The sequence below is a fragment of the Streptomyces sp. 11-1-2 genome, from assembly GCF_003595545.1.
Taxonomy (GTDB): domain Bacteria; phylum Actinomycetota; class Actinomycetes; order Streptomycetales; family Streptomycetaceae; genus Streptomyces; species Streptomyces hygroscopicus_B.
Genome location: NZ_CP022545.1, coordinates 5555767 through 5612674, shown reverse-complemented (window position 1 = coordinate 5612674; position 56908 = coordinate 5555767). Strand labels below are relative to the sequence as shown.

49 protein-coding genes, 2 tRNA genes, 1 other RNA gene and 3 pseudogenes (1 of these 55 cut by a window edge) are annotated in these 56908 nt (G+C 71.0%); 34 read left to right on the top strand and 21 right to left on the bottom strand.

What is annotated here, in order from left to right:
- Positions 1-550, top strand: partial view of an SDR family oxidoreductase gene (locus CGL27_RS23575; RefSeq protein WP_240450611.1) — the 3' portion only. The gene continues 1055 nt to the left of window position 1, outside the view; 550 of the gene's 1605 nt are visible here — the last part of the coding sequence; the start codon falls outside the window, past its left edge; its stop codon occupies positions 548-550.
- 78 nt (positions 551-628) lie between these two features.
- Here the strand turns inward: CGL27_RS23575 and CGL27_RS23570 are convergent, their stop codons facing one another.
- A complete protein-coding gene (locus CGL27_RS23570; RefSeq protein WP_119989815.1) occupies positions 629-1903 on the bottom strand; it encodes a cytochrome P450 in 1275 nt (424 codons plus the stop codon).
- A gap of 191 nt (positions 1904-2094) precedes the next feature.
- Here CGL27_RS23570 and CGL27_RS23565 point away from each other — a divergent pair, with 191 nt between their 5' ends.
- Both CGL27_RS23565 and CGL27_RS23560 read left to right on the top strand, forming a co-directional pair.
- Positions 2095-2508 (top strand): BlaI/MecI/CopY family transcriptional regulator, encoded by a 414-nt coding sequence (locus CGL27_RS23565; RefSeq protein ID WP_119989813.1) that lies wholly within the window; start codon positions 2095-2097, stop codon positions 2506-2508.
- Between the two features lie 3 nt (positions 2509-2511).
- The gene (locus CGL27_RS23560) at positions 2512-3462 is read left to right on the top strand and encodes a M56 family metallopeptidase (protein ID WP_078642306.1); all 951 of its coding nucleotides are present in this window, start codon (positions 2512-2514) and stop codon (positions 3460-3462) included.
- Positions 3463-3539: 77 nt separating this feature from the next.
- On the opposite strand, the gene CGL27_RS23555 is transcribed toward CGL27_RS23560, so the two are convergent.
- Positions 3540-3995 carry a TerB family tellurite resistance protein gene (locus CGL27_RS23555; RefSeq protein ID WP_078642305.1) on the bottom strand — a complete coding sequence of 152 codons (456 nt, stop codon included), beginning with the start codon at positions 3993-3995 and terminating at the stop codon, positions 3540-3542.
- 314 nt (positions 3996-4309) lie between these two features.
- Between CGL27_RS23555 and CGL27_RS23550 the strand changes: the two genes are divergently transcribed.
- The 7 genes and pseudogenes from CGL27_RS23550 (at position 4310) to CGL27_RS23520 (ending at position 13758) form a co-directional block, all read left to right on the top strand.
- The gene (locus tag CGL27_RS23550) at positions 4310-5470 is read left to right on the top strand and encodes an acyltransferase family protein (protein WP_119989811.1); all 1161 of its coding nucleotides are present in this window, start codon (positions 4310-4312) and stop codon (positions 5468-5470) included.
- Between the two features lie 271 nt (positions 5471-5741).
- A complete protein-coding gene (locus CGL27_RS23545) occupies positions 5742-8078 on the top strand; it encodes a terpene synthase family protein (protein WP_346345737.1) in 2337 nt (778 codons plus the stop codon).
- A 242-nt stretch (positions 8079-8320) separates the two neighbouring features.
- Positions 8321-9744 (top strand): annotated as a pseudogene (locus CGL27_RS23540) (amidase).
- Between the two features lie 89 nt (positions 9745-9833).
- Entirely contained in the window at positions 9834-11117 is a 1284-nt protein-coding gene (locus tag CGL27_RS23535) for an FAD-dependent oxidoreductase (protein ID WP_205587741.1), read from the top strand.
- Positions 11118-11267: 150 nt separating this feature from the next.
- Entirely contained in the window at positions 11268-11645 is a 378-nt protein-coding gene (locus CGL27_RS23530; protein WP_240450610.1) for an SRPBCC family protein, read from the top strand.
- A gap of 106 nt (positions 11646-11751) precedes the next feature.
- Positions 11752-12531, top strand: a complete 780-nt coding sequence (locus CGL27_RS23525; RefSeq protein WP_119989808.1) for an IclR family transcriptional regulator C-terminal domain-containing protein — start codon at positions 11752-11754, stop codon at positions 12529-12531.
- 102 nt (positions 12532-12633) lie between these two features.
- Positions 12634-13758: a PP2C family protein-serine/threonine phosphatase gene (locus tag CGL27_RS23520; protein ID WP_119989807.1), complete on the top strand. Its 1125-nt coding sequence runs from the start codon at positions 12634-12636 to the stop codon at positions 13756-13758.
- A gap of 49 nt (positions 13759-13807) precedes the next feature.
- Here CGL27_RS23520 and gdhA read toward each other — a convergent pair whose 3' ends face one another.
- Positions 13808-15154 (bottom strand): NADP-specific glutamate dehydrogenase, encoded by a 1347-nt coding sequence (gdhA, locus tag CGL27_RS23515; RefSeq protein ID WP_119989805.1) that lies wholly within the window; start codon positions 15152-15154, stop codon positions 13808-13810.
- A 283-nt stretch (positions 15155-15437) separates the two neighbouring features.
- On the opposite strand from gdhA, the gene CGL27_RS23510 reads away from it, so the two are divergent.
- Both CGL27_RS23510 and CGL27_RS23505 read left to right on the top strand, forming a co-directional pair.
- A complete protein-coding gene (locus tag CGL27_RS23510; protein WP_119989804.1) occupies positions 15438-16214 on the top strand; it encodes an ABC transporter ATP-binding protein in 777 nt (258 codons plus the stop codon).
- Positions 16211-18733 carry an FtsX-like permease family protein gene (locus tag CGL27_RS23505; protein WP_119989802.1) on the top strand — a complete coding sequence of 841 codons (2523 nt, stop codon included), beginning with the start codon at positions 16211-16213 and terminating at the stop codon, positions 18731-18733. The genes CGL27_RS23510 and CGL27_RS23505 overlap by 4 nt, the downstream gene beginning before the upstream one ends.
- A 342-nt stretch (positions 18734-19075) precedes the next feature.
- Here CGL27_RS23505 and CGL27_RS23500 read toward each other — a convergent pair whose 3' ends face one another.
- Entirely contained in the window at positions 19076-19750 is a 675-nt protein-coding gene (locus tag CGL27_RS23500) for a response regulator transcription factor (RefSeq protein ID WP_078642295.1), read from the bottom strand.
- Positions 19738-20904, bottom strand: coding sequence for a sensor histidine kinase (locus tag CGL27_RS23495; protein WP_119989800.1), 1167 nt, complete (start codon positions 20902-20904; stop codon positions 19738-19740). The genes CGL27_RS23500 and CGL27_RS23495 overlap by 13 nt, the downstream gene beginning before the upstream one ends.
- Positions 20905-21092: 188 nt before the next feature.
- Between CGL27_RS23495 and CGL27_RS50145 the strand changes: the two genes are divergently transcribed.
- Positions 21093-21260: a hypothetical protein gene (locus tag CGL27_RS50145; RefSeq protein ID WP_162953052.1), complete on the top strand. Its 168-nt coding sequence runs from the start codon at positions 21093-21095 to the stop codon at positions 21258-21260.
- Between the two features lie 39 nt (positions 21261-21299).
- Here CGL27_RS50145 and CGL27_RS23490 read toward each other — a convergent pair whose 3' ends face one another.
- On the bottom strand, positions 21300-21734 hold the full coding sequence (locus CGL27_RS23490; RefSeq protein WP_078642293.1) for a hypothetical protein: 435 nt from the start codon (positions 21732-21734) through the stop codon (positions 21300-21302).
- A gap of 278 nt (positions 21735-22012) precedes the next feature.
- Between CGL27_RS23490 and CGL27_RS23485 the strand changes: the two genes are divergently transcribed.
- Positions 22013-23005, top strand: a complete 993-nt coding sequence (locus CGL27_RS23485) for a superoxide dismutase (protein ID WP_119989798.1) — start codon at positions 22013-22015, stop codon at positions 23003-23005.
- A gap of 94 nt (positions 23006-23099) precedes the next feature.
- Here the strand turns inward: CGL27_RS23485 and CGL27_RS52200 are convergent.
- The 3 genes and pseudogenes from CGL27_RS52200 to CGL27_RS23470 form a co-directional block, all read right to left on the bottom strand.
- Positions 23100-23426 (bottom strand): annotated as a pseudogene (locus CGL27_RS52200) (oxidoreductase); the annotation flags it as partial.
- Positions 23427-23579: 153 nt separating this feature from the next.
- Entirely contained in the window at positions 23580-24722 is a 1143-nt protein-coding gene (locus CGL27_RS23475; protein WP_162953051.1) for a hypothetical protein, read from the bottom strand.
- Positions 24723-25194: 472 nt separating this feature from the next.
- A tRNA-Ser gene (locus CGL27_RS23470) sits at positions 25195-25282 on the bottom strand.
- 469 nt (positions 25283-25751) lie between these two features.
- Between CGL27_RS23470 and CGL27_RS23465 the strand changes: the two genes are divergently transcribed.
- From CGL27_RS23465 to CGL27_RS23405, 14 genes and pseudogenes are all read left to right on the top strand, one after another.
- Positions 25752-26261 carry a CDP-alcohol phosphatidyltransferase family protein gene (locus tag CGL27_RS23465; protein ID WP_119989794.1) on the top strand — a complete coding sequence of 170 codons (510 nt, stop codon included), beginning with the start codon at positions 25752-25754 and terminating at the stop codon, positions 26259-26261.
- Positions 26262-26580: 319 nt separating this feature from the next.
- Positions 26581-27105, top strand: a complete 525-nt coding sequence (locus CGL27_RS51045) for a phosphatidate cytidylyltransferase (protein ID WP_276147877.1) — start codon at positions 26581-26583, stop codon at positions 27103-27105.
- A 181-nt stretch (positions 27106-27286) separates the two neighbouring features.
- Positions 27287-27655 (top strand): annotated as a pseudogene (locus CGL27_RS53555) (hypothetical protein); the annotation flags it as partial.
- Between the two features lie 366 nt (positions 27656-28021).
- Positions 28022-28192, top strand: coding sequence for a hypothetical protein (locus CGL27_RS52190; protein WP_240451084.1), 171 nt, complete (start codon positions 28022-28024; stop codon positions 28190-28192).
- A 142-nt stretch (positions 28193-28334) separates the two neighbouring features.
- Positions 28335-28433, top strand: an RNA gene (gene ffs, locus CGL27_RS23450) — signal recognition particle sRNA small type.
- A 64-nt stretch (positions 28434-28497) separates the two neighbouring features.
- Positions 28498-31068: a DNA polymerase III subunit gamma and tau gene (locus CGL27_RS23445; RefSeq protein ID WP_119994518.1), complete on the top strand. Its 2571-nt coding sequence runs from the start codon at positions 28498-28500 to the stop codon at positions 31066-31068.
- A 129-nt stretch (positions 31069-31197) separates the two neighbouring features.
- Complete coding sequence (locus tag CGL27_RS23440) at positions 31198-31533, top strand: YbaB/EbfC family nucleoid-associated protein (protein WP_014061795.1); 336 nt, start codon at positions 31198-31200, stop codon at positions 31531-31533.
- Between the two features lie 310 nt (positions 31534-31843).
- Positions 31844-32443, top strand: a complete 600-nt coding sequence (gene recR, locus CGL27_RS23435; protein ID WP_119989792.1) for a recombination mediator RecR — start codon at positions 31844-31846, stop codon at positions 32441-32443.
- A complete protein-coding gene (locus tag CGL27_RS23430) occupies positions 32436-33101 on the top strand; it encodes a DUF5063 domain-containing protein (protein WP_078642288.1) in 666 nt (221 codons plus the stop codon). The genes recR and CGL27_RS23430 overlap by 8 nt, the downstream gene beginning before the upstream one ends.
- Positions 33102-33462: 361 nt before the next feature.
- A complete protein-coding gene (locus CGL27_RS23425; RefSeq protein WP_078642287.1) occupies positions 33463-34743 on the top strand; it encodes an aspartate kinase in 1281 nt (426 codons plus the stop codon).
- Positions 34740-35831 (top strand): aspartate-semialdehyde dehydrogenase, encoded by a 1092-nt coding sequence (locus CGL27_RS23420; RefSeq protein ID WP_119989790.1) that lies wholly within the window; start codon positions 34740-34742, stop codon positions 35829-35831. Before CGL27_RS23425 ends, CGL27_RS23420 begins: the two co-directional genes overlap by 4 nt.
- A gap of 500 nt (positions 35832-36331) precedes the next feature.
- Positions 36332-36907, top strand: coding sequence for a SigE family RNA polymerase sigma factor (locus CGL27_RS23415; protein WP_030829843.1), 576 nt, complete (start codon positions 36332-36334; stop codon positions 36905-36907).
- Positions 36908-37272: 365 nt separating this feature from the next.
- The gene (locus CGL27_RS23410; RefSeq protein ID WP_240450609.1) at positions 37273-38307 is read left to right on the top strand and encodes a hypothetical protein; all 1035 of its coding nucleotides are present in this window, start codon (positions 37273-37275) and stop codon (positions 38305-38307) included.
- Between the two features lie 172 nt (positions 38308-38479).
- Positions 38480-39412, top strand: coding sequence for an SURF1 family protein (locus CGL27_RS23405; protein ID WP_119989786.1), 933 nt, complete (start codon positions 38480-38482; stop codon positions 39410-39412).
- Here the strand turns inward: CGL27_RS23405 and CGL27_RS23400 are convergent.
- Positions 39318-41144: a prolyl oligopeptidase family serine peptidase gene (locus CGL27_RS23400; RefSeq protein WP_119989784.1), complete on the bottom strand. Its 1827-nt coding sequence runs from the start codon at positions 41142-41144 to the stop codon at positions 39318-39320. The genes CGL27_RS23405 and CGL27_RS23400 overlap by 95 nt on opposite strands.
- Before the next feature lie 127 nt (positions 41145-41271).
- Here CGL27_RS23400 and CGL27_RS23395 point away from each other — a divergent pair, with 127 nt between their 5' ends.
- On the top strand, positions 41272-41646 hold the full coding sequence (locus tag CGL27_RS23395) for a nuclear transport factor 2 family protein (RefSeq protein WP_119989782.1): 375 nt from the start codon (positions 41272-41274) through the stop codon (positions 41644-41646).
- A 205-nt stretch (positions 41647-41851) separates the two neighbouring features.
- On the opposite strand, the gene CGL27_RS23390 is transcribed toward CGL27_RS23395, so the two are convergent.
- Positions 41852-43129, bottom strand: a complete 1278-nt coding sequence (locus CGL27_RS23390; protein WP_078642282.1) for a cytochrome P450 — start codon at positions 43127-43129, stop codon at positions 41852-41854.
- A gap of 287 nt (positions 43130-43416) precedes the next feature.
- Between CGL27_RS23390 and CGL27_RS23385 the strand changes: the two genes are divergently transcribed.
- Positions 43417-44175, top strand: a complete 759-nt coding sequence (locus CGL27_RS23385) for a VOC family protein (RefSeq protein WP_119989780.1) — start codon at positions 43417-43419, stop codon at positions 44173-44175.
- Between the two features lie 149 nt (positions 44176-44324).
- Entirely contained in the window at positions 44325-44711 is a 387-nt protein-coding gene (locus CGL27_RS23380) for a VOC family protein (protein WP_078642280.1), read from the top strand.
- A gap of 94 nt (positions 44712-44805) precedes the next feature.
- On the opposite strand, the gene CGL27_RS23375 is transcribed toward CGL27_RS23380, so the two are convergent.
- The 5 genes from CGL27_RS23375 to CGL27_RS23355 form a co-directional block, all read right to left on the bottom strand.
- A complete protein-coding gene (locus CGL27_RS23375) occupies positions 44806-45234 on the bottom strand; it encodes a DUF1992 domain-containing protein (protein WP_119989778.1) in 429 nt (142 codons plus the stop codon).
- Between the two features lie 111 nt (positions 45235-45345).
- Positions 45346-45936 (bottom strand): TerD family protein, encoded by a 591-nt coding sequence (locus tag CGL27_RS23370; RefSeq protein WP_119989776.1) that lies wholly within the window; start codon positions 45934-45936, stop codon positions 45346-45348.
- On the bottom strand, positions 45933-46682 hold the full coding sequence (locus tag CGL27_RS23365) for a hypothetical protein (RefSeq protein WP_119989774.1): 750 nt from the start codon (positions 46680-46682) through the stop codon (positions 45933-45935). The genes CGL27_RS23370 and CGL27_RS23365 overlap by 4 nt, the downstream gene beginning before the upstream one ends.
- A 135-nt stretch (positions 46683-46817) precedes the next feature.
- On the bottom strand, positions 46818-47393 hold the full coding sequence (locus CGL27_RS23360; RefSeq protein WP_078642276.1) for a TerD family protein: 576 nt from the start codon (positions 47391-47393) through the stop codon (positions 46818-46820).
- A gap of 168 nt (positions 47394-47561) precedes the next feature.
- Positions 47562-47984: a TOBE domain-containing protein gene (locus tag CGL27_RS23355; protein ID WP_014061778.1), complete on the bottom strand. Its 423-nt coding sequence runs from the start codon at positions 47982-47984 to the stop codon at positions 47562-47564.
- Between the two features lie 218 nt (positions 47985-48202).
- Between CGL27_RS23355 and CGL27_RS23350 the strand changes: the two genes are divergently transcribed.
- Positions 48203-48607, top strand: coding sequence for a MazG nucleotide pyrophosphohydrolase domain-containing protein (locus tag CGL27_RS23350; protein WP_078642275.1), 405 nt, complete (start codon positions 48203-48205; stop codon positions 48605-48607).
- A 388-nt stretch (positions 48608-48995) separates the two neighbouring features.
- Here the strand turns inward: CGL27_RS23350 and CGL27_RS23345 are convergent.
- Both CGL27_RS23345 and CGL27_RS23340 read right to left on the bottom strand, forming a co-directional pair.
- Positions 48996-49069: transfer RNA gene (locus CGL27_RS23345), tRNA-Pro, on the bottom strand.
- 106 nt (positions 49070-49175) lie between these two features.
- Positions 49176-50105, bottom strand: a complete 930-nt coding sequence (locus tag CGL27_RS23340) for a metallophosphoesterase (RefSeq protein ID WP_205587739.1) — start codon at positions 50103-50105, stop codon at positions 49176-49178.
- A gap of 77 nt (positions 50106-50182) precedes the next feature.
- On the opposite strand from CGL27_RS23340, the gene CGL27_RS23335 reads away from it, so the two are divergent.
- Positions 50183-50653 (top strand): GatB/YqeY domain-containing protein, encoded by a 471-nt coding sequence (locus CGL27_RS23335; protein ID WP_119989770.1) that lies wholly within the window; start codon positions 50183-50185, stop codon positions 50651-50653.
- 269 nt (positions 50654-50922) lie between these two features.
- Here CGL27_RS23335 and CGL27_RS23330 read toward each other — a convergent pair whose 3' ends face one another.
- Entirely contained in the window at positions 50923-53190 is a 2268-nt protein-coding gene (locus tag CGL27_RS23330; protein ID WP_119989768.1) for a transglycosylase domain-containing protein, read from the bottom strand.
- A gap of 385 nt (positions 53191-53575) precedes the next feature.
- On the opposite strand from CGL27_RS23330, the gene CGL27_RS23320 reads away from it, so the two are divergent.
- Positions 53576-53911, top strand: a complete 336-nt coding sequence (locus CGL27_RS23320; protein WP_014061756.1) for a WhiB family transcriptional regulator — start codon at positions 53576-53578, stop codon at positions 53909-53911.
- A gap of 596 nt (positions 53912-54507) precedes the next feature.
- Here CGL27_RS23320 and CGL27_RS23315 read toward each other — a convergent pair.
- Both CGL27_RS23315 and CGL27_RS23310 read right to left on the bottom strand, forming a co-directional pair.
- Complete coding sequence (locus CGL27_RS23315; protein ID WP_119989766.1) at positions 54508-55863, bottom strand: ArsA family ATPase; 1356 nt, start codon at positions 55861-55863, stop codon at positions 54508-54510.
- 53 nt (positions 55864-55916) lie between these two features.
- On the bottom strand, positions 55917-56894 hold the full coding sequence (locus tag CGL27_RS23310; RefSeq protein ID WP_119989765.1) for an ArsA-related P-loop ATPase: 978 nt from the start codon (positions 56892-56894) through the stop codon (positions 55917-55919).
- Between the last annotated feature and the right edge of the window lie 14 nt (positions 56895-56908).

Genomic DNA, 56908 nt, shown 5'->3' with positions numbered 1-56908 from the left:
CGACCCCGACTGGGCGGGCGGCAGTCTCTACCAGGACCGCCGCGCACGCGCGGTGGACGCCTCGCCGGAGGACGTCTGGCGGGTGGTGGAGGGGATCGGCGGGGAGAACGGGTGGTACTCGATGCCGCTCGCCTGGGCGCTGCGCGGCTGGATCGACACCCTGGTGGGCGGCGTCGGACTGCGCCGGGGCCGCCGCGACGCGGCGCGGCTCAGGGTGGGGGACAGCCTCGACTTCTGGCGGGTGGAGGAGGTCCTGCCGCCCCGGCTGCTGCGACTGCGGGCCGAGATGCGGCTGCCGGGCCTGGCCTGGCTGGAGATGACGGTCGACCGGGACGCGCGGGGCGGGACGGTGTACCGGCAGCGGGCGCTGTTCCATCCGCGCGGCCTCGCCGGACACCTCTACTGGTGGTCGGTCGCGCCCTTCCACGCCCTCGTCTTCGGCGGTATGGCCCGGAACATCGCCGCCCGGGCCGAGAAGGACGCGGCCGGGACGGACAGGGACGTGACGGACGCGGCCGGGACGAGTACGTCCGCGTCCCGCTCGCGGTGAACCCTGCCGTCGGTCCCATCGGTTCCGTACTCCCAGGACTCCTGAGCCCGGCGGGTCCCGGGCTGCTGAGCCCCGCCGTCACCGGGACCCGTTCGAGGACCGGTTCGGGGATGCCTTCGGCCGCAGTCCCTCCAGGGCGATCGGCAGATGCCGGGGCCCGCGCAGCACCGCGTTGCGACGGTAGGTCGGCGGGTCCTCCAGCAGCCGGGGCGCATCCAGCCGCCGGGCCAGCTCGGTCAGCGCGATCTGCGCCTCCAGCCGGGCCAGCGGGGCGCCGAAACAGCTGTGGATGCCGCTGCCGAAGCCGAGGTGCTGGTTGTCCCTGCGCTGCGGATCGAACCGGTCGGGGTCGAGGAAGCGCTGCGGATCGCGGTTGCCCGAGGCCAGCAGCAGCCAGACGGACGCCCCCTTGGGGATGGTCACGCCCGCGATGTCGATCTCCGAGAGCGGGGTGCGCTGGGGAAGCATCTGCACCGGCGGATCGAACCGCAGCAGCTCCTCCACCAGCGGGACGACCAGATGGGGAGCCTTGCGCAGCCGGGCGAGCACATCGGGGTTGCGCAGCAGGGTCAGCATTCCGTTGGTGATGAGGTTGACGGTGGTCTCGTGCCCCGCCACCAGCAGCAGCGCCGCGGTGCTCAGCAGCTCCACACGGCTCATCCGCCCCTCCGGGCCCTGCCCGTTGACCAGGTCGGAGAGCATGTCGTCGCGGGGTGCGCGGCGGCGCTCCTCCATCAGCTCGGACAGGTACATCGCCAGTTCCGTACGGGCCTGCCGGGTGATCCGCCGCCGCTCGGCGGCGTCCGCGTCCGGGTCGGGGTCCAAACCGACGGCGAGGGTCTCGGCCCAGGCGTGGAAGCGCGGCTCGTCCTCCCGTGGCACCCCGAGCAGCCGGCAGATCACGGTCACCGGGAAGGGGTAGGAGAAGTGGTCGACGAGATCGATCCGGTCCCTGCCCTCGAAGCCGTCGATCAGCTCGCCGACGATACGGGTGAGTTCGCCGCGCATGGCGTGGAGCCGGCGCGGGGTGTGCGGCGGGCCGAAGGGCGCCATCGCGAGCCGGCGCAGCCGGTCGTGCTCGGGCGGGTCCAGCCGCAGGAAGCTGGGCGGCAGCCCCGGATCGTCCTCCTCGACCAGCTCCGGGGCGGCCTCGGGATCCAGATTGCGCGCCTCGGAGCTGAGCCGGGGGTCGTGCAGCAGACCGTGGATCTCCCAGTAGGTGGAGACGATGTACGGGCCCTCCTCGTCGTGCACCACGGGCGTCTTGCGCAGCTCGGCGTAGATCGGGTACGGGTCGGCACGATGGGCGTAGTCGGTGATCTGCCGCGCGAGTGAGCCTTGCGTCTGCGTCATGGCTGAGTGAGTTCCTTCGTCGGGGTCGTCCCCCTGCTCAGCATCGGTGAGGCGGCCCGGGCCCGCGCGTACAGCCCGGCCAAAGGGGCGAACGCACGACCGGGCCCCGGGGGGGAAGAGGAGGCGGCGGCCCGTCGCTCGTTACCATGTAGCGCCACGCGCCGGGCGCGTGCGGTGTGGAAGGAGACGGTGTGACGGACCACGACCGGACCGGCGGGCCCGGCTGGCCCCGCCGCCCCCGTCGGCGTGGCCAGGGCGAACTGGAGGCGCAGGTGCTCGCCGCGCTGCGCCGGGCGCCGGGGCCGGTGACCGCCGCATGGGTGCAGGAGCGGATCGAGGGCGAGCTCGCCTACACCACGGTCATGACGATCCTGTCCCGGCTGCACGCCAAGCAGGCCGTGACCCGTGAACGCGCGGGCCGTTCCTTCGTCTGGCGGGCGGCGTCGGACGAAGCGGGGCTCGCGGCGCTGCGGATGCGCCGGGTGCTGGACGGCCAGGACGACCGTGAGGCGGTCCTGGCCAGCTTTGTGACCGGGCTGACCGAGGACGACGAGCGGCTGCTGCGCGACCTGCTGAGCGAGGTGGCGGAGGAGCCGGAGGACTGACCGATGGGTGTCTTCGTCTTCCTCCCGCTGGTTCTGCCCTTGACGGCGCTGCCGATCGCCCGGCTCGCCGAACAGCATCTCCACCCGCGCACCGCCACCCGGCTGCTGACGCTCGTCGGCACCGTCCTTACGGTGTGCTCCACGCTGTGCCTGGGGCTGCTCATGGTCGTCGGCACGGCACAACTGCCGGGCAATCCGCTGCCGGACAGCTGGTCGGACCCCGAAGTACGGGCGGCGGTGCCCTGGGACGCGGTGGCCGGAAAGGCGGCGATCGGCGCGCTGGTGGCGGTGGCCGTGTCCGGTACGGCCACCTGTCTGCGCCATGTACGGGTGCGGCGCGACGCCCGGCTCGCGCTCGCCGGGCTGCCGGAGTCACCGGTCGCGGTGCTGCCGGACGACAAGGCGTACGCGTACGCGCTGCCCGGGACGTCCGGGCGGACGGGGCAGCCGGGCCGGATCGTGGTCTCCACCGGGATGCTGGACAGCCTCAGCCCCCACGAGCGGCGGGCCCTGATCGCGCATGAGCGCGCCCATCTGACCGCCCGCCACCACCGCTATCTGCTGGCCGCACAGCTCGCGGCGCGGGCCAACCCGCTGCTGCGGCCGCTGCGGACCGCGGTGGAGTACTGCGCCGAGCGCTGGGCGGACGAGGAGGCGGCCCGGGAGGTCGGCGACCGCCGGGTCACGGCGCGGGCGGTCGGCAAGGCCGCCCTGGTCTCCCAGGGCACGCCCGGGCCGGCCCTCGCCGGGTTCGCCGCCGCGCCGGGGCCGGTGCCGCGACGGGTCGCGGCGCTGCTGGGGCCGGTGCCGCCGTCCCGGCACTGGCCGCCGACGTGGACGGCGGCGGGGCTGGCCCTGTGGATCGCGGCGGTGGGCACGGCCGCGTCCGCCCTGTCGTCGGCGAACGCGGCGGTCGCCCTGGTCCTCGTCCTGCACGCCGCGACGCCGCTGTAGGACGCGCCTTACGGCTTATGCCCAGCGGCTTACGGCTTGGCGCTGACGACGTGCGGCTTATGGCGTGCGGGGCCGCCTTACAGGTCGAACTCGGCCGGCGGGAGGTCCAGCGCGTAGCACGCCTCGCGGACCATGGCCTGCTCGGTCTTGTCGAAGTCGCCGTCGGCGCCCCCGATGACGATACCGATCTGGATCACGGCGCGCGCCTCGGCGGGCTTCTTCTTGGCCTTGGCGACCTCCTGCATCACGCTCACCTTGCCGAAGTCGAAGTCGGCGGTGAGCTTGTTGAGGTAGTCGTTGAAGCGCCGCTGCAGATCGTCGGCCGGGAAGTTCTGCAGCACGTCATTGGTGGCGATCAGCTGGGCGACACGCTGCCGCTCGGACGGCTCGACCGAGCCGTCCGCCGCCGCCACCAGGGCACACATCGCCATGCTCGCGTCGCGGAACGCGCCGCTCTTCAAGTCGTTCTTCTTCTCGGCGAGCTGAGTCTGCATCGTCTGGGCGGATTCCTTGATGCGGTCCCACAGGGCCATGGCCACTCACACTCCATAGGGTCGTTAGCATCTACAGTTGTGTAGAAGTTAGCAGGCGGGGTCGGTCAAGGCCGGGCGGATCGGCCCTCTTCATCGCTCTCTGAACTTCCCGGAGGGGTAAACAAGTTCCCAAGTCGAGGAGGTGAAGGATGCGCTGGGCTGGGTGTAAACCGTCGTACGCGAGAGCTGAGCCTTTTCGGGCGAGGCGCGGCGGGCGCCGCTATGGTGCGTGGAATGTTCCACTCCGCAACCCTCCGCCGAAACCTGGAAAGAGGCGGGATTTTCCCCGCAGGTTCCCCGGGGGGCAGTATGTGATGAACGTCTCGTCCTTACTGCCCGCGCGGCGGGCACCGGCGACCCCGCCCCCCGAGGCGGTACCGGCCTCGTCCCCCGCGCCGAAACAACGTGACGCGTTCTTCGACAACGCCAAGTACCTGGCGATCGTGCTGGTCGCGATGGGACATGCGTGGGAGCCCCTGCGGGGCGGCAGCAGAGCGGCGTCCGCGCTCTATATGACCGTCTACACGTTCCATATGCCGGCGTTCGTGCTCATCTCCGGCTACTTCTCGCGGAGTTTCGATTTCCGGCCGGACCGGCTCAAGCGCCTGATCACGGGTGTCGCCGTCCCGTACCTCCTCTTCGAGGTCGCGTACACCTTCTTCAAGCGGTGGGCGGGCGACGATCCGTCCTATCCGATCACCCTGCTCGACCCCTGGTACCTGACCTGGTTCCTGATCGCGCTCTTCGTCTGGCGGCTGACCACGCCGCTGTGGCGGATCGCGCGGTGGCCGGTGACGCTGGCTCTCCTCGTCGCCGCGCTCGCCACCTGTTCACCGAATATCGGTGACGACCTCGATCTGCAGCGGGTGCTGCAGTTCCTGCCCTTCTTCGTGCTGGGGCTGCATTTGCGGCCGGAGCACTTCCGGATGATGCGGCGACGCGAGGTCAGACGGCTGTCCGTGCCGGTGGCCGCCGCCGCGGTGATCTTCGCCTACTGGGCCGTGCCGCGGATGAACCCCGCGTGGCTCTACCGCCGGGACAGCGCGCAGGAGCTCGGCGCGCCGTGGTGGGCCGGGCCGGTGATGACGTTCGCCCTCTTCGGCTGCTCCATGGTGCTCACCGTGTGCTTCCTCGCCTGGGTGCCCCGGCGCCGGATGTGGTTCACGGCGCTCGGCGCCGGGACGCTGTACGGCTATCTGCTGCACGGCTTCCTGGCCAAGGGCTCCCGCTTCTGGGACTGGTACGACCACCCATGGCTGCACCGGCCGCTGGGGGAGGTCGCGGTGACGGCGGTGGCGGTGGCCGTGGTGACCGCCCTGTGCACACCGCCCGTCCAGCGGTTGTTCCGGTTCGCGATGGAGCCGCGGATGGAATGGGCCTTCCGGCCGACCGCGCGGTCCGGCGGCGGAGCCGTCGCCGACCGGCCCGGCAGCACCGAATCGGCCCGTACGGCGACCGCGTCCGCCTCCCGCTAGGCGCGGCGTCCGCCTCCCGCCAGGGGCGCTCACGTGCCCCGCCAGGGCGCGCTCACCGCGCCCGTGGTGACCCGGCCTACGGCCCTTGCCACGGTGCGGTGGGCGGTGGGCGGCGCGGTGAGCGGTGCAGGGTACCGGTCGCGGCAGCGCATTCGTGTGACTAATGAGGCTTTCGGATAGGCCGAGAGTGGCATGGGTAGCCCGTAGCCGACCCCGGTCCGTAGCCGGACGGCTACGGGCCACCGTCGCACGGAGAGGTGTCGGCCCAGCAGTGACACAGCCCTTTCAACTCCCCGAGTTCTACATGCCGTATCCGGCCCGGCTGAACCCCCATCTCCAGGAGGCACGGGAGCACTCCACCCAGTGGGCCCGCACGATGGGAATGCTCGAGGGCTCGGGGATCTGGGAGCAGAAGGATCTCGACGCCCACGACTACGCCCTGCTGTGCGCGTACACCCACCCCGACTGTTCCGGCGCGGAGCTCTCGCTGATCACGGACTGGTATGTGTGGGTCTTCTTCTTCGACGACCACTTCCTGGAGACGTTCAAGCGCTCCCAGGACCGTGCGGCCGGTAAGGCGTATCTCGACCGGCTGCCCGCCTTCATGCCGATGGATCCGGCCGCCGGGACTCCCGAGCCCACCAACCCGGTCGAGGCGGGGCTCGCGGATCTGTGGGCGCGGACGGTGCCCTCGATGTCGTCGGACTGGCGGGCCCGGTTCCGGGAGAGCACCGAGAATCTGCTCAACGAATCGCTCTGGGAGCTCTCGAACATCAACATCCACCGGATCCCCAATCCGGTCGAGTACATCGAGATGCGCCGTAAGGTCGGCGGCGCGCCCTGGTCGGCCGGGCTGGTCGAACATGCGGTGGAGGCCGAGGTGCCGGCGGTGATCGCCGGGTCGCGGCCGATGCGGGTGCTGCGCGACGCCTTCGCGGACGCGGTGCATCTGCGCAACGACCTGTTCTCCTACCAGCGGGAGATCGAGGACGAGGGCGAGCTGAGCAATGGCGTCCTGGTCCTGGAGACGTTCCTGTGCTGTACCACCCAGGAGGCGGCCGACTCCGTCAACGAGCTGCTCACCTCACGGCTGCGGCAGTTCGAGGACACCACGCTCACCGAGCTCGGCCCGCTCTTCGCCGAGCACGGCCTGGACGCGGCGGCCTGCGCGGGCGTCCTCGCCTACGTCAAGGGGCTCCAGGACTGGCAGTCCGGCGGCCATGAGTGGCATATGCGCTCCAGCCGCTATATGAACGGGGCACATGGCGCGGACGAAGCGGGCGGCGCGGGCGGCGCGCACGGCGCCGACGAGGCGGGCGGCACCGGCCAGGCGGCCAAGGCCCCGGCGTGGTCCCCCTTCGCGCTCAGCGGCCTCGGCGTCTCCGCGGCGAGCCTGCCGCTGACCACCGGCCGGGCGGAGGCGGCCAGGTCGCGCACGTTCAGCCATGTGCCGTTCCAGAAGACGGGGCCGTCCCTGCTGCCGGACTTCTTCATGCCGTTCCCCCTCCGGCTCAACGCACATCTGCCCGCCGCCCGCCGCCATCTGACCGACTGGGCACACCGGATGGGCATCCTCGAACCGCAGCCCGGCATCCCCGGTTCGCAGGTCTGGGACGAGGAGCGGCTGCGCGCCGCCGATCTCCCGCTGTGCGCGGCGGGCATCCACCCGGACGGCTCCCTGGACGAGCTCGACCTGGCGTCGGGCTGGCTGGCCTGGGGCACCTACGCGGACGACTACTACCCGGCGGTCTTCGGCCGCACCCACGACCTGGCCGGAGCCTGGGCGTGCAACGCCCGGCTCGGGGCGTTCATGCCGCTCGACGCGGGCCCCACCCCGGTCCCGGCGACCGCGCTGGAGCGCTCGCTGGCCGATCTGTGGGGCCGTACGGCGGGCCCGATGGAGGACTCGGCGCGCCGCGATCTGCGGCAGTCCATCGACGACATGACCGCCAGTTGGCTGTGGGAGCTGGCCAACCAGACCAAGAACCGGATCCCAGACCCGGTCGACTACATCGAGATGCGCCGGCACACCTTCGGTTCCGACCTCACCATGAGCCTGTGCCGACTGGCGCGCGGACGGCGGGTGCCGCCCGAGATCTACCGCAGCGGCCCGGTCCGGTCGCTGGAGAACGCCGCCGTGGATTACGCGACGCTGCTGAACGACGTCTTCTCGTACCAGAAGGAGATCGAATTCGAGGGCGAGGTCCACAACGGCGTCCTCGTCGTCCAGAACTTCTTCGACTGCGACTATCCGACCGGGGTCGCCGTCGTGAACGATCTGATGACGTCCCGGATGCGGCAGTTCCAGCATGTCGCGGAGCATGAGTTCCCCGTGCTCTACGACGACTTCGGCCTGGCGCCGGAGGCCCGGAAGGCGATGGACGGCTATGTGCGGGAGCTGCGCCACTGGATGACCGGGATCATGAACTGGCACCGGGAGGTCCCGCGCTACCGGGAGGCGGAGCTGCTCCGCGTGCACCGGCAGCCGATGGGGGCCGGGGCCGGATCGGCGGCGCGGCCGGTGGCCCCGTGGCACGGGCCCACCGGGCTCGGCACCTCGGCCGCGCGGATTCCGGTGCCCGCCGGGGCAGTCGGAGCACGTCCGTAAGGATCTCGGGGCCGTATGGACCCGGGGTCCGTAAGGGCCTTGGACCGGCCGCCCCGCCTTGTCCGCCGGGACATGGCGGGGTGGCCACTTGTCGGACTGACCGGACTGACCGGACTGACCGGACTGTCCGGGCCGTCCGGGCCGTCCGGGCCGATGCCCCGATGCCAGGTGCTCTTCCCTCGACCGGCCGCTTCCCGAACCATGGGTTCTGTCCCTGGGCCCCGTAAGGAAGGCGAGCGACCGTGACGACGACGGATGACGACCTCTGCTTCAGGACCGCGCTGGACCTCAGCCGCCTGCTGCGCACCCGCGAGCTGTCCGCGCGCGAGCTGCTCGAGGCCCATCTGGCCCGTATCGAACGGGTCAACCCCGCCGTCAACGCGGTCGTCACCCTCGTCGCGGACCGTGCCCGCGAGGCCGCCGAACGGGCCGATGAGCGGATCGCGGCGGGGGAGGAACTCGGGCCGCTGCACGGGCTGCCCATCGCCCACAAGGACACCCACAACACCGCGGGCATCCGCACCACCCATGGCTCGCCGCTCGCCGACGGCGTGCCCGACCAGGACGATCTGCTGATCGAACGGATCCGGGCCGCCGGGGCGATCACCATCGGCAAGACCAATGTGCCTGAGTTCGGGGCCGGTTCGCACACCTTCAACCCGATTTTCGGCGCCACCCACAACCCGTACGACCTGGGGCGCAGCGCGGGCGGCAGCAGTGGGGGCGCGGCGGCCGCGCTGGCCTCCGGCATGATCCCGATCGCGGACGGCAGCGACACCGGCGGCTCGCTGCGCAACCCGGCCTCGTTCTGCAATGTCGTCGGTCTGCGCCCGTCGCCCGGGCGCGTCCCCGCCTGGCCCGCCGCGACGGCCTGGAGCACCCTGAACGTCAGGGGGCCGCTGGCCCGCACCGTGGCCGACGCCGCCCTGCTGCTGTCCGCCATCGCCGGACCCGACGCGCGGTCGCCGATCGCCCTGGAGGAGCCCGGCGCCCGCTTCGCCCGCCCCCTGGACCGCGATCTGACGGGGCTGCGGGTGGCCTGGTCGCCGGATCTCGGGGGCTGGTGCCGGTCGAGCCCGAGGTGGCCGCGGCGGTCGAGTCGGCGGTGGAGGTCTTCACCGACCTCGGCTGCGTCGTGGAGCGGGCCTGCCCGGACCTGACCGAGGCCGAGGAGGTCTTCCGTACGCTGCGCGCCTCGATGTTCGAGGTCGCCTTCGGCACGCTCATGGACCGCCACCCCGACGGTCTGAAGCAGACGATCCGGGAGAACACCGAGGAGGGGCGCAAGCTCAGCGGACCGGATGTCGCCCGCGCGGAGGTGCTGCACACCCGGCTCTACCACCGCGTCCGGGAGTTCTTCGGCCGCTATGACGTGCTGTTGCTCCCGGTGAGCCAGGTGCTGCCCTTCGACGTCGGCATCGAGTACCCGACCGAGGTCGCCGGGGTGGCCATGGACGACTATCTGGACTGGATGCGCTCGGCGTATCTGATCAGCTCGACCGGCAGTCCGGCGCTGTCCGTACCGGCCGGGTTCACACCCGGCGGGCTGCCCGTCGGACTGCAGATCGTCGGGCCGCACCGGGCGGACTTCGAGGTCCTCCAGGTCGGCCACGCCTTCGAGCGGGCCACCGGGCACTGGCGGCGGCGCCCGGCGGGCATCGGGTGACCAAGGGGGCACACCAGGGCGGCGGGACGGTGCCGCGCCCGGCCGCTACCGCCGATGATCGCGTTCCACCCATGGGAAGGAGCACATCCGTGCCCGCTGCCACCGGCCCGTCCCGTGCCACCGGTCCGTCCCGCCCGCCCCGCAGCGCCATCGTCATCGGCGCGGGCATGGTCGGCCTCGCCACCGCCTGGTCGCTGCGGAACCACGGCGTCGAGGTCACCGTCGTGGAGCGGCGTCACCCCGCGGCCGGGGCGTCCTGGGGGAACGCCGGCTGGCTGTCCCCGGCCCTGACGCTGCCGCTGCCCGAACCGGCCGCCCTCCGCTACGGGCTGCGCAGCCTGGTCTCCCCCGAGTCGCCCGTCTACATACCGCCCCGGCCCGATCCCCGGCTCGCCCGCTTCCTGCTCTCCTTCACCCGGAACTGCACCCCACGCCGCTGGCGGGTCCTGGCCGCCACCTTCGCCACGCTGAACCGCCATGCGCTGGACGCGTACGACGCCCTCGCGGCGGACGGCGTCGCCGAGCCGACCCGGCCCGCCGAACCCTGTCTGCTCGCCTTCCGCACCGCGGCCGAGCGCGCCGTGATGGTCGAGGAGCTGGAGCGGGCCCGCGCGGCCGGGTTCTCGATCGCGTACGAGCAGGTCGACGGGGACCGGGCCCGCGAGCTGGAGCCGACGCTCGGCGACGGCATCGGCGCGGCCGTCGAACTCCACGGCCAGCGCTATCTGAACCCGGGAAACTTCGTCCGCGCGCTGGCCGACGCGGTGCGCGGGCGCGGCGGCGAGATCCTGGAGCGGACGGAGGTGTCTGGAATCCGGGACCTGGGGCGAGGCGTGGCCGTCACCACCTCCCGGGGCCAACTCCGCGCGGATGTCGCCGTCGTGGCCACCGGCGCCTGGCTGGACGGGCTGGTCCGGCCGTTCGGGGTCCGGGTGCCGGTCCAGGCCGGACGCGGCTACAGCTTCAGCGTGCCGGCCGAGGGCGCCCCCACCCGTCCCACGTATCTGGCCGCCCAGAAGGTCGTCTGCACCCCGCTGGGCGAGGGCCGGGTGCGGGTCGCCGGGATGATGGAACTGGCGCCCGTGGAACGGCCGGTGGACCCGCGCCGGATCCAGGCGATCATCGCGGCGGCCCGTCCGCTGCTGCGCGGCATCGACTGGGACGCCCGTACGGACACCTGGGTCGGTGCCCGCCCCTGCACCCCCGACGGACTGCCGCTGGTCGGCCCGACCGCCTCGCCGCGCGTCTATGTCAACGGCGGCCACGGCATGTGGGGCGTGGCCCTCGGCCCGCTCAGCGGACGGCTGCTGGCCGACGCCATCGCGACCGGCAGCTCCCCGGCCGAACTGGCCCCGCTGCATCCGCTGCGCTGATCCGCGGCTGTCCCCGGCTCTGCTCCTGTCGTCGGGCGCGCCGATCGTCCGGTCCTGTCGTCGCGCCGATCGTCCGGGCGCAGGTTTTGGCCCAGCGCTCTCGGAAACCCGCCGTGGTGAGCGACACGACCACATCGAAAGGAGTCACCGATGAGCACCGTGCGGGAGTCCGTCGAGGTTGGGGTTCCGCTCCACACCGCCTACAACCAGTGGACGCAGTTCACCGAGTTCCCGAGGTTCATGGAAGGTGTGGATCAGGTCACCCAGGTGGACGAACGCCACAACCACTGGGCGACCTCCATCGCCGGTGTGCACCGGGAGTTCGACACCGAGATCGTGGATCAGCTTCCCGACGAGCGCATCGCATGGCGCACCACCTCCGGTGAGGTGCGGCAGCAGGGCCTGGTGACCTTCGAGCCCCTCGACGAGCGCCACACCCGGGTCAATCTGGCCAAGGCGCCTGGCGCGGCCGGATCTCCCCCGGCTGACCACATCGCGCGGCCGGCTCTCCCCGGCCGACCACACTGATCTCATACGTCCGTGAGGGGCGCCGACCACACCGGTCGGCGCCCCTCACGCGGGTCCGATTTCTCAGATCTTGCTCATCCGGTTATACCGGGAGCAAGCTGGATGTATGGGTGTTCAAACAGCGCCTACGCTGATCACATCCGTACAGCGGGCCTTCCGGCTGATGGAGGCGGTGGGCGCGCATGAGGGCGGCGCGCCGGCCAAGCGGCTCGCACGGGAGACGGGGCTGCCGCTGGCGACCACCTACCACCTGCTGCGGACGCTGGTCCACGACGGCTATGTGCGCCGGCTGGACGACGGCGGTTTCGTGATCGGCGACAAGCTGCGCACCCTCGAATCCGGAAGCCGGGATCAGGTGCTGCTCGCCCGCGTCCGGCCCACCCTGACCGCGCTGCGCGACGAGCTCTCCGCCGCCGCCTACCTCACCTTCTACGAGGAGGGCGAGATCCGGATCGTGGACATCGTCGACGGTCCGCAGTCGCCCCGGGTCGATCTGTGGGTGGGGTGCGAGGACGCCGGGCACGCCACCGCGCTGGGCAAATGCGTACTGCGCGAGCTGGACGACGACGCCCGCCACGACTATCTGTCCCGCCATCCGCTCGTCGATCTCACCCCGCGCACCGTCACCCGCTCCGACGATCTGCTGCGCCGGCTGGACTCCCCGACCGGCAGCCCGCTGGTCGCGGACCTGGAGGAGTACGCCCTGGGCACGGCCTGCTTCGCGGTGCCGATCCACTGCGGGGACCGGCTCGGCTCGCTCGGGATCTCGCTGCCGGTGGCCCGGCTGGCCCGGCTGGCGAGGAAGGATCCGCACCGTGAGCTGTTCCGGACCCACCTGGTCCCGACGGCGAACCGGGTGAGCAGACACCTCTCGCTCACTATCTGAAAACGCGGCCCTTGCCGAACCTATGGAATCGCTGTTTCTCTGGATGTAACGGACATCTCCGGTATCACTTGTCCCCAGTGGAAGAGAGCAGCGAAGCAGGTCATGTTCCCGGACCGACTCCGCCCATCCGACCCTGACCAACTGGTCGGCCGTCGGCACTTCGCCCCCGCGGTCCCCGTCATCATCATTTGCGGGGTGGCCCTGCTGGCCCTCGTCACCTCCGAGGGGCTGGCCTGGCTGCCCCTGCTCGCCGTTGGTCCAGCGCTCGCCGCCGCCCAGTGCGGACCGTACGGGGTGATACGCATCGGGTTGCTCGCCGTGGCGGTGGGCGCGTTCCTGGGCACCCAGGGCGTGGAGCCGGTGCGTACCCAGGCGATCCTGCTGGCCACGCCCGCCGCCGTGTCCCTGGCGAGCTGCGGGGCCAGCGCCCTGCGCAGACGCCGTGAGCGGGTGCTCGCCGACGTCCGCTCGGTCGCCGAGGCCGCCCAGAACGCCCTGCTCAAACCGGTGCCCGCGCGGGTCGGCCAGTTCCAGGTGGCCGTCCGCTACAGCGCCGCTGCCGCGGAGGCACGGGTGGGCGGCGATCTCTATGCCCTGCTGCCCACGCCGTACGGGGTCCGGCTGATCGTCGGCGATGTGCGCGGCAAGGGGCTGCCCGCGGTGAGCACCGCCGCGCTGGTGCTCGGTGTCTTCCGCGAGGCCGCCTACGACGAGCCCGACCTGCTCGACGTCGTCGCCCGGATCGAGCGCAGCCTGTCCCGCAACCTGGCGCCCGACGACTTCGTCACCGCCGTGGTCGCCGGATACCCCAGCGACGGCCGGATGGAGCTCGTCAACTGCGGACACGCCCCGCCGCTGCTGGTCGGCGAGTCCGGCGTCATCGCCGTCGAGCCCACCCGCCCGGCCCCGCCGCTCGGTCTGGCCTCCCTGGGCGGCGATCTGCCGAGCCTCCAGGTGGTGCCGTTCGCGGGCGGGGACCAGCTCCTGCTCTACACGGACGGGGTCATCGAGGCGCGGGACCGCGGCCGGGAGTACTTCCCGCTGCTGGAACGGGTGCCGCGGCACGTCTGCGACGAGCCGTCCCGCACGCTCGCCTCGCTCCACGACGAACTGCTGACCCATGTGGGCGGGCGGCTCCACGACGACGCGGCGCTGCTGCTGCTCCGCAAGCCGGTGCTGGGCGCGGTGCGCGCGGCGGCCGACATGCCGTCGGCGTCGTCGGCGTGAGCCGTATGCCGTCAATGCCGATGCGACTGGCTCGGCGCACCCGACCGGCTCAGACGACGCCCTGGGCGGCCATCGCCTCCGCCACCCGCACGAATCCGGCGGCGTTCGCGCCCAGGGCGTAGTCGTCGGGAGAGCAGTCGTAGCGGTCGGCGGTGGTGCGGCACAGGGTGTGGACCTCGGTCATGACGGCCGCGAGGCGGGCCTCGGTCTGGGCGAAGGTCCAGCGCTCGCGGGAGGCGTTCTGCTGCATCTCCAGGGCGGAGGTGGCCACCCCGCCCGCGTTCGCGGCCTTACCGGGGCCGAAGAGCACATCGGCCTCCCGGAAGATCTCGATCGCCGCCGGGGTGCAGGGCATGTTGGCGCCCTCGGCCACGGCCAGCACGCCGTTCTTGACCAGGGCGATCGCGCTCTGCTCGGTCAGCTCGTTCTGGGTCGCGCAGGGCAGGGCGACCTCGCAGGGCACCTCGAAGACCGAACCGCGGCCGGAGAAGACGGCGCCCGGCTTGGCGGCGGCATAGGCGGCGATCCGCTCCCGGCGGACCTCCTTGATCTCCCTGAGCAGGGCGAGGTCGATCCCGTCCGGGTCGACCACATGACCGGAGGAGTCGGAGCAGGCCACCACCCGCCCGCCGAGGGCGTGGACCTTCTCGATGGCGTAGAGGGCCACATTGCCGGACCCGGAGACGACGACCGTAAGGCCGTCGAGATCCTTCTTACGGGTGCGCAGCATCTCCTGGGCGAAGTGGACGGTGCCGTACCCCGTGGCCTCGGTACGCGCGGGTGAACCGCCCCAGCCGACCGGCTTACCGGTCAGCACACCGGCCTCGAAGCGGTTGGTCACCCGCTTGTACTGGCCGAAGAGATAGCCGATCTCGCGGGCGCCCACCCCGATGTCCCCCGCGGGCACGTCCGTGTGCTCGCCGAGGTGGCGGTACAGCTCGGTCATGAAGGACTGGCAGAACCGCATGACCTCGCCGTCCGAGCGCCCCTTGGGGTCGAAGTCCGCACCGCCCTTGCCGCCGCCGATGGCCAGGCCGGTCAGCGCGTTCTTGAAGATCTGCTCGAAGCCGAGGAACTTCACGATGCCCAGATTGACGCTGGGGTGGAAGCGCAGGCCGCCCTTGTAGGGGCCCAGCGCGCTGTTGAACTCCACCCGGAAGCCGCGGTTGACCCGCACCTCGCCGTCGTCGTCCACCCAGGGCACCCGGAAGACGAGCTGCCGCTCCGGTTCGCACAGCCGCTCCACGATCCGGGCGTCCAGATACTCCGGATGCGCGCCGAGCACGGGGGCGAGGGTCGGCAGCACCTCGCGCGCCGCCTGGTGGAACTCGGACTCCCCGGGGTTGCGGTGCACGATCTGCGCGTAGACGGCCTCGATGCGGGCGCTGACATCCATGGGTGCCTGATGCCTCTCTGTTGTCTTCTGTCTCATATGCCGGTCCGGTGGGGATGTCCAGGATCTTGTCCCCGGCGGGGTTCACCACGGCGGCGCGCCCAGGGAGTCGCTCGCGGACCGGGAAGATCAGGCGATGGTGGAGCCTGCTCCACCCCGGGGTGGGGGCTGTACCACCCGCAGGTACGGGACTGTGCTCTCTCCCGCGCGTCCGCGCCCGTTTCTAGCGTTCTCGGTGACCGGCGGACCCGTTCGATCCGCCCGGAGCCGACAGAGGGACGGACCGATGAAGAGGCAGTGGCGCGGCCGTACGACGGCCACCGCGGAGCAGGCGGGGACCTGGCACCACGCGCTGACCCTGGACGGGGTCACCCGGGAATACCGGCCGGGGGTCGTGGCGCTGCACCCCATCCATCTGACGGTGCCGCGCGGACGGTTCCTCGCGGTGATGGGTCCCTCGGGGTGCGGGAAGTCGACCTTGCTGCAGTGCGCCGCCGGGCTCGACCGGCCGACGGCGGGCACGGTGCGCATCGGCGGCACCCAACTGTCCTCGCTGAACGAGGCGGCGCTGACCCGGCTGCGGCGGGAGCGGATCGGCTTCGTCTTCCAGGCGCACCACCTGGTGCCGTCGCTGAGCGTCGCGGAGAACGTCGCCCTGCCGCTGATGCTCGGCGGCGAGAGCCCCGGCGACCGGCATCTGCGGGCCCTTGCGGCGGTCGGGCTGGGGGACCGGGGCGGCGCCGTGCCGTCGGAGCTGTCCGGTGGGCAGTGCCAGCGGGTGGCGATCGCCCGCGCGCTGGTGACCACGCCCGACATCGTCTTCGCCGACGAGCCGACGGGGGCACTGGACCCCGCCGCCGCGGAGGAGGTGCTGACGCTGCTGCGGCAGGCCGTCGACCGTGAGGGCCATACGGTCGTCATGGTCACCCATGACCCGTTCGCCGCCGCCTGGGCCGACGAGGCGCTGTTCCTGATGCGGGGGAAGCTGGTCTGGCGGCAGGAGCGGCCGGAGGCGGCCGACATCCGCCGCATCCTCAAGGAGCTGGGCGGGCGGACGGCATGAAGGTCGCCACTCTGCTGGCCGCTCGCGCCACCCGTGCCCACCGTAAGGCGTGGACCGCCGTCTTCGCCGCGCTCACCCTCACCTCCCTGCTGCTCGGCGCGTTCGGGCTGACCCTCGCCTCGGCCTGGAGCGCACATCCACGGGTGGAGCGGTACGCCGGGGCCGACCTCGTCGTGGCCGGCGACCAGACCACCCGCTTCAGCGCGGCGTCGCTGGGCGACCGCGAGACCGTGAGCGCCGGGCTCACCGAGCGGGTCCGGATCCCCCGTACGGCGCTGACCGCGGTGCGCGGGGTGCCCGGGGTGCGGACGGCCGTCGCCGACCTGGAATTCCCGGTGGGCCGCGCGGGCCGGTCCGCCACCGGACGGCCCTGGGAGGCCGCCCAGTTGGCGCCCTACGCGCTACGGAGGGGGCGCGCCCCGCAGCGCGCGGACGAGGTCGTGACGGGCGGCGGCGCGGGCCGCGTCGGGGCGCGGCTGACGCTGCGCGTGGAGGGCCGCGACACGGCGTACACCGTCGTGGGCGTCGCCGAAGGCCCCGGCTCCGCCGTCTGGTTCACCGGCGCCGAGGCCCGCCGCCTGGCCGGCCACCCGGAGGCGCTGGACGCCGTCGGGGTCGTCGCCGAACCCGGCACGGACCCGGGGGAGTTGGCCGGGCGGGTGCGGAAGGCCCTTGAGGCGGCCGGTGTCACCGACGTCGGGCGCCGCGCCGAGGGGGACCCGGCCGCCGTGCGCGTCCTGACCGGGGGCGAGAGGGGAGAGCCCGAGTTCCTGGCCGCCGCGCCCGCCCGCGGCGAGCTGCTGGCGGCGCTCGGCTCCGTGGCCGGTGCCGTCGTCCTGGTGGCGCTGCTCGTGGTCTCGTCGACCATCGTCCAGGCGCTGCGGCAACGCTCCCATGAGCTGGGCCTGTTGCGGGCGGTCGGCGCCACACCGGGACAGTTGCGCGGTGCCGTGGGCCGGGAGGTGGGGCGGGTCGCGGCCTGGGCGGCGCTGGCGGGTGCGGCCGGGGCGGTCCCCGCGTATCTGGGGCTGCGCGCACTGCTGGACGCCCGGGGCGCGCTGCCCACCGGACTCGCGCTGACGCTTCCGCCGCTGCTGTGGCCCGTGCCCCTGGTCACCGCCGCCGTCACCGTCCTGGTGGCCGGGATCGCGGCGCTCATCGGCTGCTCCGGGACCGCCAAGCTGCGCCCGGCGGAGGCGCTGCGCGAGCGGGCACCCGGCAGCGCGCGCCGCATCACGGGGCTGGTGTTGCTGTTCGTGGGCGCGAGTTCGGCCGGGACGGCCGCCCTCCAGCAGGGCGCGACCGCGGCGGCCGCGGCCGGTGGGGCGGCGGTGACGATGGTGATCGCCTGCGCCGTGCTCGGACCGTGGATCGCCGAGGGGGCGATGCGGCTGCTCGGCGCTCCGCTGCGGCTGTTCGGCCCCGGCGGCCGCCTCGCCGCCGCCAACTGCGCCGCGTCCGCCCACCGGCTGGGCGCGGCGATCACCCCGATCGTGCTGGTCACCGCGTTCGCCGGGGTCCAGCTCGCCGGGGGCGCGACCATGACCCACGCGGGGGACGCCCAGGCCCGCCAGGTGCTGCGCGCCGATCTCGCGGTGCGCGCGGACGGCGGGCTCCTGGCCGGGGCGGTGGAGCGGATCCGCGAGGTCCCTGGGGTACGGGCGGCGACAGAGGTCGTTCCCGGCACGGTGCTGCTGGCGCGGAGCCAGCTCGGTGCGCCCGAACTGGAGCGGCTGCCGGTCTTCGGCGTCACCCCGGAGCGGCTGACCCACACCCTCGACCCGGGCGTGCGGGACGGGGACCTCGCCCGGCTACGGCCCGGAACGGTCGCCGTCGGCGCCGACCGGGCGGACTCCCTCGGCGCACGGCCCGGCTCCACGGTGACCCTGCGGTTCGGGGACGGTCAGGAGACCCGGCTGCGGGTCGTGGCGACGTACCAACGCTCGCTCGCGCTCGGGGACTTCCTGCTCTCCCGGGAGGATCTGCTGCGCCACACGTCCCTGCCCGCCGCGGGCCGGGTCCTGGTCGCGACCGCGCCCGATGCCGACCGTAAGACGGTCACGAAGGCGCTGGCGCGGGCGGTGCCCGGGGCCCGCGTGGAGCGGGACCCGGCGCCGGTGCGAGGCGAGGCGGCGGAGCGGGCGCTGGCCGAGGTGGTATCGGTGGCGGTGGTCGGGGCGGTCGGCGGCTTCACGGTGATCGCCGTCCTGAGCACCCTCGCGCTCATCGCCACCGGACGCCGCCCCGAGCTGCGGCTGCTACGGCTGGCGGGCGCGGGCCGCCGTCAACTGCGCCGGATGCTGCGCCTGGAGGCGGCGGCCACGGTGGTGACCGGGCTGGTGGTGGGGGCGGTCGTGGCGTCCGTACCGCTGCTGGCCTTCAGCATGGCCATGGCGGGCACGCTGCCGTACCTGCCGCCGGTGCAGGCCGCGGTGATCGTCTCGGTGGTCGCGGTGACGGCGGCGGCCGGGTCGCTGCCACCGGTGTGGACGACGCTGCGGGGACGTTATCCGCGGTGATTCAGCGTATCCGCGGCCTTTCAGCCCCTCCGGCGTTTGAGGAGCGGGGGACGCTGCGGGGACGGTATCCGTGGTCTTTCAGCCCCTCCGGCGTTTGAGGAGCGGGGTCCGGGGCGGAGCCCCGGTGGGGGTGAGGGGGCGGAGCCCCCTCTTTCGGGAAGGGGCGGGGTGGGGAAAGCCACGGCTCACGCGGCCGCGAACGCTGCCGGAGCCGAGATCTCGGTGGGGCCGGGTCCCGCGCCGGGCCCGGGTCCTGCACCAGGCCCGGTACCCGCACCAGGCCCGGTACCCGCACCAGGCCCGGTACCCGCACCAGGCCCGGTACCCGCACCAGGCCCGGCCCTACCGCTTGTCCGCCGACTCCCCCTTGCCCGCCCCCTTGTTGAGATACGCCAGGACCGCCAGCACCCGCCGGTGCCCGCTGTCGCTCGGCGGCAGGCCCAGCTTGGCGAAGACATTGCCGATGTGCTTGCTGACCGCGCGCTCCGAGACCACCAGCGTCCGGGCGATCGTGGTGTTGTCCCGTCCCTCCGCCATCAGGTGCAGCACCTCGCGCTCGCGCGGCGTCAAGGCGTCCACCGGATCGTCGCGGCGCCGGGTCATCAGCTCCTTGACCACCTCAGGATCCAGCGCCGTACCGCCCGCGACCACCCGTTCCAGCGCGTCCAGGAACTCCTCGACCCGTCCCACCCGGTCCTTCAGCAGATAGCCGAGCCCGCCCGCGCCATCGGCCAGCAACTCGGTCGCGTAGGTCTCCTCGACGTACTGCGAGAGCACCAGCACCGGCAGACCGGGGATCTCCCGCCGCGCCGCGAGCGCCGCGCGCAGCCCCTCGTCGCGGAAGCCCGGCGGCATGCGGACGTCGAGTACGGCCGCGTCCGGACGGTGTTCGAGGAGGGCGGGCAGCACCTCGGGGCCGCTGGATGCGACCGCCACCACCTCATGCCCGGCGGAGTTCAGCAGCAGGACCATGCCCTCCCGCAGCAGAGCGTTGTCCTCGGCGATCACCACACGCACGGCAGCTCCACTTCGATCAGCGTCGGCCCCCCGGCGGGGCTGGTCATCTCCACGGTCCCGTCCAGCGCCGCGACCCGGCGCCGCATGCCGAGCAGCCCACTGCCGCCCGCGGGATCGGCCCCGCCCCGGCCCTCGTCCCGTACCGCGACCCTCAACCTATCCCTCATCCGCACGAGCTCGACCGACGCCCGCTCGGCCCCGCTGTGCTTGGCCGCGTTGGTCAGCGCCTCCGCGATCACGAAGTACGCGGCCGCCTCGACCGCCGCCGGTGCCCGGGGCCCGTCCTCCACCCCGTCGTCGTCCACGGACACCTCGAGCCCGCTGCCGGCCGCGAGCGCTCTTACGGCGCCCACGAGTCCGCGGTCGGTGAGGATCGGCGGATGGATGCCGCGCACGACATGGCGCAGCTCGGTGAGGGCCTCCTCGGCCTGGTCCTGCGCGTCCTCCAGCAGCTTGTGCGCCGCGTCGGGGTCCTTGTCGTACGCGCGCCGCGCCAGCCCCACCCGCATCGAGAGCGCCACCAGACGCGCCTGCGTACCGTCGTGCAAGTCCCGCTCGATGCGCCGCAGTTCGGCCCCGTGCGCGGCGACGGCGCCCGCCCGGGTCTCGGACAGCTCCTCCACCCGCTCGGCGAGCCGGGCGGTGCGCAGCGCCTCCGGCGACGGCAGCAGCAGCGCCCGCGACCACGCCGCGTCGAGGTCGACGAGCCGCTCGATCAGCGGCAGCACCACGGCCCGCTGCTTCAGCAGCCCGCACCACACCCCGTCGACCATCAGCCCGATGACCCACACCGGCATCGCGCAGCAAGCCAGCAGCCAGCCGTAGACCGCGTGGGCGGCGAGCCAGCGCAGATCGCGGTACGTGCCCGGATCCCCGACCGCCGTCCGCACCCGCGCGAACACCTCACCGTTCAGCGGCTGGTACGCCTCGGGCACGGGCTCCCCGGTCCAGGCGCCCACCCACCGCCGCTTGTACCCGGCCGTCCTGCGCACCAGCAGTACGGACTCGGGCAGCACCCCCGCGCCCACGACGGTGACCATCGCGACGGCGGCGAACATCGCCACCCCGATGAACAGATACGAGGCCAGGGCGATCCCGGCCCCCCGCAGCAACTCCACCGAGGCCCGCCCCGCCCGCCACACCGTCTCCCGCATGGCGGTCAGGCTAAGTGAAGGAGCGGGTTCACGGCAGCGGGGGTGTAGCGCGCTACACCATGCGTTCGGGGGCGCGGCCCATCGAGGCGGCGGCGCGGAAACGGGATCGTAGACCTCGGACAAGCAACGGCCGCGACACCGGCGGACGACGCCACGGCCCGCCAAGGGCCCTCCGAAAGGAACCCCCAATGAAGTCCCTGCTCTGGCTGGTCCTGACCCTCGCCGCCATCGTCAACGTCACCTCCAGCTTCGCCTTCAGCGGCACCGAGCAGATCGTCATCAGCGTCATCACGGGCCTCACCGTCATCGGTACCGCCACGGCCCTGTACATGACGCGCGACCGCCGAGCCGCCTGAGCCCTTGCGACGGCCGCTACGTCATCTCAGACATGGCCCTCAGATATGGCCCTCAGACATGGCCCGCCACCACGGGCTGTCCGGAGCGTCCACGGGAATGATCCTGGCCCTCGCCGTGATCTTGGCGTCGAGGGCCAGGACGAGCACACGCAGCTCGCGCGCGCTCTTCTTGGGCAGGGCGTGGAGCGCCGTCTCGAGGCAGTCGCGGAAGTACCCCGGATCGCAGCCACACTCGTAGATGCCGCACCGAGTCGCCCAAAACCCGTCGACCAGACATCTCAGACGGCCGTGGGCCAGGGCCCTCCAGTGCCAGAAGGCTTCCTCGATCGCCTCGGGCCAGAAGCGGGTGCGTTCGAGCCGACGCAGATCGGCCGCGCAGGAACCCGAGAGACGGTCGATCGGCGGATACCGCCGACGGCCCAGGACACGGACCGGGAGTTCGCCCCGCAGGGCTGATGGGCGCCTACGCGGCATGGCCCTTTCGGTTGCTGGTCATGGCGGTCAACGTACCGCCCACGAAGGGCGTTCGGCCAAGTGGTTTTCGGGCAGTGCGCTCCCGGGCCGGGAGGGAACTCCGCCGGGCGATACCTCGTTACGAGCGACGAGCGACGAGCGACGCGTCGTCAGTCACGAGCGAAACGAGACCCGCCCGCCGACGTTGAGTCGAGTGCGCTCCACGTCCCGTATGAGTCCGTTGAGTTGCCGAGTTCGCAGACCTGCCGTCACACCCACCGTCACGGAGGCTCGGAACCATGACCCGGAACCACCCGCACCCCTCCCGGCGCACCGTCCTCGGCGGCGGCGCCCTCGCCGCGTTCGCCTTGACCGCCGGCACCGCCCCGATCGCCCCGACCGCCCAGGCGGCATCGACCGGCCGAACCACCCCGACTGCCTTGACCGGCCCGGCCACCGCGTGGCCGAGCGAGTTCCCGCTGCCCGACGGCTTCCTCCCGGAGGGCATCACCATCGGCGCACGGCCGTACGCCTACATGGGCTCGCGCGCCAACGGCGCCGTCCGCCGCACCGACCTGCGCACCGGCGAGGGCGGGACGATCTACGCGGGAGCCGTCGGCACGGCGGCCATCGGCCTGAAGGTGGACCGCGACGGGCTGCTCTACATCGCGGGTGGCGCCGGTGGAACCGCCCGCGTGGTCGACGCCCGCACCGGCCGCCTCCTCACCACCCACCAACTGGCCGACACCACCGGCCACTTCATCAACGACGTCATCCTGCTCGGCGACCGCGCCTGGTTCACCGACTCACGTGACAGCGTCCTCTACGGGGTGCCGCGTGGCCGCCAAGGCGAGATCCGCCCCCTGCCACTGAGCGGCGACTGGGTGCAGACCCCCGATGTGAACAACGCCAACGGCATCGTCGCCACCCCCGACGGCCGTGGGCTGATCGTCGTCAGCAGCCGGCCCGGCAGGCTCTACCACGTGGACCTCGGCACCGGCCATGCCACCGAGCTCACCTTGCACGGCGCGAACGACGTCTCCGACGGAGACGGTCTCGTCCGCATCGGCCGCACGCTGTACGTCGTCCAGAACCGGCAGAACCGCATCAGCGTGTTCGCCCTCGACCGCGCCGCCCGCGCCGCCACCCTGCGCCGCACGATCACCGACCCCCGCTTCGACGTCCCCACCACCGCCGCCCGCTGGCACGACCGCCTGTACCTCGTCAACGCCCGCTTCACCAGCCCCCAGACCCCGGAGACCACCTTCAACGGCGTCGCGGTGCCCCTGTGACGCGCGGCAGCGTGGCGCCCTGCTCCACGCTCTTCCCCGGCGGCAGCGCCAGTCCGCTGGTGTCCATGAGCGCTGCCAGTTGCCGCGGGTCCAGGTGCCGAGCCAACGACGTGTCGCCGATGTTGCCCGGCATGAGTGCGTTGGCGGTGATGCCGTCGTCGGCCCATCGCTCGGAGGCACTCACGGCGAACAGGATGTTGGCGGTCTTCGCCTGCCCGTAGGAGGTCCACGGGTCGTAGGGGCGGAAGCGGTAGTCCAGGTCGTCCAAGACGACCGGTGAGAAGAGGTGCCCGAGAGAACTCACCGAGACCACGCGCGCCCCGTCCGCCGCCGCGGGCGCCTGGTGCAGGCCGACGGCGAGCGCGAAGTGGCCGAGGTGGTTGACGGAGAACTGCGTCTCCCGGCTGTCAGGGGTGCGGGTGCGCTCCGGAAAGGCGGTCGCGACACCTTCGGGTGGGGGCGAGTGCTGGAGCTGCTGAGCCTCAAGGTGAGGTGAGCGCGAGCTGGACGGCGCACAGAAGGGCGGGACCCAGCGAGTGGGGACCCGCCCTTCTTCGCCATCGTGGCAGGCGGCTTACTCGGGGTCTTTGATGTCGTCGTCGGGCAGGAGCTCCTGCGTGGACGGCGGGTCAATGCTGCTGGTGGGGTTGGTGCATCCGGGGACGCTGTCTTCGGGGGCGCAGTTGTCCGGGGTGTTGTCGATGACCTTGGTGTTGGTGAGCGTCACCTGACCGTTCGACTGGTTGTCGATGCCGCCGCCGGCGGTGATCGCCGTGTTACGGGTGACCAGGCTGTCGACCAGTGTGGCGGTGGCGGCGGCGGTGAAGTTCGAGAGGCCCGCGCCTCTCACCGCGATGTTGTCCTTGAGAGTAGTCGACTTCAGGTTCAGGGTGGAGGCGTTCACGTTGCGGATACCGCCACCGTTGATGGCGGTGTTGCCCCTGACCGATACGGACTCCAGGGACGCGGTGCCCAGGATGTTTTCCAAACCGCCACCATTGTCGGTGACCGCCCGGTTCTTGAGCAGGGACCCGCGTTTCATCGTCATTGTGCCGTTACCGTCGTTGACGACTCCGCCGCCGAAGCTGGCCGCGCGGTTGCGCTCGACGGTGGTGCGTTCGAGGTTGAGCTGTCCACCGTTGTTGGAGACGCCACCACCGGTGACTGCGAAATTGTCCTTGATGGCCGTGTCGTTCAGGTTCAGCGTGCCCTGCTCGTTCGCGACGCCGCCGCCAAAGTTGCTGCTGACGCCGCCGCTGACCGTGAGCGACTTCAGGGTGAGTGTGCCACCGGACACCACGTGGAAGATACGGAAGCTTTCCGTGGCCTCGGGATCGCGCCGGATGGTGCTGTTGTTGCCGGAGATGGTCACCTCCCCGGTGATCTCCGGAAGCCCATCGTCCGGGTTGTCGGGTGCGGTCAGTGTGTAGGTGCAGCGGGACGCGAGGGTGATGCGACCGCCGTTGGCGTTGGCCTGGTTGATCGCGTCCACCAGGCCGGGGATGTCGTTGCACCGCACGCGGATCTCTTCGGCGGCACTGGCCGACCCGGTCGGCAGGACCGCGAGGGAGAGTCCCGCACCGACCGCGACGGTCACGGCGCCGGACCGCAATACGTACTTCATCGTTACGCCTTCCTCAGGGCTGGAGTGAAGCGGCGCATCACCGGCACGCAGCGGCCATGCTGGGCCAGCCGGGATGGCGAGATGACGTGTCATTTGTAACCGCTCGTGTCCGCACCCTCACGTGGTGTACCGCCAAACGGCTCCCGACCCTTACGGACTCGCGTCCCATGCCACCGGCGGCATCACTTCCGGGCGTGCGTGGTGTGCCTCCGGCGCGGCCCACCACGTCCACTGGAGACGGAAGCCTTCGTGAATTGAAGCCGCGGCATCCGGCGCCCTGACCGGGTCGAGGTTTCTGTGGTGTCCGCGACGCCGGGGAAACACTTCCCGGTTGCGCGTGTAGTGACGTCCGGTGCCTGAGGCTGAGGCCATGACAGAGCTGGTTCATGGACCAGGCGGACCAGGAGTGTCGACGCCGTTCGGCGCCGGACGCGATCCTGCTTGGCTGGCCAGGCCATTGCCGAGGCACTGCGCTCAGGTGCCGCAGACCTCAGTTGAGACGGGCAATGTCGAAGGGCCCCACCGCGAACAGTGGGGCCCTTCGACATCGTGCCCGGTGAGGCACTGGCGGAGGATACGAGATTCGAACTCGTGAGGGGTTGCCCCCAACACGCTTTCCAAGCGTGCGCCCTAGGCCTCTAGGCGAATCCTCCGCGGAACACTCTACCCCACTTGGAGGGGTGCGCTGACACGGTCGGCGGTGCGTACGGCGTGCTCTGTGGGGCACGCCACTTTATCGGTCGGGGGATGGGCAATGTCCGGCGGAATCGAGATAAACCGGACGGGTTCTTGGCTGATGGCCGATGGGAGTGGCCTCGGGCTTACGTCCCGGTGGTCGTCGCCGGATGTGGGCTCGGGGGCGGGCGGATGGTTCGGTGCGGGCGTTTTCGGGGAAAAGTGCGGGTCGTCGGGCCGAACCGACCCCGCCGTCCATTCGGGGATTATGTCGGGGGATCGGGCCGGTGCGGGTTGGGGAATCCGATGCAGAAATGGGTATTCAGGATGTCTGTAAAGCGTGGGCTCTGTTGTATTCACTAGCGCCGTAAGGTGCGCCTCTGGTGCATTTACTAGCTTCGGGGATCAGCGCTCTCCTTTTGTTCACCTGCTTGTTGGTGTCTCGCCATGAATGGGCTGTACGCGCTAAAACCGTGGTTCGCCCGCCGATTGACCCTGCTCCGGCGATGGTTGATTCGGAGCGGCATCTCTCCGAATGCGGTCACCATTGCGGGAATATTCTGTGCAGGTGCTGCTGGGGCATCTTTTGCTGTGCTGTCCGCTCCCTGGACCGTAGTTCCCGTTGTGGTATTTCTGACGGCTCGGTTGGCCTGCGCGAATCTCGACGGCTCCATTGCCAGGGAAATCGGGAAACAGACCCGTCTGGGTTCGCTGCTGAATGAAATTGGTGATCGAGCGGCGGATCTCCTGGTGATTCTGGGATTTCTGCCGCACACATCGCCTTCGCTCGTGCTCGGTGCGCTGCTGGCCAGTTCGGCGCCGTCATGGATCTCCATCGCCGGGGCCGCGGCCGGGGTGCGGAGAATCAACGGCGGTCCGATGGGGAAGACCGAGCGCTGCCTCGTTATCGCGGTCGCCGCGGATCGTGACCACGATCCTCTGAGCGGTCGGCTGTGACCCCCTTCGCGGGTCCGCTTCCGCCGGAGATGGCGCGGGCCGTGCCGCTCCTCGCCGGGACGCTCACGGTGAGCGGCCTCGTCCTTCTCTTCGTCCGTAACGTCGAACTGCGCCGCCGCTGGCGGACCTGGTGCGTCACCGCAGTGATCGTGTGCGGGACGCTGGGCTTCGGCACACCTGGAGCCGCCCTGTTCGCGGCCGGGCTCGCGGTGGTGGGCTCCGCCGAGTACGTGCGCCTGGTGGGCCTGCGCCGCGCCGACGGCGCCGTACTGCTGGGTGCCGGGGTGCTCCTGCCCCTCATCGCCTGCTGCGACCCGGCGTGCTCACGCTGCCCATGGCCGGCGTCCTGCTCTGCGCCGCCGCGCTGCCGCCTCTGGTGGGCCAGGACGTGGCCCATGGCGCCGACCGCGCGGCCAGGACCACCTTCGGCCTCATCTGGCTGCCCGTTGCCCTCACCGGACCGGTGTCCCTGGGGGACCTCGCCATCGCGATCTGCGTCAGCGTGGTCTTCGCGGACGTGGGCGGCTGGTGCGGCGGGCGGGCACTGGGCCGCTCCGGACCCCTGAGCCGTCCGCTGTCCGCGCTCTCATCGGCCAAGACCTGGGGCGGAGTTGTGGGCTCCGCCGCCTTGTCCGGTCTGGCGCTGTGGGCCATGGACGCCTGGACCCCGTTGCTTTGGCTTGCCGTGCTGTGCGGTTGCGCACTGGGCGACCTGCTCGAATCCGTGATCAAACGAGGTGCCGGGGTCAAGGACGCGGGTCGTTGGCTGCCCGGTTTCGGGGGGCTCCTGGATCGCATCGACTCACTTCTCGTGACCCTTCTGCTGTTGGGAGCCACGCCATGACGAAGAACGAGGCAACCGGGTCCGGGTCGTCATTCATGGTGCGAAGCGATACGGAGGGCGATACGCGGCCCGAGGGCGATGCCCGGTCCGAGGGCGATACGCGGCCCGAGCGACTCGTCGACGGCGAAGCAGAGGCTCCCGGGCGGCGAGCGCGGGCCGCGTTCCGACTTCTGGTGGCGGCGTGGCTGCGCCGGCGGTTCTGGCGGACCGTCCTCTTCCTCACCGGTGGTCTCACGGTCAAGGGGAAGCTGCCGAAGGGCGGTTGTGTGGTGGTGGCCAACCACTCCTCGCACGCGGACACGGCAGTGCTCCTCGCCGCGCTCGGCGTCGCTCGTGCTCCCCGGGTGGCGGCAAGCCGCCGACTACTGGTTCCGGAAGCGTGTGCGCCGCCTTGGTGTGTTCGGTCCTGGCCGCCGCGTTTCCCGTACGCCGCCACGGTGGCGGTTACTCCGACCTCCAGGACATCGCCGGTCCCATGCTGCGTGCCGGACACGCGGTGGTCGATTTTCCCGAAGGCACCCGAGGAGAGGGCCGCGTGGGCCCGTTCCGGCGGGGTGCGGACGACCTGGCCGTCTCCAATGGTGTGCCCGTGGTGCCTGTCGCCCTGTCCGGCACCGCGGAACTGCTGCCCAAACGCGGACGGCTGCGTCCGCACGCCGTCCGGGTGCGGATCGGGCGGCCGCTGACGGACCCCGACGCCGACACCGCCCGCACGCGCCCTCTTCCACGCCGCGGGCGCCGCCGCTCTCGCCCTGCGCACCGGCGCCTCGCCGCACTGGGCCGCGCACTGGCTGCCCACCCTCGTGCTCAACGGCATCGGGGTCGGGCTGGCGCTCTCCACTCTCAACAGCGCCGCGGCGAAGGCACTGCCACCGGAGCGCTTCGGCGTCGGCACCGCCATCAACAACAGCTTCCGGTGGCTGGGCGCCGTGTCGGCGTCAGCCTGTTCGTGGCCGTCCTGGGGACGCCGACAAGCGCGACGATCCTGGGGGACTACCACCGGGTCTGGTGGGTGCTGGCCGTGATCCCTGTGATCAGCGCCAGGACGTACCTCGCCACCCATCGCGAGCCGGAGGCCGCCGGGTGACGCCGGAAGTCACCGGATGACGCCTGCCGGGGTTGCCCCACTGCCCCACTGGCCGTCGGCCGAATCCTGGCCGAAAACGGTCCACGACCGGAAGGGGCACCCGCGGAGTCGTTCGCACCCCGGCCCATCCGCTAAGGTGGGGCGCAGCCCCTCACGTGGCGCTATCTCACCGAACTCCCCCAGGGCCGGAAGGCAGCAAGGGTAAGTGGGCTCTGGTGGGTGCGTGGGGGGCGCTTTGTGTCTGCGGGGGGTGTGGGGACGCGGGTGTGGTCCGGTTGTCGGCGGTCCCCGATATCGTCGTAAGCGTGTCGTCCCTCGCGCTGTACCGCCGCTACCGCCCCGAGACCTTCGCGGAGGTCATCGGGCAGGAGCATGTCACCGGCCCGCTGCAGCAGGCGCTGCGCAACAACCGGGTCAACCACGCGTATCTCTTCAGCGGTCCCCGCGGGTGTGGCAAGACGACCAGTGCGCGCATCCTGGCCCGCTGTCTGAACTGTGAGAAGGGTCCCACTCCGGCGCCGTGCGGCGAATGCCAGTCGTGCCAGGACCTCGCGCGGAACGGACCGGGCTCGATCGATGTGATCGAGATCGACGCCGCGTCCCACGGTGGTGTGGACGACGCCCGTGAGCTGAGGGAGAAGGCGTTCTTCGGGCCCGCGTCGAGTCGTTACAAGATCTACATCATCGATGAGGCCCATATGGTCACCTCGGCGGGGTTCAACGCCCTGCTGAAGGTGGTCGAGGAGCCCCCGGAGCACCTCAAGTTCATCTTCGCGACCACCGAGCCGGAGAAGGTCATCGGCACGATCCGGTCGCGTACGCACCACTATCCGTTCCGGCTCGTGCCGCCCGGGACGCTCCGCGAGTATCTGGGCGAGGTCTGCGGGCGCGAGGCGATCCCGGTCGAGGACGGGGTGCTGCCGCTGGTGGTGCGGGCCGGGGCCGGGTCGGTGCGGGATTCGATGTCGGTGATGGACCAGCTCCTCGCGGGCGCGGCCGACGACGGTGTGACCTATGCCATGGCCACCTCGCTGCTCGGTTATACGGACGGCTCGCTGCTCGACTCGATCGTGGACGCCTTCGCGGCGACCGACGGGGCGGCGGCGTTCGAGGTCGTCAACCGCGTGATCGAGGGGGGCAACGACCCCCGGCGCTTCGTCGCCGATCTGCTGGAGCGGCTGCGCGATCTGGTGATCCTCGCCGCCGTGCCGGACGCCGGGGAGAAGGGGCTCATCGACGCCCCGGCCGATGTGGTGGAGCGGATGCAGGCGCAGGCGTCGGTCTTTGGCGGCGCCGAGCTGAGCCGTGCGGCGGACCTGGTCAATGAGGGCCTTACGGAGATGCGCGGCGCCACCTCGCCGCGGCTGCAGCTCGAGCTGATCTGCGCCCGGGTGCTGCTGCCCGCCGCCTTCGACGACGAGCGGTCGGTGCGGTCACGGCTGGAGAGGCTGGAGCGCGGGGCCCTCGCGGGCGGCCTGGGCGGCGGAGCCGGTGCTGGTGGCGGTGGCGTCGCTGGGGTGGCGGGGCCCGGGCCCGCCATGGGGTACGTACCGGGGCCCGACGCTCACGCTCCGGCCGCGCCCCCCGCCGCCGGTCCGTCCGGTCCGGCCGCCGCGCGTGCGGCGATGGCCGGGGGAGGGGCCGGCCAGGAGCAGTCCCCAGGAGGGCCGGGCGGTGCCGAGGCCCCCGGCGGGTGGCCCGCGGGTGCGCGGCCTGCCGCGGACAGCGGTCCGGGCGGCGCCGGAGACGGAGGACAGCAGGCCGGTGCCCCGGCCGCGCCCGTGGAGGGCGGCGGTGGGCAGCGGCCCGGATCATGGCCGTCGGGCGCCCAATCCGCTGCGGTGGAGGGCGGCGGACCGCGGCCCGGAGCCTGGCCCACCGCCTCGGCGCCTGGTTCCGGTGCGTCCGGTGCGGGCGGGTCGTCTGGTGCGTCCGGGTCGTCTGGTGCTTCTGATGTCGGCGGTGCGTCTGGTGGTGGCGGTGCGTCCGGGGGTGCCTCTGGTGGTGGGGCGCCCGCTCGGCAGCCCGGTGGCTGGCCGACGGCCACCGCGCCGGGGCAGGGCGGCGGCCCACCTGCGCAGACGCCCGCGGCGCCCGCCACGCCGACCGCGCCTTCCGGGCCGACCTCGCCTCCCGCGTCCGGTGCGCCCTCCGCACCCTCCGCACCCGCGCAGGGCGCACCGAGCATGGCGCAGGGTGCCGTGCAGGTGCGGCAGATGTGGCCGGACATCCTGGAGGCGGTCAAGAACCGCCGTCGCTTCACCTGGATCCTGCTGAGCCAGAACGCGACGGTTTCCGGCTTCGACGGCACCACCCTCCAGCTCGGCTTCTCCAACGCGGGCGCGCGTGACAGCTTCGTGAGCGGCGGCAGCGAGGACGTCCTGCGGCAGGCGCTCCAGGACGCCATCGGCGTGCAGTGGCGGATCGAGGCGATCGTCGACCCCTCGGGCGGCACTGGACAGCAGGGCGTCGGTCCGGGCGGCCTCGGTGGTCCGGGCGGTTCCGGCGGCTTCGGCGGAGGCGGTGGCGCCACCGGCGGCGGCTTCGGCGGTGGTGGCGGCTTCGGTGGCGGGAGCGGCCCCGGTGGGGGCGGCCCGGGCGGCGGCGGCCAGTCCGCCGCGCCACGGCAGTCCGCGCCCCGGCCCGCGCCCGCCTCCCCGCCCCCGGCCGCCCCCGCCGCGCCGTCCGGAGCCGCGGACGCGGGCCCGCCCCCCGAGGCGGCGGCGTACCGGGAGCCCGAGCCTCCGCGGGTCGCGCTGGAGGACGACATGCCGGCCGAGGACGACCCGGACCTGGACGACACCGCGCTGAGCGGGCACGACCTGATCGTTCGCGAGCTCGGTGCCACGGTGATCGAAGAGATCGTCAACGAGTAGGAGGCGTAGGCCCCGCACCCATGCCCTATGTAGCCGTGTCTCCTCCGTACGGCGTAGAGCAGGGCGCTCGGGGAGCACGTAGGCTCGGGCTATCGAAGAGAACGACTGTCGAGCGCCAGGAGCGAAGCCGTGATCCCCGGTGGTGGCCAGCCGAATATGCAGCAGTTGCTGCAGCAGGCTCAGAAGATGCAGCAGGACCTCGCCGCGGCCCAGGAGGAGCTGGCCCGGACTCATGTCGAGGGTTCCGCGGGCGGTGGCCTGGTGAAGGCGACCGTGACCGGTTCCGGTGAGTTGCAGGGCCTGGTCATCGATCCCAAGGCCGTGGATCCTGAGGACACGGAGACCCTCGCGGATCTGGTCGTCGCGGCTGTCCGTGACGCCAACAACGCCGCGCAGGAGCTCCAGCAGCAGAAGCTCGGCCCGCTCGCCCAGGGGCTGGGCGGTATGCCCGGGCTCCCGTTCTGATCCTCGGGTCCTTCGGGTCTCCTGGGTCCTTCGGGTCTCCTGGGGTCGGGTCTCCTGGGTCCCTCGGGTCCCCCGGTCCCCGGGATTCCGGATCCTCGGTTCCTTGGGTTTTCGGGTCGCCGGGCTCTCCAATCTCATAGGGTTCCGTAATTCCACCGGGTCCCCAGGGCTCCCCGGGGCTCCTCGGGGACCACCCGGCTCCCCGGGCCCGGCCGCAGGACCACGGCGGCCCCGGCAGTGAGGGTGCGGCGCAACCGAATATTCATATGCAGTACAGCCACCGCGCGGCGGCGCGAGATTGGATGAAGGCGTGTACGAGGGCGTGGTCCAGGACCTTATCGACGAGTTGGGCAGGCTGCCCGGCGTCGGTCCCAAGAGCGCGCAGCGGATCGCCTTCCACATCCTGCAGTCCGAGCCCACCGACGTCCGCCGCCTCGCGCATGCGTTGACCCAGGTCAAGGAGAAGGTGCGGTTCTGTGCGGTCTGCGGGAACGTCGCCGAGGCCGAGCAGTGCCGCGTCTGCCAGGACCCCCGCCGCGACCCTGCGATCATCTGCGTGGTCGAGGAACCGAAGGACGTCGTCGCGATCGAGCGGACGCGTGAGTTCCGGGGCCGCTATCACGTGCTCGGCGGGGCGATCAGCCCCATCGAGGGCGTGGGCCCGGACGATCTGCGGATCAGGGAGCTGCTGGGGCGGCTCGCGGACGGGGCGGTCACGGAGCTCATCCTGGCCACCGATCCGAATCTGGAGGGCGAAGCCACCGCCACGTACCTCGCGCGCATGATCAAGCCCATGGGTTTGAAGGTCACTCGCCTGGCCAGCGGCCTCCCTGTCGGTGGAGACCTGGAGTACGCCGACGAGGTCACGCTGGGTCGTGCCTTCGAAGGGAGAAGACTTCTCGATGTCTGACGCAACGCTGCACGACGCCCACCCGGACCCGGACGACTTCGCGGTCCAGATCTCCGACCAGATCGAGAGCTTCATCGTCGCGGTCACCGAAGTCGCCAAGGGGGATGAGCCGGACAGCGCTGTGCCGTTTCTGCTCCTCGAGCTGTCCCAGCTGATCCTCGCGGGCGGCCGGCTCGGCGCGCACGAGGACTTCGTTCCGGACGAGCGGTACGAACCGGACGTCGGCCCGGAGCCGGACGTCGACGAGCTGCGTGAGCGCTTCGCCCAGCTGCTGGAGCCGGTGGACATCTACTCGGAGGTCTTCGACCCGTACGTGCCGCGCAGCCAGCCCGTCGCCTGCCGGATCTCCGACGATCTGGCCGGGATCATCACCGATCTGCGGCACGGGATGGCGCACTACCGCGAGGGCCGGATCAGCGAGGCGCTGTGGTGGTGGCAGTTCTCGTATCTCTCCAACTGGGGGACGACCGCCTCGGCGGCCCTGCGCGCGCTGCAGTCGCTGGTCGCGCACGTACGGCTGGACAGCCCGCTGGACGAGCTGGACGGCCTGGACACGGACAGCAACGCGGGCGGTGACGAGGAGCTCGCGGAGGAGGCCGGCCGGGTCATGGCGGCGGAGATCGCGGGGCCGCTCGGCCTGCACTCGGGGCCGCGCTGAGGCGTGCCCGGGACGGCCGCTCGGGGCCGCGCCGAGGCGCGCCCGGGGCGGCCGACGGGAAGATCCGAAACGGCCCGCGGGGGCGACCCACGACCCGCAGCGACCCGTCCGAGCCTGTGAGCTGGGTTACGTTCCCGTGTGCTTCGGCGGCGAGCGGGAAGGGTTCGTCGCTGAGCGGGTGGGAGGGATGCGGGGAATCTCGCGGACGCATGGACGTATGCGTCGTGTGATGTCTCCTGCCTCCTTGCCCTCCTTGATCACTTTGTGAGGCATTCGTCTCGCTATGTGATATTAGGAGGGCAAATTCCGGCCGCTCGTTAAACTGAGCCGACCGCATTATTGAGAGCTGCGAGGAGCGCACGTGGGCCTTGTCGTGCAGAAGTACGGAGGCTCCTCCGTTGCCGATGCCGAAGGCATCAAGCGGGTCGCCAAGCGAATCGTGGAAGCCAAGAAGAACGGCCACCAGGTGGTCGTCGTGGTCTCCGCGATGGGCGACACGACGGACGAGCTGATCGATCTCGCCGAGCAGGTATCCCCGATTCCTACTGGGCGCGAGTTCGACATGCTGCTGACCGCGGGAGAGCGGATCTCCATGGCCTTGCTGGCGATGGCGATCAAAAACCTCGGTCACGAGGCGCTGTCGTTCACCGGCAGCCAGGCGGGAGTCATCACCGACGCGGTCCACAACAAAGCACGGATCATCGACGTCACGCCGGGCCGCATCCGTGACGCGCTCGAGCTCGGCGCGGTCGCGATCGTCGCGGGCTTCCAGGGCGTGTCCCAGAAGAGCAAGGACATCACCACCCTCGGCCGGGGCGGTTCGGACACCACCGCGGTCGCGCTGGCCGCGGCCCTGGACGCCGAGGTGTGCGAGATCTACACCGATGTGGACGGCGTGTTCACCGCCGATCCGCGCGTGGTGAAGAAGGCTCGCAAGATCAACGAGATTCCGTACGAGGACATGCTGGAGCTCGCCGCGAGCGGTTCCAAGGTGTTGCACCTGCGCTGCGTGGAGTACGCGCGCCGGTACAACATCCCCATCCACGTACGGTCGTCTTTCTCCGGCCACCAGGGCACCTGGGTGCGCAACCGGCCGGAAGCGGGAGAAGGAGAAGAAGGCATGGAGCAGGCGATCATCTCCGGGGTCGCGCACGACACGTCCGAGGCCAAGGTCACGGTCGTCGGGGTGCCGGACAAGCCGGGTGAGGCCGCGGCCATCTTCCGCACCATCTCCGACGCCGAGATCAACATCGACATGGTGGTGCAGAACGTCTCCGCCGCGTCGACCGGGCTGACCGACATCTCCTTCACGCTGCCGAAGACGGACGGCCACCGGGCGATGGAGGCGCTGACCAAGGCGAAGTCGCTGATCGGCTTCGACTCGCTGCGCTACGACGACCAGATCGCCAAGATCTCCCTGATCGGTGCCGGAATGCGCACCAATCCGGGGGTCACCGCGACCTTCTTCGAGGCGCTGTCGAACTCCGGGGTCAACATCGAGCTGATCTCGACCTCCGAGATTCGCATCTCGGTCGTCACCCGCGCCGACGATGTGAAGGACGCGGTGGTGGCCGTGCACAGCGCCTTCGGCCTGGACAGCGACAGCGATGAAGCGGTGGTTTACGGAGGGACTGGCCGATGATCGGTCATGGCGGTGCCGCCGGGGGCGACAAGCCCACCCTCGCGGTCGTCGGTGCCACCGGCGCCGTCGGCACCGTCATGCTCTCGATACTCTCGGAGCGCGCCGACATCTGGGGCGAGATCCGGCTGATCGCCTCGCCTCGCTCGGCCGGCCGGAAGCTGACCGTCCGGGGTGAGCAGGTCGAGGTCATCGCGCTGAGCGAGGAGGCGTTCGAGGGCGTCGACGTCGCGATGTTCGACGTACCGGACGAGATCTCGGCGCGGTGGGGGCCCATCGCGGCGAGCAAGGGCGCGGTGGCCGTCGACAACTCCGGCGCGTTCCGGATGGACTCCGATGTCCCCCTGGTGGTGCCGGAGGTGAACGCGCACGCGGCCCGTGTCCGCCCGCGCGGCATCATCGCCAACCCCAACTGCACCACCCTGTCGATGATCGTCGCGATGGGCGCGCTGCACGCCGAGTTCGGGCTGAGCGAGCTGATCGTCTCCTCGTACCAGGCGGTCTCCGGCGCGGGCAAGGAAGGCATCGACGCCCTGCGCGAGCAGCTCGCGCTGGTCGCGGGTACGGAGTTGGGCACCCATCCCGGGGACGTACGGCGGGCGGTGGGCGACACCGGGCCGTTCCCGGCGCCGATGGCGCTCAATGTGGTGCCGTTCGCCGGGTCGCTCAAGGAGGACGGCTGGTCCTCCGAGGAGCTCAAGGTGCGCAACGAGTCCCGGAAGATTCTGGGGCTGCCGGAGTTGAGGGTCACCGCGACCTGTGTCCGGGTGCCCGTGATCACCACCCATTCGCTGGCCGTGCACGCGCGGTTCGAGAACGAGGTGACGGTCGAGGCGGCGCACGAGATCCTGGCGGGCGCCCCCGGTGTGGTGCTGTGCGACAACCCGGCGGAGGGCGAATTCCCCACCCCCGCCGACGCCGTGGGCACCGACCCGACCTGGGTGGGCCGGGTGCGGCGGTCGCTGGACGACCCGAGGGCGCTGGAGCTGTTCGTCTGCGGCGACAACCTGCGCAAGGGCGCGGCGCTGAACACCGCGCAGATCGCGGAGGTCGTCGCGGCGGAGCTGGCGGGCGGGGCCGCCGCGAGGTGAGAGGGCCGCAGGGCCGTCACGTCACCACCAAGTAGGACCCGCCCCGAAGCAGGACCCACCATGAAGTGGGCCCCGCTGCCGGGCGACGATCCGTGGTCAAGTGAGGGGCCCGGACCGCCCTAAGGTGAGCGGCCGTCTTAAAGTGACGTTTCACCAGTGCGTCGACCGGCAGATGTGAATATCCTGTGCGCATGTCACTGGCCTGGACCAGCTGAGCTGGGCCGTTGATCTGATCGGTGTATTCGCTCCCCGCCCGCCGCAACCGGCAGTGGGCGGGGAGCGTCTTTCCAGCCGCCCCGCAGTGGGCGCAGGGATAACTGGGGCATTGGGGAAGAATTGATGCGCATGGGGGCATTGAACGCATCGTCAAAAGCGGTGCCTCGCGCGTACAACCCTGACAGGGGGCGGCGTGTCCAACAGGCGTGGCAGAGGTATTCGGCATCGCAACGGTTCCAGGGCGCGGCGGCGCGGCGGTACGCCCCCCGCGTACGCCAGGTGGCATGCCGGTGATCGCGCCATGGCCGACGGCCCGCCCCGCGCACATCACAACAGGGCGCGAGGACACTGACGACGCGATGGCAGCGGGCACCACAGTCGATCACCTCACCGAGACCTACCGCGCCCATTACCGGTCGCTGCTCGGTCTCGCCGCGCTCCTTCTCGACGACACCGCGTCCTGCGAGGATGTCGTGCAGGAAGCGTTCATCCGTGTGCACTCGGCGCGCAAGAGAGTCCGGGATCCCGAGAAGACCCTTGCCTATCTGCGGCAGACGGTCGTCAATCTCTCCCGCTCCGCGCTGCGTCGGCGCATCCTCGGGCTGAAGCTGCTCTCCAAGCCGATGCCCGATATGGCCAGTGCCGAGGAGGGGGCGTACGAACAGCTTGAACGCGATCAACTGATCAAGGCGATGAGGGGACTTCAGCGCCGTCAGCGCGAGGTTCTCGTGCTGCGCTACTTCGCCGATATGACCGAGGCCCAGGTGGCCGAGACCCTGGGCATATCGCTCGGCTCGGTCAAGGCGTACGGCTCGCGCGGCATCGCGGCGCTCCGCGTCGCCATGGAGGCTCCGGCATGAACCACATCACACATACGCCGGACCCGGAGGACCCCGGGCGGCGGACGGGCCATGAGCCCGAATCCCGAGAACCAGTGGAGTCCACGGAGCCGATGGAATCGGTAGAGCCGACGGATTCCACGGAGGCCGGTGAGTCCGCGGGGTCTGCGGGGCCTGCGGGGTCCACGGGAGCCGAGGAGTCCGGCGGGTCCGCGGAGGCCGGTGAGTCCGGCGGGTCCGGCGGGTCCGCGGGGTCTGCGGAGGCCGGTGAGTCCGCGGAGTCTGCGGAGTCCGCAGGGGCTGCGGGAGCCGGGGAGTCCGCAGGGACTCGTGAGTCCACCAGGCCCGCAGGGGCCAGGAAGTCCGCTGCGTCCGGGCAGGGGCGGGTGACGCCCCTCCGCATTCAGCTCGACGGCGGCGGGCCCGGCGGTGAGGACGAGGAGGCGCTGCGGCGGCTGCTGCACCGCGCCGTCGACGATCTCGAACCGTCCTCCGACTCCCTCGACCATCTGCGGCGCGCCGTGCCCGCCCGCCGTGCGCGGCGGCGCCAGGCCCTGGTCGGGGCCGCGGCCGCGGTCGTGCTCGGCTGCGCGGCCGTACCGGCGCTGGTGCACGTCGCGACCACCAGCAACGGCGCGGACGACCGCCCGGCCAATGCCGCCAGCAGCCACCGCACCCCTGAGACCAGCGGCGGCCGGCACGGCGAGGGCAGTGGCGGCAAGGGCTCCGACGGGCCCGCCGACACGGTCGAGCAGGACAAGGGCGACAAGGACAAGGACAAGGGGAAGGACAAGCCGCCGAAGGGCGAGGAGGAGGGCGGCCCCGGCGGCACCGCCCCCGACCCCTCCAACACGCTGAACGCCACCTCCCCCACCTGCAGCCGTGCCCAGCTCACCAGCGGTGGCGCCGGATCGGTCGGAGCGGCCGACGCCGAGGGGCGGGTCTACGGCTCGTTCCGCATCGCGAACGTCTCGGACAGCGCCTGCACGGTCGAGGGCAGCGGCTCGGTGGGCGCGAGCGCCCAGGGCGGTGCGGACGCCTCGCGGATCCTCGTCGTCGACCATACGGCGGGGGACGCGGCGGCAGGGCTGCCCGACCCCTCCCTCCAGCCGGGCACGCTCATCCTCAAGCCCGGCCAGGCGTACGAGGTCAAGTTCGCCTGGATCCCGACGGCGGGCGGCGGCACCAGCGGCTGCTCCACCACCGGCACACCGACCCCCGATCCGTCCACGGACCCGGGCCAGGACGGGCCGCAGGACAACCCCAGCACGGGTGAGCCGGGCGGCGGCGGTGAGCCGCAGGACGCGAGCGTCCTGGTCAGCCACACACCGGAGGCGGGCGACCCGGCCGCGGCGAGTGTGACGATCGGTGGCGCCTGCGCCGGAACGATCTACCGCACCGGTCTGCTGGCGTCCCTCTAGATCTGCTGGCGTCCCTCTGGGGCAGTGGGGCAGAGGCCGTCTGGGGAACCTCCCCCGGGAGGCCGCTGCGGCGCTCCCGACGCTCCGCGGCGGGATCCCGGGGCCGGCGCGCGGGGGTCTGCGGGACGGCCCCGCCGCCGGGACCCCGGCGCGAAGCCCGTACCGTGGTGGTGTGTATCGGTTTCTGCTGACACCCCGCTGGTGGGTGATCAACGTGTTCACCCTGCTGGCGATCCCGGTCTGCCTCTTCATGGGCAGCTGGCAGCTCAGCCGCTTCGAGACGCGCGTCGACACGCATAACCAGCAGCAGGACGACGCGTCCCGCGAGCGGAAGGCCGCGGCCCGGCCGCTGAGCGACCTGCTGCCGGTCACCGCGAAGACCTCCGGGGAGCGGGCGACCGCCACCGGCCGATACGACACCACACATCAACTCCTCGTGCCCGACAGGCGGCTGGACGGCCGCGACGGCTTCTACGTGCTGACCCTGCTCCGCGTGGACGCGGACGGGGACGCCGGCGGAGGCAAGGGCGTGGCCGACGGCAAGGACGGAGCGGGGGCCAAGGACGGAGCCCGGGCCAAGGCGCTGCCCGTCGTCCGTGGCTGGCTCCCCGGCGACGCCGACGATCCGGCGGTCGCCGCCAAGGTGCCCGCACCCCCCTCCGGTGAGGTGACCGTCACAGGGGCCCTCCAGGCGTCCGAGCACCAGGGCGGCGACGGGGTGAGTGCGGCCGGGGGCCTCCCTCACGGTCAGCTGGGCATGATCAGCGCCGCCTCCCTGGTCAACCTGGTGCCGTATCAGGTCTACGACGCCTGGGTGACCTCCTCCCAGGCTCCCGGGGCCCTGAAGCCGGTGCCCCCCACGGCGGCGGAGGGCACCGGGCTCGACATCAAGGCGTTCCAGAACCTGGGCTACACCGGTGAGTGGTTCGTCTTCGCGGGCTTCGTGATCTTCATGTGGTTCCGGCTGTTCCGCCGCGAGGCCGAGACGGCCCGCGATCTGGCCCTCGGCATCACACCGCCCGAGCCGACGGCTCCGACGGCGCCGGGTGCGGACCGGACTCCAGATGACGCCGAGCGAACTCGATCTCCAAGCGCAACTGCTTGATCCGCTCCTCGACGACCAGCGAGCCGTGCCCCGCGTCATAGCGGTAGACCTCATGCGGGGTGCCGCGCTGCTCGAGCCGCTCCACATAGTTGTCGATCTGCCGTATGGGGCACCGGGGGTCGTTCAGCCCCGCCGAGATGTAGACCGGCGCCCGCACCTGATCCACATAGGTCAGCGGGGACGACGCCTCGAACCGCTCCGGCACCTCCTCCGGGGTGCCGCCCAGCAGGGTGCGGTCCATCGCCTTCAGGGCCTCCATCTCGTCGTGGTAGGCCGTCACATAGTCCGCGACCGGGACCGCGGCCAGCCCCAGCGCCCAGGAATCCGGCTGCGTCCCGATCCCCAGCAGCGTCAGATAGCCGCCCCAGGAACCGCCGGCCAGCACCAGCCGCTCGGGGTCGGCGAGCCCGGAAGCCACCGCCCACTCCCGCACGGCCGCGATGTCCTCCAGCTCGATCAGCCCGACCCGGTGCTTGAGCGCGTCGGTCCACGCCCGCCCGTAACCGGTCGAGCCGCGGTAGTTGACCCGCACCACGGCGAAGCCGTGGTCCACCCAGGCCGCGGGGCCCGCCGCGAAGGCGTCGCTGTCATGCCAGGTCGGCCCGCCGTGGATGTCGAAGACCGTCGGGAAGGGGCCCTCGCCCGCGGGCTTCTGCACCAGCGCGTGCACCCGCCCGCCGGGGCCGTCCACCCACGCGTCGGTGACCCGCACCGACTCCGGGGCCGCGAAACCGGGCGGGTCCAGCACCGTCCGTCCGCTCGTCGACCGTACCTGGGGCGGCTTCTCGGCCGACGACCACAGGAACTCCACCGTGCCGTCCGGCCGCGCCGTGGCGCCCGAGATCGTCCCCGCCGGGGTCTCCAGGCGGGTCAGCTCGCCGGAGCCGAGGTCGTACCGCATCAGCTCGCTGCGCGCCTGATGGCTGTGCTCGACCAGCAGCGCCGATCCGTCCGGAAACCAGTCCGCCCCGACGTCGCCGGGCAGATCGATTGCCAGCGCGGTCTCCACACCGGTCACCGGATCCCACACCATGGGCTCCCACCGGCCGCGCCGCTGGTGCCCGACCAGCAGCCGGGTGTCCCCCTCGACGGGCGCGAAGCCCATCACGGACAGGCCCAGCTCCTCGGTGCCGCCCTTGGTGTCGTCCAGCTCCGCGACGGCCGTCCCGTCCAGCCGCAGGACCCGGATCGCCGAGTGCATCGCGTCGCCGTGCTCGGTGTGCTCGATCGCGATCAGCGTCCCGTCATGGGAGAGATCGCCCACTCCGGCGGACTCGCGATGCCGGTAGATCTCCTCGGGCTCGCCGCCCGGCCGCACCACATGGATGGTCGAGCCATCCTCGTCGGTGGACCGCCCCACGACCGCCGTGCCGTCACGGCCCAGCGCGAGCCCCGCCGGATAGGAGGGGTCCAGGCCGGGGGCCGCGGGCTCGTCGGCCGGGCGCTCGTCCCCCTCGCCGCCGCTGAACGGCTGACGCAGCCACACTCCGAACTCATCGCCATCGGTGTCCGAGAACCACCAGATCCACCGGCCGTCCGGCGACAACACCCCGTCCGTCGTCCCGTTCGGCCGGTCCGTGACCTGCCGCTGCGCACCGGTCGCCCGATCCCATGCGTACAGCTCGTATGTGCCCGTGGCGTTCGAGACGAACAGTGAGTGGTCCGGGGCTTCTTTCGCCCAGTCGGGCAGCCCCACTCGCGGCGCCCGGAAGCGCTTTTCCCAGTCCGGCATGGACTCCGTGCTCTCAGTCATGCTCACCATTCTGCGCCGCATCCCGACATGCGCGCTGGCGTCGCCCCGCGCCTGTGGATAACGTTCCCGGCGGGATGGACGGGGGCCGTACACCGAGGGGGAGCTGATGGCCGACATAGCCGCGACAGTGGAGACATACTGGGCAACGGCCCAGGCCAGGGACTGGCGGGCGTTCGGTGCCACGCTCGCCGACGACGTCCGCTACGAACTGCCGCAGACCCGCGAGCGGGTGCTCGGCCGGGACGGTGTGGTCCGCTTCAACGCCGAGTACCTGGGCGAGTGGAGTCTGGAGGTCGAGCGCGTCATCGCCGACGGCGAACAGGCCGTCTCCTGGGTGCGCTTCAGCGAGGACGAGGAGGAGACACAGGCGATCAGCTTCTTCACCGTTTCGGCGGACGGCCGGATCCAGACCATCACCGACTTCTGGCCGACGCCGTACGAGCCCCCGCGTGAGCGCGAGCAAATGGTCGAGCGCTTCTGAGTGCTTCTGGACGCTTCGGGCTGCTCGTGGGTGATGCCGGGCAGCAGCTTGAACTACTTCCGTCCAGCGCCCGTCCGTAGCTCCTCCGTGCGCGATTCCGCCCCTTCCCCCGGGTTACACCCCTCCGGTCCCCACCCCTCCGGCCCCACTTCTCCGACCCCAGCCCCTGCCCCTCCCGTTCACCCCTTCCCCTCCCCGGGCTCCGCTACCTCAGCAGCACCGGCAGCTCGTCCACGCCATAGACGATGGAGAGCTTCCGGAAGGAGAGCTTCTCCGCCGGTACGGCGAGTCGCATCTCCGGGAACCGCCGTATGAGCGCGGGATAGGCGGCCCGGAGTTCCATCTTGGCCAGCTCGGCGCCGATGCAGCGGTGGATGCCGTATCCGAAGGCCAGATGCGAGGGGGCCTGCCGGTGCGGATCGACCCGCTCCATGTCCGGGCCCAGCTTCTCGTCGCGGTTGGCCCCGCTCAGTGAGCACAGCACCAGATCGCCGGCGGAAATCCGCGTGCCCGCGATCTCCATGTCCTCGCGGGCGAACCGCGGGAAGGCCACCTGTACCACCGTGAGATAGCGCAGCAGCTCCTCCACGAACGGGTCCACGACATCGTCGTGATCACGTATGGCGGCGAAGTGCTCGGGGGCCTGGAGCAGCACCAGCGTGCCCAGCGCCAGCATGCTCGCGGTCGTCTCCAGACCGCCGGTCAGCACCCCGTCGGCGAGCCCGGCCAGCTCCTGGTCGTCGAGTTCATCGCCGTGCTCCTTCACCAGCATGCCGAGCAGCCCGTCGCCGGGCGTCTCACGCTGCTTGCGGACGATCCCGTGCAGATAGGAAAGGGAGTCCGACATCGCGCCGAGGGAGGCGTTCGCCCCGCTGAAGAGATCGAACCGCGCGGTGCTGTGGCGCTGGAAGTCATCGCGGTCCTCGTACGGCACCCCGAGCAGCTCGCAGATGACCAGCGCGGGAATGGGCAGGGCGAACGCCTCAACGAGATCCACCGGGCCCTCGGCCGCCGCCATCTCATCGAGGCGCTCTTCCACGATGGAGTGGATGAGCGGGGTGAGCCTGCTGAGCCGCCGCATGGTGAATTCGGGCGTCAGCAGGCGTCGCAGTCTCGTATGCGTCGGTGGATCGCTGAAGCCGAGACCTCCCGGATTCTGCTGCGGGGCGACGCCGATGTTCCGTTCCGCGAGGTTGGTGAAATCGGAGCTGAACCCCTTCGCCTTTCCGAGCACCGCCTTGGACTCGTCATATCCAGTGACAAGCCAGGCATTGATGCCGAAAGGTAGCCATATCTTACTGATGGGTTCTTTTGTCCTGGTTCGGGACAGATCGGCAATGGGGTCGAGTCCATCGCGCCTCAGCGGCGCCAGCGTGGCGTCCGGGAGGAACGACATCTTGGACAAGTCGAAGCCATTCTTCTGGATTCTCGAAAAGTACTTGCGGCCCAGCCAAGAGACGATGTTTGAGCGGAGATTCGACATGGGCGCAATACTGCCCTGCCATGGCCGGCCGGCCATGCTCCGGTGCCGGACGTGCCCCGGTGTGATGCGCCACAGCGCAGGTGCTCCCCGCTCGGGCGGGCGCGCCGGTGGGCATCAAGGTGGCGCCGACCGCGAAATCAGAGGAAAGTGGAGATATCGGGCAGGAAGCGCGAGCGATGACGGCTGCCTGCGGGACGCCTGTGGCGCCCCCAGGGACATGAGTGAGGTGAGCGGCCTTGCGGGAGAGGTTCCGTGCTGTCCAGGGCGCACCGTGCTGGGTGAGTCTCATGGCAGCGGATCTGGACCGCGCGCACACCTTCTACGGAGAGCTCTTCGGCTGGGGCTTCCGCCCCACCCGGCAGGGCCACGGCCGTTACACCATCGCGTACACAGAGGGCGGCGTACCGACCGTCGGCATCGGCGCCTCGTCCCCGTCGGCGGGGGTGACCCTCCCGGTCATCTGGACCACGTACTTCGCGGCGGACAGCGCGGACGAGGTGGCCTCGCGCGTCCAGGAGCGCGGTGGCACGGTCGCGGTCGGGCCGCTGGAGTTCGGCAGCGGCCGGGTGGCCTGGGCGGCCGACCCGGACGGGGCCAACTTCGGCATCTGGGAGGGCGATCTGACCTCCGCCTGGTGGGGCGAGCGCAGACCGGGCGCGCCCGTATGGCTGGAGCTGCGCACCCGCGACGCCTTCGAGGCGGCGCTCTTCTACGGGCAGGTCTTCGGCTGGGACAGCCAGGAGCGCGGGCGCTGCGACGTCCGCTTCGAACATGACCGGGTGGTCCTCCATATCGACGGTAAGGCGGTCGCGGGGCTGCGCGGCGGCGCCATCGAGGCCGCCCCGGACCCGAACGTCCGGCCCCGCTGGCGGGTCTACTTCTGCGTGAAGGACGTCGACGAGGTCGCCGAACGCGCCGCGGAGCTCGGCGGCGGCATCCTCTCCTCGCCGGCCGACACCCCCTATGGGCGCGTCGCGACGCTGCGCGACCCGGAGGGCGGGATCTTCAACGTGGCGGCGGTCAGGAAAGAACCCGCCGACGGGTGATTCCGCCTCCGTGGCGTGCGGCTGAGGAACTGGGCCTCGACGGTCGGAGGTGGTGCCGCCTACGATCGGAGATACGGCATCGCGTGTCGGTCACCGGCTGGGTGAGGCATGGAGGTGCCCGTGAGATTGCCTTACGGAGGCATTCCACAGTGTCTGTCGAGTTGAATCACACGATCGTCCATTCTCTGGACAACCGCGAATCCGCAGAATTCTTGGCGAACATCCTTGGCCTCGAGGTGGGACAAGAGTGGGGCCCGTTCGTTCCGCTGGACACGAGTAACGGCGTCACCCTCGACTTCGCCACCATTCCTGGTGAGTCGATCGTCATGCAGCATTACGCGTTCCTCATCTCGGACGAGGAGTTCGACGCGGCTTTCGAGCGGATCCGGCAGCAGGGGGTCACGTACTACGCCGATCCCCATCTGAAGCAGCCGGGCGAGATCAACCACCACTACGGCGGGCGCGGGCTGTACTTCTTGGACCCGGCCGGTCATGGCATGGAGATCATCACTCGCCCGTACGGCAACGAGGAGTAGCCCGGGGCGGCCCTGGAACATGGGCCCTGAACCGGGCAGACCCTGAACCACGAGCGGGCCGGGGCGCACGCGCCCCGGCCCGCCTTCGTCGCGGTCAGCCGGGCTGATCCTCGTCGTGCTCCATCCGGTCCCGGCGCTCTTGCCACTCCCGGGCGACCTCGTCGATGTCGAAGGGCGTGAGATGGAGCGGCGGGCCGGGCGGGGGCCGCCGGATCGCCTCCCGGATCTTGTCATTGATCTCCGAGAGGATCTCCCGCACCACCCGCTCCGAGGGCGCCTTTTCCACGGCGGCGAGGGCGTCCTCCGCCTCTTTGCGCAGCACGAGTGTCGGCGGCAGAAATGACAGATTCTCGCGGGCCATCTTCTCCTTGACCCACCACAGATCGTCGTAGGGCTTGTCGAGGTTCGGGAGAGGTTTTCCCTTTCCCTGGAGGTTCGCGAACGCGCCGCGTTCCTCCGCCTCGCGGATCTGTCGGTCGGCCCATGTTTCGAAGCTGATGCCTGGTGGCTTTCGCTCGGTCACCCTGAGATTCTCCCTCGGACGGCGCGAAACGCGCCACAGGCCGTTTCAGCCCGCTTGTCAGATGCGGGGAGGACCTTGCTTGTCGGATCAGAGGTGGGAGGGCTTGTCAGGTCAGAGGTGGGAGGAGAGGACCGGCAGCAGATCCTGGAACGTCCGGCCGGTGGCGGGCGCGCCGATCGCCGACATCTGCCAGGCCCCGCCCGTCCCGCCCTCGCGGTGCACCTTGGCCATGATCTGGGCCGTGTAGGGGCCGCCGCCGCTCAGGGTGTAGCGGGCCAGCTCCTGTCCGTTGGTCTCGTCGATCAGACGGCAGAAGGCGTTCTGCACCTCGGCGAAGGTCTGCCCGGTGAAGGAGTTCACCGTGAACAGGATCTGATCGACATGGACCGGAACGCGCTGCAGATCGATCAGGATCGATTCATCGTCGCCGCCCTGACCGGTGCCACCGACGAGGTTGTCGCCGGTGTGCCGTACGGATCCGTCGTCGCTCGTCAGATGCTGGAAGAACACGACGTCGACGGCCTCCCGCCCGGCGAAGAGCACGGCCGAGGCGTCCAGGTCGATCTCCTTGGCGGTCAACCGGGCGAGCAGCCCCTTGCGCGGCGCGGCCTGCCAGCCCAGGCCCATGCGCACCGCGCTGAGCTCGCCCCCGTCGGACTTGCTCAGGTTGATCCGCTGGCCCTTGGCCAGATTTACGGTCATGTGCTTCCTTTCTCGCTCTTCTGATTGATCCGAGACGGTTTTTGCGACATCTTCAGCCGGTCGTGCAGAAACGGCAGGATGCCGCGGTGAAGAAGGGCCCTCAGCCAGGCGTCGCGGGCCGTGGCCACGGCCGCGTCATCCCGGCGCCCGACGTGGGGCGGGTGCGTGTACGGATGCCGTTGGGAGCGCGGGTGCTGGTCGGGGGCCGAGGTGCGGTGGCGTACGGCGGTGGCGAGCAGGCAGGCCACTCCCGCCGCCAGAGTGACCGCCGCGATCGTCGCGCTGGTCAGCCCGGCGGTCAACAGTGCGTCGGCCAGCTCGCGTTGGGAGTGAAGGAGCTTCAGCAGTCCGCCGAGGAGCAGAAAGGCCGCGGCCGAGACACCGGCCAGAGCCGGTGCGAGGACGGCGAGCGCCGGCAGCAGTCCACGGACGCCTGCCGCGGGGGAGGGGGCGCCCGCAGGAGACGGGGCAGCCGAGGCAGAAAGGGCAGGCGCGGCGGGCGCGGTGGACGGGCTCATCGCCGCGGCGGTGCGTTGCCGTAGGTACGCGGCGTATTCGGGCGCGGCGGCCGTCGCGATCGCCTCGCTCTCCACCAGCGCCTGGGAGCACAGCCGTTGGATGTCCGCGTCCCCGGTGGCCCCCTTGCGCCGCAGGGCCTCACGGATCTCCGCCGTACGCAGCGCCTGGTGGAGCGCCCGCTCGAAGTCGGGCCTGTCCTCGGCCTGTAACCCGGGTGGGGCGGTCATGTCCGTTTCCTCGATGTGTCCGAACCGTGTGAGCTGCGCGAGCCATCTGGCGGGGCGAGCCATCTAGCCAGGCGAACGGGCCGTCGGGCCCGCCTCAGGGGGGAAGGGCGGGCCCGACGGCCGCGGGGGAGGGCGTCAGAGATTGACGCCGAAGTCGGAGGCGATGCCCGCGAGCCCCGAGGCGTACCCCTGGCCGACCGCGCGGAACTTCCACTCCGCGCCATTGCGGTAGAGCTCGCCGAAGACCATCGCCGTCTCGGTCGCGGCGTCCTCGCTCAGGTCGTAGCGGGCGAGTTCGGCGTTGTCGGCCTGGTTGACCACCCTGATGAAGGCATTGCGGACCTGGCCGAAGTTCTGGTCGCGGCCGTCCGCGTCGTGGATGGAGACCGGGAACACGATCCTGGCGATCTCGGCCGGCACGGCGGCCAGATTGACCTTGATGGCCTCGTCGTCGCCCTCGCCCTCACCGGTCAGATTGTCGCCGGTGTGCTCCACGGAGCCGTCGGGGCTGGTGAGGTTGTTGTAGAAGACGAAGTGCCGGTCGGACGCGACCTTCCCGGCCTCGTCGCACAGCAGGGCGCTCGCGTCGAGGTCGTAGGCGGCGCCCGTCGTCGTCCGCACGTCCCAGCCCAGGCCGACGATGACCGCGCTCAGGCCCGGCGCCTCCTTGCTCAGCGAGACGTTGCCGCCTTTGGACAGGGAAACTCCCACGTTCTCCTCCAGGTGCTCGGTGGACCGGAGTTAAAATCTACAGCACTGTAGAAGTAGATGGTGTGGGGGCGCGGAGGTTGGCGCGATCTGGCGGACCGGGGCCGAGGAGGGGACGTCAGGCAACCGGCCCATCGACCGACCACCACCGACCACCATCGACGCATCGGCCTACGCGGTGGCGAGCGACACCTCGGTCGACTTGATCAGCGCGGTGACGCGGCTGCCCTCGGTGAGCCCCAGCTCCGCCGCGGCGTCCTGGGTGATGGCGGCCGTGAGCTCCTGGTCACCGCCGATGGCGATGACAACGGTGGCCATGGCGGCCCCGAGGGTGAGGCGGGTGACCGTGCCCGGGAAGCGATTGCGGATGCTCAGCCCCGAGACCTCCCCGGTGGCCAGAGCCACCTCAGTGGCCTTGGCCAGCGCCGTCACCTCCGATCCCTCCCCGATGCCGAGCTCCTTCACGGCGCTCATGGTCACTGCGGCCGTCACCATCTGACCGCCGGACAGCCGTCCCTGGACCGTGGCCATGGCCTCGCCAGGGGTCACGGACACGACGGTGGCGGGGAGCTGATTGCGGATGCTGAGACTCATGGGTGCACCACCCCGGAGGCGGAGGTCAACGGCCTGATACGCCTCACCCTAGGCACCCGCCCAAGGATCCGCGCGCCGACGCACAACGCTTCCCCACCACGCACGCCGCCACTACGCACGCCTCCGCGACCACCCTGCCCCTACGACGCCCGGCCGCCCACCCCCGCACCGCCCGCCCAGGCGCACCCGGCCGCCGACCCCCACGTACGATCGGACGGATGCGCCCCTCTCCCGCCGACCTCGTCCGTGAATTCCACCTGGCCTTCGGCCTCGACGCCCGTACGACCCCCACCGAGGTCTCACCGGAACTCGCCGCCCACCGCCAAGACCTACTGGCCGAGGAGTGCGCCGAAGTGGCCGAGGCGAGCGCCCACGGCACCGTCGACCACCTGGCCCATGAACTGGCCGACGTCGTCTACGTCGCCTACGGCACCGCCCTGGTCCACGGCATCGACCTCGACGAGGTGATCGCCGAGATCCACCGGGCCAATATGACCAAACTCGGCCCCGACGGCCGCCCCACCCTGCGCGCCGACGGCAAGGTCCTCAAGGGCGCCCACTACCAGGCCCCCGACATCCCGGCTGTCCTACGCCGCCAGGGCTGGACCGACGCGTCCGCATAGCAACACATCGCCGTACGGGGCGGCCGCGGAGATCCTGCAGCGGGCGGGGGCGCACACAGCGGGTGGCACCCGAGCGGTATGCGGAAGACAACGCGGAAGCCGTGCCGCGCCTGACCGAGAGCTGTCCAGGACGCACCGCCCCGACGCCATCTTCGGTGCCGCAGCCACGAGTTGACTGATCGCTAGTTCATGCCCCGTGGCTGTACCTCCTACGAGTGCTGATCCGCCTGGGCGGGGGCGATATGAGGCCGACCGATCGGCGTCGCGGTGTGCGCGGGCCGCGACCAGGTACTGCGCGCCAACTCATGGCTCCCAAGGTGGCCCCCGGAAACGCGTCAGGGGCCCGACCCGCTTTCGCGAATCAGGCCCCTGACCTGTGTTCCTTCAGTCGGGGTGGCGGGATTTGAACCCACGACCTCTTCGTCCCGAACGAAGCGCGCTGCCAAGCTGCGCTACACCCCGAAGCAACGAGCTCTACTTTAGCGGACCTGTGGCCAGAGACGAAATCCGGTTTCCGAGGTCTCGCAGGTCGGGGCGTTCCGGGCGGTTCCGGTGGGCGGGGGTGGGGTCAGGGGGTCTGGGGGGTCAGGGTGAGGAGGGTGGCTTCCGGGGGGCAGGCGAAGCGGACCGGGGTGTAGCGGTTGGTGCCGCAGCCCGCGGAGACGTGGAGGTACGAGGTGTGGCCGCCGGCCTGGTGCTGGGAGAGGCCCTTGACCCGGCGGGTGTCGAGGTCGCAGTTGGTGACCAGGGCGCCGTAGAAGGGGATGCAGAGCTGGCCGCCGTGGGTGTGGCCGGCGAGGACCAGGGGATAGCGGTCGGCCGTGAAGGCGTCGAGGACGCGTAGATACGGGGCGTGGACCACGGCGAGGGAGAGGTCGGCACCCGTCTCGGGGCCGCCGGCCACCTCGGCGTAGCGGTCGCGCTTGATGTGGGGGTCGTCGAGGCCGGTGAGGGCGATCTCGATGTCCTCCAGCTTCAGTCGGCCGCGCGTATTCGACAGCCCGACCCAGCCGGCCGCGTCGAAGGCGTCACGGAGCTCCGTCCACGGGTTGTGGATGGCGCCGACGGCCGGGGCGTTGCCGTTCAGACCGTGCCGGCCGCTGGCCTTCTCGAGCAGATAGCGGGCGGGGTTGCGCATCTTCGGTCCGTAGTAGTCGTTCGAGCCGAAGACATAGGCGCCGGGGAACTCCATCAGCGGGCCCAGCGCGTCCAGGACCTCCGGCACGCCCTCCGGGTCCGAGAGGTTGTCGCCCGTGTTCACCACGAAGTCTGGGCGCAGCCCGGCGAGGGACTGGAGCCAGCGCTGCTTCTTGCGCTGTCCGCTCACCATGTGGATGTCGGAGATCTGCAGGACGCGCAGGGGTCGCATCCCCTGCGGGAGCACCGGAACGGTGATCCGCCGGAGCCTGAAGGACCGGACTTCGAAGCCGGCGGCGTAGGCGAGGCCGGCCGCGCCGACCGCCGTGATTCCCAGGGGTACTCCGTATCGCGCGCGCATGTTGTCCATGGTCGCAGAACGCGGCCGGGGGAGAAATCTTCGGGTGATTCCCGGCCAGTGCTGGCAGACTCGACGCCATGACCACCACGCTCAAGTCCAGGCTGAAGGACGATCTCACCGCGGCGATCAGGGCGCGCGACGAGCTGCGTTCCTCGACTCTCCGGCTCACCATCAGCGCGATCACGAAGGAAGAGGTCGCGGGCGAGAGGGCCCGTGAGCTGTCCGACGCCGAGGTGGAGAAGATCGTCGCGCGGGAGTCCAAGAAGCGCCGCGAGGCGGCCGAGGCGTTCGAGAAGGGTGGACGCGCGGAGCAGGCCGAGCGGGAGCGGGCGGAGGGCGAGGTGCTCGCCGAGTATCTGCCGAAGCCTCTTACGGACGACGAGCTGGACGCCCTGGTGGCCGAGGCGGTGCGGGAGGCCGCGGCGGGCGGTGCCGAGGGGCAGCGGGCCATGGGCGCCGTGATGAAGATCGTGAACCCGAAGATCGCCGGGCGGGCGGAGGGCGGCCGGGTCGCCGCCGCGGTGAAGCGGCAGCTCGCGGGCGGGTAGCCGGGCTGGTGGCTCGCGGGCGGATCCCTCGCGGGCGGGTAGCTCTCGCTCGGGAGCTGGGCGTGCCCCTCGCGTTGCGTTAGGTGGCGTGTGCTGTGCGTTCCGCCGTGGCCCACGCGCTGTGTGCGTTGCGTTGTGCTTGCTTGCTCTGTGTCGTCAGCCTGTTGCCATGGCAACCGTAAGGATCGCAGCGTCGCCATCCCGTCCACACACGAAGGGGGCCGGACATCTCTGTCCGGCCCCCTTCGGCGCTTCATCGCGAGGCTTCGCTACCGCGGCCAGTTCCAGCCGCCGTCTTCATTGCCGTTGCCGCCGTTGCCGCCATTCCCATTGCCGCCGCCGATCAGGTCCGGGGGCAGGGAGATGTCCGGCCACGGGTTGTCCTGGCCGCCGTTGCCACCGCCGCGGTCGTTGCTACGGCCCGGCTTGTGGTCGCGGTCGTCCCGCTTCTTGCCGTCGTGAGGCTTGCGCTGGTTCGGGTCGTTGATCGGGACCTTTACGAAGTTCGGCGCCGGCTTGCCGTCCAGCGCGCCGCTCATCGCGTCCTTCCAGATCGGGCCGGGGGTGTCCGCGCCGTAGACCTTGTCGTGGGGGACGCCGCCGATGGTGATGTTCTCCATCTTGACGCCCTTGGTGCCCGGGCCGCCGACCCACACCGCACCGGCCATGTTCGGGGTGTAGCCGACGAACCACGCGGCCCTGCGCTCGTCCGTCGTACCCGTCTTACCGGCGCTCGCACGGCTCTGGAGGCCGGCCTGCTTGCCGGTGCCGTCCTCGACGACCCCGCGCAGCAGCGTGTTGATGGTGTCCGCGGTCTTCGCCGACATCGCGCGGGAGCACTTCGACTGCGGGACCTTGAGCTCCTTGTGGTCCGGGCCGGTGATCGACTCGATGAAGACCGGGGAGCAGTAGACACCGCGGTTGGCGAAGGTCGCGTAGGCGTTGGCCATCGTCAGCGGCGAGAAGCCCTCGGAGCCGAGGGTGAGGGAGGGCACCTGGTTGTGCTCCTTGCCGTCGGCGCGCTTCACCCCCATCTTGTCGGCCATCTGCGTCACCGGGCAGACCCCGATGTCGCTGATCAGCTGGACGAAGTAGGTGTTGACCGACTTGGCGGTCGCGTCCCTCATCCCGTACGGGCCGACTTCCTTCTCGTTCTCGTTCTCGACGGTCGCGCCCTCGTCGTTGGTCCAGGTGCCCTTGCAGGTGGTGACCGGGCTCGGATACGCCATCTTGTACGGCGAGGAGTAGCGCTGGTACGGCTTCTTGCCCTGCTCGATCGCGGCCGCCGCGGTGATCGGCTTGAACGTGGAACCGACCTGGAAGCCGTAGTTCGAGCCGCCCATGGACCTGTCCGCGGACAGGTTGATCTGGGTCTCGTTCTCACCGAAGCCGTACGGCCTGGACTGGCCCATCCCCAGCACCTTGCCGGTGCCCGGCTCGACGAGCGTCACGGCGGTGGCCACCGGGTCGGACTGGTAGACATGCGCCTTGATCGACTTCTGGACCGACTTCTGGGCCTTCGGGTCGAGCGTCGTACGGATCGTCAGGCCGCCCTGCGTCCAGCGCTTGGCGCGCGCCTCCGCCGTCTTGCCGAAGGCCGGGTCGTTGAGCAGAGTCTCGCGGACGTAGTCACAGAAGAACCCGGCGCCCTGGACGGCCGTGATGCAGCCACTCCTGGGCATGCTGACCTTCAGGCCGAGCGGCTTCTTCTGGGCCGCGGCGGCCTGCGCCGGAGTGATGTCCTTCACCTGGGCCATCCGCTGCAGAACGGTGTCGCGGCGCTCCTTTGCGGACTTCGGGGCGCTGACCGGGTCGTAGCGGCTGGGCGACTGGACGAGGCCGGCCAGCAGTGCCGCCTGCTCCAGCTTCAGGTCCTTGGCGGGTTTGCTGAAGTAGCGCTGGGCCGCGGCCTCGATGCCGTACGCCTGCTGCCCGAAGAAGGTGATGTTCAGGTAGTTCTCGAGGATCCGCTTCTTGCCCAGTTCCTTCTCGACCTTGATCGCGTACTTCAGTTCCTTGATCTTGCGGCCTATGGACTGCCGGGTGGCCTGGGCGACCTTCTCCTTGTCGTCGCCCGCCTCCTCGACGAACACGTTCTTCACATACTGCTGGGTCAGCGTGGAGGCGCCCTGGGAGACCCCGCCGCCCTGCGCGTTGGTGTTGACCGCGCGCAGCACGCCCTTGAGGTCGACCGCCCCGTGCTCGTAGAAGCGGGCGTCCTCGATCGCGACGATCGCCTGCCGCATATACGGGGAGATGTCGTTCAGCTTCACGATCGTCCGGTCGCGGGAGTAGACCTTCGCGATCTCCCCGCCCTCGGCGTCCAGGATCGTCGTCCGCTGGCTGAGCGGCGGTGTCTTGAGATTGGCCGGAATTCCGTCGAACTCCTCGACCGTTCCCTTGGCCGCGAGGCCGAGCGCCCCGACGGCGGGAAGCGCGAGCCCGGCCATCACGGCACCGGCCAGCGCGCTGACGCCGAGGAACTTGGCGGCCTGTTGAGCGGAGGACAGCCCGCCGCTCGAGCGCGTGTTTCCCATAGGAGGCAGCCTACGTCTCGAATCGCCGGACAGGGGACCGGGTGTTCGCATACGCTGTTTCACGCCAGTCACAGGTGAGTGGCTGAGCCACACCCCCACCCTCACTCAAGTGAGTGATCAGACCTGCCCGGATTGCGGCCCTTGTCTCGAGCTGCCCGTTGTTCGGCGGGTGAACTGCCCGCATTTGCACTAGTAATCGCAAATGTCGCCAGCTCACTCCGTTGGGTGATCTGCCGCGTACCCATAGTCCGTTCGGACCATCCAAGATTGGGCCTGCAGGGGGTGTTGCGCCTTGTCTCGCTTCCGTAACGTCCTCAACTGGCGACGGTGAATATGCCGTTTGTCGCCGTGGGGGAGCTCCGATTCGGGAGAGGACGGCGCCAGCATGGGCTGGGTAACCGACTGGAGTGCGCAGGCCGCCTGCCGCACTACTGATCCAGATGAACTGTTCGTCCAGGGCGCGGCACAGAACAGGGCCAAAGCGGTCTGCACCGGATGTCCGGTGCGCACCGAGTGCCTTGCGGATGCCTTGGACAACCGCGTGGAGTTCGGCGTGTGGGGAGGGATGACCGAGCGCGAGCGGCGAGCACTGCTGCGCCGCCGGCCGACGGTGACCTCCTGGCGCAGGCTCCTGGAGACCGCGCGCGTCGAGTACGAGCGCAGCGCGGGGATTCTGCCCTTCGACGACGAGGACTATGAGCGCTTCGCCGCGGTCGGATAGGCCGGACGGCGGTGCGCCGGCGGTCGGCTGACGGCCTGCCGGTGTGAGCGTCTCGCCTCACCATCACCTCACCCACCTCTCGTCATCGGCACGAGTGGGGGTGCGAGTACGGCGCGCCTCGTCAGGGGCGGGTACGGGTACGCGCACGCCTCCGAGCACGACCGCGGCCAGGGCCGCGGTCGGCCGTGGGGGCGCGAGTGACACGGGTGACGCTGGTTAACGGGTCGGTGCGGGCCGGGGGTTGGTCTGCGACTGGTCTGTGATGGCGCTGCGATTGATCTGCCGCCGCCTGCGCCACTGGTGATTCTGTGCGCCGCCGGTGGCTGTGGCCTGCCGTGTGCCGTGTGCCGTGTGCCGCTTGCTGGGCAGCCATGTCCGCCAAGGCCCGCTCTGCGCGCCCGCGCGACTGCTTACCTCGGCTTGCCTCGGCGCTGCCTGCCTCGGTGGGTCTGTCTGCCTCGGTGATGGTCATCCATGTCGGCGCCGTGGGCCGACGCCGCCGTCCGGTCACGGTCCATCACCGCTGTCCGCTATGCGTGCTGCCTGTCGTGCGTCTCCTTCGTGCGCGCGCGGCCGACCGCCGCGCGGGCACCGACTCAGCCCGCGCGTTTGGTCCGTTCCACTGGGACCGCGAGGCGATCGCCGATCGCCCGCAGCCCTGCCAAGTCGTGTACGTCGCCAGGGAGTGCGGCCACTTGGGCCACCGGAACCTCGGGGTGGAGAGCCGTGAAGCGGTCGTGTGTGCGCTGCTCGCGTCCGAGCACCTGCATACGCTCCGCGTGCAGCCGAAGCAGTCCCGCGGCGAGCCGCTCCGCCGACGTGTCCGCCGACGTGGGGGAGACGTCGGGGTCCGCTGCCGAGGGGTTCCGCGCTTGAGCATTCCCTGAGGGGGGATCGACAAATCCGCCGTCGGCAAGATTTTCTGCCCCGGCATCGTTCTTGGCCGGATCGCTTCCCTCCGCCGCGTTCGCGGGCGCATCGTCCAGATCCGCCGGATCCGCGGGGTCGCCCTTCAGGGAAAGGATCTCCGCGGCGGCCAACGCCCGTTCCGCCGAGAGCTGTTCGGCCCCGCTGCCGTGCACCCGGTTCAGCACCAGCCCGGCCAGCGGCATCTGGTCCGCGGCCAGGCGTTCGACGAAGTACGCGGCCTCCCGCAGGGCGTCCCGCTCGGGCGCGGCCACCACCAGGAAGGCCGTACCGGGAGCCTGCAGTAGCCGGTAGGTGGCCTCCGCGCGAGTACGGAATCCGCCGAACATGGTGTCCATCGCGGCAGCAAACGTCTGAACGTCGCGCATCAGCTGTCCGCCGAGCACCTTGCTGACCGTGCCCGTCATCATCGACACGCCCACGTTCAGGAACTTCATCCCGGCCTTGCCGCCCACCTTCGCCGGCGCCATCAGCACCTTGATGAACTTCCCGTCCAGGAAGGAGCCGAGACGTTTCGGCGCGTCCAGGAAGTCCAGCGCGGACCGGCTGGGCGGGGTGTCGACGATGATCAGATCCCATTCGTCGCGGGCCCGGAGCTGGCCGAGCTTCTCCATGGCCATGTACTCCTGAGTGCCCGCGAAACCGGCCGAGAGCGACTGGTAGAAGGGGTTCGCGAGGATGGCCCGGGCACGCTCGGGATCGGCGTGCGCCTCGACGAACTCGTCGAACGTCCGCTTCATGTCCAGCATCATGGCGTGCAGTTCGCCGCCGTTCCCGTCGCCGACGCCCTCCACCCGGCGCGGGATGTTGTCGAGCGCGTCGATGCCCATGGACTGGGCAAGCCGGCGGGCCGGGTCGATGGTGAGGACGACGACCTTACGGCCGCGCTCGGCGGCCCGTACGCCCAGGGCGGCGGCGGTGGTGGTCTTGCCGACGCCGCCGGAGCCGCAGCACACCACGATGCGGGTCTGCGGATCGTCCAGCAGGACGTCGATGTCCAGCCGGGGTGCCACGTCCATGCCCATGCCGCCTCCTGCGTACGACTCGTTGTCCGTAACGCCCTTACGGCGGGCGCCGCTCACGCCGGCCACTGCTTGCGCAGATCCACCGCGAGCCGGTAGAGCCCCGCCAGGTCGATGCCGTCCGTGAGCAGCTCCAACTCGTGCAGCGGCAGCCCCAGGCCGGTCAGCTCGGCGCGCTGCGCCCGCTCCAGCGCCACCCGCTCGGCGTGCTCCCGCGCCTGCTCCAGCAGCGGGTCGACCAGCTGCTCGGCCATGCCGCCGCGGCGCGCACCGCCCAGGCCTGCCTGGGAGAGCGCCTTGGCGACGGCCGCGCGCCGCCCGTTGGCGACGGCCTCGACGGCCTCGTGGTCGAGGAGCGCGGGCCGCACCATGTTGATGATGACCCCGCCCGTCGGGAGTCCGTCCGCGCGCAGCTCGGAGATGCCGTCCGCGGTCTCCTGGACCGGCATCTCCTCCAGCAGGGTCACCATGTGGACCGCCGTCTGGGGCGACTTCAGGACGCGCATCACGGCCTGTGCCTGGTTGTGTATCGGGCCGGTCCGGGCCAGCCCCGCCACTTCGTCGTTGACGTTCAGGAAGCGGGTGATGCGGCCGGTGGGCGGCGCGTCCATGACCACGGAGTCGTAGACGAAGCGGCCGTCCTTGCCCTTACGGCGCACCGCCTCGCACGCCTTTCCGGTCAGCAGGACGTCCCGCAGCCCCGGGGCGATGGTGGTCGCGAAGTCGATCGCGCCGAGCTTCTTGAGGGCGCGTCCGGCCGAGCCCAGCTTGTAGAACATATGGAGGTAGTCCAGAAGTGCGAACTCCGGGTCGATCGCCAGAGCGTGCACCTCCCCGCCGCCCGGCGCGGTGGCGATCTTCCGCTCCTCGTAGGGCAGCGGCTCCGTTTCGAAGAGTTGTGCGATGCCCTGACGGCCTTCGACCTCGACCAGCAGGGTGCGCCTGCCCTCGGCCGCGAGGGCCAGCGCGAGTGCGGCGGCGACCGTGGTCTTGCCGGTTCCGCCCTTACCGCTGACGACATGGAGCCTGCTCACACTGGGGAGCCTAA

Coding starts and splice junctions, on each gene's coding strand:
- CGL27_RS23570 (WP_119989815.1), bottom strand. CDS start 1,903: ATGACGCAGACGCAAGGCTCACTCGCGCGGCAGATCACCGACTACGCC.
- CGL27_RS23555 (WP_078642305.1), bottom strand. CDS start 3,995: ATGGCCCTGTGGGACCGCATCAAGGAATCCGCCCAGACGATGCAGACT.
- CGL27_RS23330 (WP_119989768.1), bottom strand. CDS start 53,190: ATGGGAAACACGCGCTCGAGCGGCGGGCTGTCCTCCGCTCAACAGGCC.
- CGL27_RS23400 (WP_119989784.1), bottom strand. CDS start 41,144: ATGCCGGACTGGGAAAAGCGCTTCCGGGCGCCGCGAGTGGGGCTGCCC.
- CGL27_RS23560 (WP_078642306.1), top strand. CDS start 2,512: ATGGGTGTCTTCGTCTTCCTCCCGCTGGTTCTGCCCTTGACGGCGCTG.
- CGL27_RS23350 (WP_078642275.1), top strand. CDS start 48,203: ATGCGCCCCTCTCCCGCCGACCTCGTCCGTGAATTCCACCTGGCCTTC.
- CGL27_RS23530 (WP_240450610.1), top strand. CDS start 11,268: ATGAGCACCGTGCGGGAGTCCGTCGAGGTTGGGGTTCCGCTCCACACC.
- CGL27_RS23335 (WP_119989770.1), top strand. CDS start 50,183: ATGACCACCACGCTCAAGTCCAGGCTGAAGGACGATCTCACCGCGGCG.
- CGL27_RS23550 (WP_119989811.1), top strand. CDS start 4,310: ATGAACGTCTCGTCCTTACTGCCCGCGCGGCGGGCACCGGCGACCCCG.
- CGL27_RS23485 (WP_119989798.1), top strand. CDS start 22,013: ATGACCCGGAACCACCCGCACCCCTCCCGGCGCACCGTCCTCGGCGGC.
- CGL27_RS23415 (WP_030829843.1), top strand. CDS start 36,332: ATGCCGGTGATCGCGCCATGGCCGACGGCCCGCCCCGCGCACATCACA.
- CGL27_RS23390 (WP_078642282.1), bottom strand. CDS start 43,129: ATGTCGAATCTCCGCTCAAACATCGTCTCTTGGCTGGGCCGCAAGTAC.
- CGL27_RS23475 (WP_162953051.1), bottom strand. CDS start 24,722: ATGACACGTCATCTCGCCATCCCGGCTGGCCCAGCATGGCCGCTGCGT.
- CGL27_RS23320 (WP_014061756.1), top strand. CDS start 53,576: ATGGGCTGGGTAACCGACTGGAGTGCGCAGGCCGCCTGCCGCACTACT.
- CGL27_RS23430 (WP_078642288.1), top strand. CDS start 32,436: ATGTCTGACGCAACGCTGCACGACGCCCACCCGGACCCGGACGACTTC.
- CGL27_RS50145 (WP_162953052.1), top strand. CDS start 21,093: ATGAAGTCCCTGCTCTGGCTGGTCCTGACCCTCGCCGCCATCGTCAAC.
- CGL27_RS23340 (WP_205587739.1), bottom strand. CDS start 50,105: ATGCGCGCGCGATACGGAGTACCCCTGGGAATCACGGCGGTCGGCGCG.
- CGL27_RS23395 (WP_119989782.1), top strand. CDS start 41,272: ATGGCCGACATAGCCGCGACAGTGGAGACATACTGGGCAACGGCCCAG.
- CGL27_RS23420 (WP_119989790.1), top strand. CDS start 34,740: ATGATCGGTCATGGCGGTGCCGCCGGGGGCGACAAGCCCACCCTCGCG.
- CGL27_RS23510 (WP_119989804.1), top strand. CDS start 15,438: ATGAAGAGGCAGTGGCGCGGCCGTACGACGGCCACCGCGGAGCAGGCG.
- CGL27_RS23370 (WP_119989776.1), bottom strand. CDS start 45,936: ATGACCGTAAATCTGGCCAAGGGCCAGCGGATCAACCTGAGCAAGTCC.
- CGL27_RS23465 (WP_119989794.1), top strand. CDS start 25,752: ATGAATGGGCTGTACGCGCTAAAACCGTGGTTCGCCCGCCGATTGACC.
- CGL27_RS23315 (WP_119989766.1), bottom strand. CDS start 55,863: ATGGGCATGGACGTGGCACCCCGGCTGGACATCGACGTCCTGCTGGAC.
- CGL27_RS23495 (WP_119989800.1), bottom strand. CDS start 20,904: ATGCGGGAGACGGTGTGGCGGGCGGGGCGGGCCTCGGTGGAGTTGCTG.
- CGL27_RS23490 (WP_078642293.1), bottom strand. CDS start 21,734: ATGCCGCGTAGGCGCCCATCAGCCCTGCGGGGCGAACTCCCGGTCCGT.
- gdhA (WP_119989805.1), bottom strand. CDS start 15,154: ATGGATGTCAGCGCCCGCATCGAGGCCGTCTACGCGCAGATCGTGCAC.
- CGL27_RS23505 (WP_119989802.1), top strand. CDS start 16,211: ATGAAGGTCGCCACTCTGCTGGCCGCTCGCGCCACCCGTGCCCACCGT.
- CGL27_RS23525 (WP_119989808.1), top strand. CDS start 11,752: ATGGGTGTTCAAACAGCGCCTACGCTGATCACATCCGTACAGCGGGCC.
- CGL27_RS23355 (WP_014061778.1), bottom strand. CDS start 47,984: ATGAGTCTCAGCATCCGCAATCAGCTCCCCGCCACCGTCGTGTCCGTG.
- CGL27_RS23520 (WP_119989807.1), top strand. CDS start 12,634: ATGTTCCCGGACCGACTCCGCCCATCCGACCCTGACCAACTGGTCGGC.
- CGL27_RS23385 (WP_119989780.1), top strand. CDS start 43,417: ATGGCAGCGGATCTGGACCGCGCGCACACCTTCTACGGAGAGCTCTTC.
- CGL27_RS23365 (WP_119989774.1), bottom strand. CDS start 46,682: ATGACCGCCCCACCCGGGTTACAGGCCGAGGACAGGCCCGACTTCGAG.